Raw genomic sequence first — 55,437 nt, 5'->3', positions numbered from 1 at the left:
TCAGTCTGACTTAGGCGGCTGGCGCTTCGTTGCCTTCGGCAGCTTTCATCGACAGCTTCAGGCGGCCGCGGTCGTCCGTTTCCAGAACCTTGACGCGGACCAGCTGGCCTTCTTTCAGGTAGTCGGCCACGGCGTTGACGCGCTCGTTGGCGATCTGGCTGATGTGCAGCAAGCCGTCCTTGCCTGGCATGACTTGCACGATGGCGCCGAAGTCCAGCAGTTTCAGCACGGTGCCTTCGTAGGTCTTGCCCACTTCGACGGAAGCGGTCAGTTCTTCGATGCGGCGCTTGGCTTCCTGGCCGGCTTGCGCGTCGACGGAAGCGATGGTGACCACGCCTTCGTCGCTGATGTCGATCTGGGTGCCCGTCTCTTCGGTCAGCGCGCGGATCACGGCGCCGCCCTTGCCGATCACGTCACGGATTTTTTCCGGGTTGATCTTGATGGTGATCAGACGCGGTGCGAAATCGGACAGTTCGGTTTTGACGTGCGGCATGGCTTTTTGCATTTCGCCCAGGATGTGCTCGCGGCCTTCCTTGGCTTGCGCCAGTGCCACTTGCATGATTTCCTTGGTGATGCCCATGATCTTGATGTCCATCTGCAGTGCCGTGATACCGTTGCGGGTACCGGCTACCTTGAAGTCCATGTCGCCCAGGTGATCTTCGTCGCCCAGGATGTCGGACAGCACGGCAAACTTGCCGCCTTCCTTGATCAGGCCCATGGCGATACCGGCCACGTGTTCTTTCATCGGCACGCCGGCGTCCATCAGTGCCAGGCAGCCGCCGCACACCGATGCCATCGACGAGGAACCGTTCGATTCCGTGATTTCCGACACCAGGCGCACCGAGTAGCTGAACTCTTCAGCTGCTGGCAGGGCGGCGATCAGCGCGCGCTTGGCCAGGCGGCCGTGGCCGATTTCGCGGCGCTTCGGCGTACCGACACGGCCCGTTTCGCCGGTGGCGAACGGAGGCATGTTGTAATGCAGCATGAACGAATCGGTGAACTCGCCCATCAGCGCGTCGATCTTCTGGCTGTCGCGGGCGGTGCCCAGGGTAGCGACGACCAGCGCCTGCGTTTCGCCGCGCGTGAACAGGGCCGAACCGTGGGTGCGTGGCAGCACGCTGGTGCGGATCGAGATCGGACGCACGGTGCGCGTGTCGCGGCCGTCGATGCGTGGCTCGCCATCCAGGATCTGCGTACGCACGATCTTGGCTTCGATGTCGAACAGGATGTTGTTGACTTCAGCGCTGTCGATGGACGCGCCGCCGGCGGCAGCCGCTTCGGCCGACAGGTCGGCGATCACTTCCGACGTCGCTGCTTTCAGCTTGGCCGTACGCTCTTGCTTGTCCTTGGTTTGATACGCATCATTGATCTTGGCGTTGGCGAAATGCGCGACGCGGGCGATCAGTGCTTCGTTTTTCGGCGCAGGCGCCCATTCCACTTCCGGCTTGCCGCCGTCACGCACCAGGTCGTGAATCGCGTCGATGACGACTTTCATCTGGTCGTGGCCGAAGACCACGGCGCCCAGCATGATTTCTTCGGACAGCTGTTTCGCTTCCGATTCGACCATCAGCACGGCCGTTTCGGTACCGGCGACCACCAGGTCCATTTCCGACGTTTTCAGTTGCTGGACGGTCGGGTTCAGGATGTACTGGCCATTGGCGTAACCGACGCGCGCGGCGCCGATAGGACCGTTGAAAGGCACGCCCGACACGCACAGGGCAGCGGAGGCGCCGATCATGGCGGCGATGTCCGGATCGATTTCAGGGTTGACCGACAACACGTGAATGATGACTTGCACTTCATTCAGGTAGCCTTCCGGGAACAAAGGACGGATAGGACGGTCGATCAGACGCGATGTCAGTGTTTCTTTTTCGGAAGGACGGCCTTCGCGCTTGAAAAAACCGCCCGGGATTTTACCGGCAGCATAGGTTTTCTCGACATAATCAACCGTCAAAGGGAAGAAATCCTGGCCTGGCTTGGCATCTTTGCGTGCCACCACCGTTGCCAGAACGACGGTATCTTCAATCGACACCAGCACTGCGCCGGATGCCTGACGTGCGATTTCGCCGGTTTCCAGGGTCACTTGATGTTGACCGTACTGGAAGGTTTTCGTAACTTTGTTAAACATGGGGTATCCCTTTTCTAATTGCCGACAGATTTTCAGGGGCTGTCGTTCACCTCACCACAGGCGGCGTAAAAATGCTGCCTTTACTTGTTGCCACCTTTGCTACTTTACTTTTAAAACATGATATCGGTAGAGAATACTGTACTTCTCGACATAAATCCGGAATTCAAATGACAAAATGCCCGCGTCAGCGAACTGGCGCAGGCATTTCTGTATAAACCTTGTACGGCAAAAATTACTTGCGCAGACCAAGTTTAGCGATCAGGTCGCGATAACGGGTAGCGTCTTTAGCCTTCAGGTAGGACAACAGGCTCTTACGACGGTTGACCATCATGATCAGGCCGCGGCGGGAGTGGTGATCCTTCGAGTGGGCTTTGAAGTGGCCGTTCAGTTCGTTGATACGAGCTGTCAGCAGTGCAACTTGCACTTCAGGGGAGCCGGTGTCGTTTTGACCACGTGCGTTGTCCGCGATGATAGCGGCTTTGTTGATGTTTTCTACTGTCATGATAAACCTTTCACATGCGGTGCACAGAGTCTGAACCCTATCCACCGTGAACTACGATTATTAAAATACTGGTCTATGCTTCCAACCAGACGCGCAAGTATATCGGAAAAATGCCCGCCTGTATCCTGCCGTGTGCGCTTTTCTCGGTGCATGATAGGGTTTTCCTGCATTTCAGGAGGTCAACCATGAAAAAACTGCTCAAATTAGCAACGCCGCTGCTGCTGGCCGCGCTGGCCGGCTGCGCCAGCTGGAACGTCCCGCCGCCGCAGCCGGGCGAGCCGCGCACCGCCGTGGAAGCGCGCCTGGGCCGTCCCACGGCCATCTACCAGCTGCCCACGGGGCCGGAACTGGAATACGCGACGGGCCCGTACGGCCAGTACACGTACATGGCCCGCTTCGGCCCCGACGACAAGCTCATTTCCTACGAGCAAGTGCTCGACACGCCAGGCTTTGCCCGCATCAAGGTAGGCGTATCGACCCAGCAGGACGTGCTGCACGTCCTGGGCCGCCCGACGGAAAAATCCTACCTGCCGCTGCCCAAGCTCTACGTCTGGTCCTACCGCTACAAGGAGTCGGGCGTGTGGGATTCCATGATGCACGTGCACTTCGACCACGATGGCATCGTGCGCATGATGATGAACGGCCCCGATCCGGACAAGGAAGAGCGGCGGTTTTTCCGGTGACAAAGGCGTATTGCTTGCGCGCGCGTGACAATGTGTGAGTTTTTTGCGCTGCATTACCCTGTAGAGTCGGGCGAGAAATGGCCAAACTGACATGTTTGGCCACTCGCCTAACGTCGACAAGGAAGCAGATGCCCCATCACCCGCAACAAGCCCCCCGCTCCAGCCGTTTTGCCTGCACCACCATCCCCGCAACCGTGTTATTGGCCTCTTTGCTGAGCGCATGTGGCGGTGGCGGCAGCAGCACCGCCCCCGTCACGCCGCCCGTGACACCACCCGTGACACCGCCGGCAAGCAGCGCAGATACGCCGCTATTATTGAACGCAATTAATGCCGACGCGGCACCCACGCTCGCACTGGCCTACGGCGCCACGCCACTGGCTTTGGCGCAAATGGTGGTTGACTGGTCAGCACGCGTCAGTACCAGCGCCACCATCCCCAAGGCCTGCGGCAATGGCGGCAGCCAGAGTGCCGCCTTCATAGATGCCGATGGCAACGGCCGCGTCAGTGCTGGCGACAAGCTGAGCGTGACGTATGTAAATTGCCGCGCGAAGGAACTCGACGGCGTGCTCGACGGCACCATGAACATTGCCTTCACGGCGCCCGTGGCCCAGCAGCAGCTCGCAGGCATCATCAGCTTCATGCCGGGTTTCGGCGACCGTACGGAAACGCCACGCCAGGATATCCTGGGGAGCGTGCGCTTCGACTACACCAGTGGCGTCCTCTCCCGGCTGCTGCATGTTTACTCCGACACGCAGCCATTCATCATGGCATTTTCCGATGCCACTGCCACCAAGAGCGACACCATCACGGGGCTCGACGTACAGCATGAGTTGCGGCTCGATACCGCGCGCACGGCCACCAGCATCCGCCTCCACCTGGCAAGCAACCTTCTGGGAGGCAGCCTCGATGTCGCTACGCGCACCCCGCTGAGTTCCTGGTTCGACAGCTATGCCGATGCGGGCGAACTGGTGCTGAGCGGCGCAAACAACAGCAAGGCCAGCCTGCGCGTCAAGGCGGACAATCGCAATCAGTTTGACTCATTGCTTGGCGACACGGTGATCCGCGCGCAGGATAGTCTGGATGTGGGGCTGCTATGGAGCAGCGGTAACTGGCTTCCAGGCAATAGGGCCAACCTGGACTATTACGAAATCAAACCCGTCCTGGCCACCGATTTCAAGCTGCTGGTATCGCCGGACGTCAGCGCCATGGCGCCAAGCGGGAGCTTGTCGTGGGCCTATTCCCGGCCGCTCGACACCACGTCAGTTACCGATGCCCTCTTTCAAGGGCAAAGCCCCGACGCTGGCACCATAGAAGCCAGAATCAGCTACAACGGCGCCATTGTTACCGTCACGCCATCGAGCCAGCTCAAGGCGGGCGCCATCTACGACGTACGCCTCAACGCGAAGACCTATGCACCCGTGCGCGATACGGCCGGCAATACCTTGCCCACCCCCAGGGCCAATGTAACTGTCGCCCAAAGCATTCGCGCCGCCATCGGTACTGGCGGGATGGCGCCCTTGCTGCTGGGCCCTGCGGGGGTGCTGACGCTGGATGCCGGCGCCTCGTCGGCCAACGGCGCCCCCGTCAGCGGTACGCACTGGCGGCAGGTGTCGGGGCCAAGTTTGACGATGGACAATCCCAACGCCGCCCGCGTGACGCTTTCAAGCGCCACGCCAGCAAGGGGGATCGCGGTGATCGCCCTTGACGTCACCAATGCGGCAGGCGAAACAGACAGCCGGCAGATCAGCATCGACGTGCTGAGCGACCTTTCCCAGGCCCTGGTCTACAGTTCACGCACTGGCAACGGCGAGTTTGCGATCGACAGCACGGCACGTACGGATGCCGCGCCCATCACGCTGTACGCTGCCGGCACGAACGCGGTGCAGATCCTATCACCGACGCGCGTCAACGTCTTCCTGGTCGGCATACCAGGCATGACTTGGCAGGCAGGACTGTCATTCACCTATGGCGCCGGCAATGCCAGCGGCGCCTTGGGCGCGGCCACGTCGGGCTGCTTCGGCACCCAGACCGGCACGGTCCGCGTGCTCGATTTCGCGCTCGATGGCGATGGCAAGCTGGCGCGCGCCGCCATTGACTATGACGACAACTGCAACGGCATCGTCACGCAGGCATCGATCCGCTACCGCAGCGACATACCTGTGCGCAAGTAAGCCGCCGCACGGGCAGGCGCGGGCGGCGCGTCTACGGCTGCGGGTCGATCCGCTCATCCTTGGCATGCAGTTTGTTGAGCGCCGACAAATACGCCTTGGCCGACGCGACGATGATGTCGGGGTCGGCGCCCACGCCGTTGACGATGCGCCCGTCGCGCGACAGCCGCATCGTCACCTCGCCCTGTGACTGCGTGCCCGTGCTGATGGCATTGACGGAGAACAAGACCAGCTCCGCGCCGCTGGCGGCCGCGCTTTCGATGGCGTTGACGGTGGCGTCGACGGGGCCGTCGCCCCGCCCTTCGCAGCTGCGCTGTTCGCCGCCGACGAGAAATTCCACGCGCGCGTGGGGCACGGCGCCCGTCGTCGACTGCTGCGTCAGGGAAATGAAACGGTAGTGCTCACTCTCCTGCGCCTGCTGTTCCTCGCTGACGAGGGCCATGATGTCTTCATCGAAAATCTCGGATTTCCGGTCTGCCAGTTCCTTGAAACGGAGGAAGGCGGCGTTGACTTCCACCTCGGATTCGAGCGCGATGCCCAGCTCGTGCAGCCGCTGCTTGAAGGCGTTGCGGCCCGACAGTTTACCGAGGACGATCTTGTTGGCCGTCCAGCCCACGTCTTCGGCGCGCATGATTTCATACGTCTCGCGCGCCTTTAAAATGCCGTCCTGGTGGATGCCGGACGCGTGCGCAAAGGCGTTCGCGCCCACGACGGCCTTGTTCGGCTGCACGGCAAAGCCCGTGATCTGCGACACCATTTTCGAGGCGGCGACGATTTGCGTTGTATCAATGCCCACCGCCAGATTGTAATAGGCGGCGCGCGTGCGCAGCGCCATCACCACCTCTTCCAGCGCCGTGTTGCCGGCCCGCTCACCGAGGCCATTGACGGTACACTCGATCTGCCGCGCGCCGCCGATCATGACGCCGGCCAGCGAATTGGCCACAGCCAGGCCCAGGTCGTTATGACAATGGACAGACCAGATGGCTTTATCGGAATTCGGTATGCGTTCGCGCAAGCGCTTGATGGTATTGCCGAAGATTTCAGGCACGGCGTAGCCCACCGTGTCGGGGAAATTGATGGTGGTGGCGCCCTCGGCGATCACGCCCTCCAGCACGCGGCAGAGGAAGTCCTCGTCGGAGCGGCTGCCGTCTTCGGGGCTGAATTCGATGTCGTCCGTGAACTGGCGCGCGTAGCGCACGGCGTTCTGCGCCTGCAGCAAGACTTCCTCGGGCGTCATGCGCAGCTTCATCTGCATGTGCAGCGGCGAGGTGGCGATAAAGGTGTGGATGCGCTTGCGCTCGGCGGGCGCCAGCGCTTCGGCGGCGCGGGCGATGTCGCGGTCGTTGGCGCGCGACAGCGAACAGATGGTCGATTCGCGCACGGCGCCGGCAATCGCCCGTATCGACTCGAAGTCGCCCTGCGAGGCGGCGGCGAAGCCCGCTTCGATCACGTCGACCTTCATGCGCTCGAGCTGCTTGGCGATGCGTAGCTTTTCCTCGCGCGTCATGGAAGCGCCCGGCGATTGCTCGCCGTCGCGCAAGGTGGTGTCAAAAATGATGAGTCGGTTGCTGGTGTTCATGGCTGCTCCTGGCTGGCTGAAGACTGGCGACGCTACCGACCCAGCGCATCAATGCTCGGGGTCGGTCTGGATGATGCTGACGGGCTTGCCCTTCGCCATGCGCCAGAAAAACACGGCGTAGCCGGACAGGCCATAGGCGACGAAAATCGGGAACAGCACTTTCGGCGGGTCGATGGAAATGAGCGCGAAGAACAATGCCAGCAGGAATACCACGATGAAAGGCACGGACTTGCGGAAATTCACATCCTTGAAGCTGTAGAACGGCACATTGGTGACCATCGTCAGGCCCGAGAACAGGGCGATCGTCCACGAGACCCAGGCCAGCTGGTTGCCGGCAAATTCCAGGTCGTTCATCAGCAGGATGAAGCCGGCCACCATGGCCGCCGCCGCCGGGCTGGGCAAGCCCTGGAAGAAGCGCTTGTCGACCACGGCGATGTTCGTGTTGAAGCGGGCCAGGCGCAGGGCGGCGCCGGCGCAATACACGAAGGCGGCCAGCCAGCCGAGCTTGCCCATGCCGCGCAGCGACCATTCGTAGATCACCAGCGCCGGCGCGGCGCCGAACGACACCATGTCGGACAGGCTGTCGTACTGGGCGCCGAACTCGCTCTGCGTATTCGTCAGGCGCGCGATGCGGCCGTCGAGGCCGTCGAGGATCATGGCGATGAAGATGGCCCAGGCCGCGTGTTCGAATTTCTGGTTCATGGCCATGACGATGGCGTAGAAGCCGCAGAACAGGGCTGCCGTCGTGAAGGCGTTCGGCAACAGATAGATGCCGCGGCGGCGCAAGGTTTTCTTGCCAGTGCCATCGGTCACCGGCTGGCGCACGAATTTGCTGAAGCGGGACGCTTTGGATGCTGCGGGAGTGCCGTTCTTGCCTCTACGACGGGGGAAGTTTGCCATGTTGTTCCATATCTTGTGTACTGCAGGGGATTCGGTGCCAGATGGCAGGCGCAAGACTGTCACGGCGTGCGCCTGCCGATGTTGCCATTATAGAGGAGCCGCCGCCAAAGAAAAGCGCGGCGGCGTCAAGCCGGCAATATTGACACCAATACTAGCCTTATTTGAACTTGACCTTGGCCACCAGGCCCATGTTGAGGGTCGTTTCGCCCGGTTCGAAGCTCGGTTCGGCCACCTGGCTGCCGCCATAGCCCATGGAATCGGCGCTCATGGCGCGCGCGCCGGCCACGTTGACGCGCTGCGCATAGTTGCCCGAACCTTCGAAATCGATGGTGTCGATCACGGCGTCATTGACGTTGCGGCCCATGGCGCCGGCGATGGCGGCCACGCGCTCGTTGAGGTTCTTGTACGCGGCGGCGATGCGCTGGTCGTCGAGCTTACGGATGGTGGCAGGCGCCAGGCCGAAGTTCAGGCGGTTCAGGGTCAGCACGCCTTGCGCTGCGGAAACGGTTTTCGGCAAGGCGGCCAGGTTGGTCGTCGTTACCTGCAGGTACTGGCCTACGCGCCAGCCCGTCGGCACCCTTGGCTTGGCGGCGACGCCCGGCGGCAGGGGCGCCGTTTCCGGGTACACGGCATACGTGTAATATCCCTGGGTCTTCAGCACGGCTTGCGGATCGGCCTTCTTGACGATGGCCGTGCCCTGGTTCATCTTCTGGTTCACGCGCGAGGCAGCGGCGGCCTTGTCCTTGTCCTGCTCTTCGATGGCCAGGGTGACGGTCACCTGATCGTTCGCGTGCACCACTTCGCCATTCGCTGGCACCACCACGAGGGTGCCGGCGGTGGGCAAGGTTTGGGCGTGGGCGCCCAGGGCTACGGTAGCGGCGGCCGCGGCCAGCAGCGATTTCATGACGGTCATGGTGTTCTCCTGGAAAATAATGGGGCAAAAACGACCATGGGGCCAACAGCCCCATGATCATCTTAAAACATGCTAACGCGGAAATTTTCCCGCGTTGGTCAGCTTACTTCAGCTTACTTGAACTTGACCTTGCCGACGACACGCATGTCGAGCGTCGTTTCGCCCGGCTCGAAGCTCGGTTCGGCGACGGTGCTGTCTTCGGCCATCTTGGCGCTGCGCATCATCATCGGCGCGGCGGCAGGACGGCTTTCCGTGGCGTAATTGCCCGAACCTTCGAAGTCCACCGTATCGAGCACGGCGTCGGACACGTTGCGGCCCATGGCCTTGGCGATGGCGGCCACGCGCTCGTTGAGGTTTTTATAGGTGGCGGCGATGCGCTGGTCGTCCAGCAAGCGGATGGTTTCCGGCTTCAGGCCGAAATTCAAGCCATTCAGGGTCAGCACGCCTTGCGCCGCCGACACGGTTTTTGGCAAAGTCGCCAGGTTGGCCGTCGTCACTTCCAGGTACTGGCCGACACGCCAGGCCGTCGGCAAACGCGGCTTGGCCACGGCGCCGGCCGGCAATGGACGCTCTTCCGGGTACACGGGATAGGTGTAGTAGCCGTACGATTTCAGTGCCGCCGACGGATCGGCTTGCTTGACGATGGCGATACCCTTGTTCATCTTCTGGTTGACTCTCGACGCGGCGGCAGCCTTGTCCTTGTCCTGTTCTTCGACGGCCAGGGTAGCGACCACCTGGTCATTGACATGCTTGACTTCGCCAAATGCGGGGACCACCACCAGGGTGCCGGAAGTCGGCAAGGTTTGAGCTTGTGCGTGGGCTTGCGCGCTCAGGGCAACGGTGGCTGCGGCGGCAACAAGGACGGATTTCATCACGGTCATGGGGGTACTCCTAGGTAGTTAATGTGGCTGACAGCCCGCGAAAGGGATGCTTTTGCCATCCCTTTCGCCTGAGAAACTTGTCAAACTGTGTAGATTCTAACGCCTCATTCATTCCTGTGGCGCAAATTAACAAATCGTCACAAAATGTGCTTGCCAGTCACATCTGCTCACATTTCAATACACTGCCATTGAAAATAACAATGTTATTAGTGGCCCAGCACCGCGCCGCCGCTGCGCCGGCCCCGCTTGAAACTGTGGCGGTGCGCGCACCAGGCGATGGTCAACGCCACCAGCAGCAAGGCCAGCATGGCCCACGGGAACGACGCCGCGCCATAGCCGTCGAGCAGCATGCCGCCCGCCAGGCCGCCGCCCGCGATGGCCACGTTCCAGATGGTCGCCACCATCGCTTGCGCCACGTCCATGCCGTCGCCGGCCGCGTCCGCCGACGCCGTCTGCAGCAGGGTGCCGGCGCCGCCAAAGGTGATGCCCCAGATGGCCATGCTGACATAGATCACGGCCGGCGAGTCCATCGCCAGCCCCAGCGCGACCACCACCAGGGCAAAGGCGGCGATGCATCCCAGCACGAGCGGACGCAGCCAGTGGTCGATCAGCTGGCTGACCAGCCAGATGCCGGCCAGCGAACCCACGCCATACACGAGCAGCACCAGGTCGACGCGGGGGCGCAAGCCGGACGGCGCCAGGAACGGTGCGATATACGTATATAAAATGTTATGCGCCAGCATCCAGGCGACGATCACCGCCAGAATCGGCCGCACGCCCGGCGTCATGAACACCTGGCGGATCGACAGGCGCTCGCCCTGCTTTTGCCCCGGATAATCGGGCACGACCAGCAGCACCCACGCGACCAGCACCACGGCCAGGCCGGACATGATGCCGAAGATGCTGCGCCAGCCCAGCACACCGCCCATCAGGGTACCCAGCGGCACGCCCAGCGACAGGGCCAGCGGCGTGCCGATCATGGCGATGGCCATCGCCCTGCCCTGCTGCTCGACGCTCACCATGCGGCGCGCGTAGCCGGCCATCAAGCCCCAGGCCAGGCCGGCGGCCATGCCCGTCACGAAGCGCGACACCAGGGCGACGAGGTAGTTGGGCGCCAGGGCCGTCGCCGTATTGAAGATCAAGAAGCCGATGATGGCCAGCAGCAAGACATTGCGCCGGCGCCAGGTGCTGGTGAGCGCCGTCAGGGGAATCGCCGTCAATATGGAACCGATGGCGTACACGGTGACCAGCTGGCCCGTCATGACTTCGGAAATGCCGAGGTCGCGGGCAATCTGCGGCAGCAAGCCGGCCGGCAAGGTTTCCGACAGGAGGGCGAGAAACGCCGTCATGGCCAGGGCCAGCAAGGCCAGGATGGGAAGCCGCTCGGAAATGGAAGAGTCTGCAGTGCCCGGCATGGGTACTGCGGCGGTGATACGGTCGGTCATAGGGGTCCTTCAGATTGCGCAAGCGGCTAAATAACCAGCGCCTGGCGTGCTACAAAAGCGGTGATGCGCGTTGCGGTCGGCAGATACCGAAACAGATGCAGTCCACAGGAAACTGCAAAGGAAGGGCGGAATTATATAGGAGGCGGGCGAAAAACGTGCGCGCAAGAAAAAAGCCAGGCTCCTCGTGGAGACCTGGCTTTACCCGGCAGACACTACGTCTGGCTCAGGCCGGATTGGCGGACCGCGACCGGGCTTGCCGCAGCAACCAGCCACCCAGGGCCGCGAAGCCCAGCAAGACGGCGACGCCGGTCAAATAACTGTCAAACATGTCCACGCTTCCCGGCGGCATGAATTTCATCACATCATCACTGCCGAACATGCATGCCATGCACAGTAACAGGAACGCGGTAAAGCCCGTGGCGGCCAGCAGCACAATGCCGGTATCGCGCCGCCATTGAGCAAAACCGCTCAACGCCAGCCCAGCCAGCATCGCCACAATGCCGCAAACCGCGATGACTACCAGCATCGCCAGCTTGCCGTCGGACTGCCGCTCGGCCAGGAACGCAAACAAGGTGATCAGATAGACAAACATCCCCGCAAGCGACTTGCAGACGATGCTGACGAACTTACGCATCATTCGCCGCCAGGCGCGGAGAAAAATAGGCGTTGGCCTGCGGGCGGAACAGGAAATACGCAATCACGGCCAGCATCAGCACGCCAGGCACGAGCATGATTTTTACCGGTGACGTGAAAAGAGCCACGACCAGGCCAAACACGCTCCAGCCCAGATACAGCGTTCGCGCCCATTTATGGCCACGGCGCAGGGCAATGCCCGAGATGAGCGCAATGACCAGGCCCAGAAACATGACTGCATATTGCAACGGCACCGACATGGCGCTCTTGGCCATCAACTCCTTCGTTATCGGGTTATCCATGTTGAGGTAACTGGAGACCAGCGAGATGAGTGCCGTGACGATTAAAAACCAGCCGATGATATTGACAGAGGTGGGGCGATTGCTCACTTTTTGATTCCTATGGGAAATTAATTGAGTGACAATAATACAGATGGGAAACACTTAAATATACACAGATACTCACGCCCACCCCGGCGCAGCGCAACAGGCGGCATCACATGAACGAAAAAAAGCCGGCTTGCGCCGGCTTTTCATTGCGAATGACTAATAAATGCTTAGTTTTTCGACTGGTCAACCATCTTGTTCTTGGCGATCCAAGGCATCATGGCGCGCAGTTTCGCGCCCACTTCTTCGATCTGGTGCTCGGACGTCAGGCGGCGGCGCGAGATCAGGGTCGGTGCGCCTGCCTTGTTTTCCAGGATGAAGCTCTTCGCGTATTCGCCCGTTTGAATGTCTTTCAGGCATTGACGCATCGCATCCTTGGTAGCCGAGGTGACGACCTTAGGGCCGGTCACGTATTCGCCGTATTCGGCGTTGTTCGAGATCGAGTAGTTCATGTTGGCGATGCCGCCTTCATAGATCAGGTCGACGATCAGCTTCAGTTCGTGCAAGCACTCGAAATACGCCATTTCCGGCGCGTAGCCCGCTTCCGTCAGGGTTTCGAAGCCGGCCTTGATCAGTTCCACGGCGCCGCCGCACAGCACGGCTTGCTCGCCGAACAAGTCGGTTTCGGTTTCTTCACGGAAATTCGTTTCGATGATGCCGGCACGGCCGCCGCCGTTGGCCGAGGCGTACGACAGGGCGATATCGCGGGCGATGCCCGATTTGTCCTGGTACACGGCGATCAGGTGGGGCACGCCGCCGCCCTGGGTGTAGGTGGCGCGCACGGTGTGGCCCGGGGCTTTCGGCGCGACCATGATCACGTCCAGGTCGGCGCGTGGCACGACTTGACCGTAATGCACGTTGAAACCGTGAGCGAAGGCCAGTACGGCACCCTGCTTGGCGAACGGCGCGATGTTTTCGTTGTAGACCTGGGCGATGTTCTCATCCGGCAGCAAGATCATGATGACGTCGGCCGCTTTCACGGCGTCGTTCACTTCCGCCACTTTCAGGCCGGCTTGTTCGACCTTGGTCCACGAAGCGCCGCCCTTGCGCAGGCCGACGGTGACGTTGACGCCAGAATCGTTCAGGTTTTGCGCGTGCGCGTGGCCTTGCGAACCGTAGCCGATGATGGCGACGTTTTTGCCTTTGATCAAGGAGAGGTCAGCGTCTTTGTCGTAAAAAACTTTCATGGTATTTCCTATAATTTGATGATGCGTTGTTGTTTTAAATGCGGCCCGTGGGCCGCGTAGTGCTGCTTATATTTTTATACTTTGAGGATGCGTTCGCCGCGGCCGATGCCGGAACCACCCGTACGGACGGTTTCCAGGATGGCGGCGCGGTCGATCGAATCGATGAACGCGTCGAGCTTGACCTTGTTGCCGGTCAGTTCGATCGTGTACGTCTTTTCGGTGACATCGATGATGCGGCCACGGAAGATATCGGCGGTGCGCTTCATTTCCTCGCGCTCCTTGCCCACGGCACGAACCTTGATCAGCATCAACTCGCGTTCGATATGCTGGCCTTCGGTCAGGTCCACCACCTTGACTACCTCGATGAGGCGGTTCAGGTGCTTGGTGATCTGCTCGATGATGTCGTCCGAGCCGCTGGTGACGATGGTCATGCGCGACAGGGTCGAGTCTTCCGTCGGCGCCACGGTCAGTGTTTCGATGTTGTAGCCGCGTGCCGAGAACAGGCCCACCACGCGCGACAGGGCGCCCGCTTCGTTTTCCAGCAAGACAGAAATAATATGGCGCATGATTAGAGATCCTCCGAACCGAGCATCATTTCGGACAGGCCCTTGCCGGCTTTCACCATTGGCCACACGTTTTCGGACTGGTCGGTAATGAAGTTCATGAATACCAGCCTGTCTTTCATGCCGAACGCCTCTTTCAGGGCGCCGTCGACGTCGCCCGGTTTTTCAATTTTCATGCCCACGTGGCCATACGCTTCAGCCAGTCTCTCGAAGTCGGGCAGCGAATCCATGTACGACTCGGAATAGCGCGAACCGTAATCGATTTCCTGCCATTGGCGCACCATGCCGAGGAAACGGTTGTTGAGCATGATGATCTTCGGCGTCAGGTGATACTGCTTGCACGTGGCGAGCTCCTGGATGCACATCTGGATCGAGCCTTCGCCGGTAATACAAGCGACGGTGGCGTCCGGATTGGCCATCTGCACGCCCATGGCGTACGGCAAGCCGACGCCCATGGTGCCCAGGCCGCCGGAATTGATCCAGCGGCGCGGCTTGTCGAAGCCATAATATTGTGCAGCCCACATCTGGTGCTGGCCCACGTCGGAGGTGATGAAGGCATCGCCCTTGGTGATCTGGAACACTTTTTCCACCACCGCTTGCGGCTTGATGACCAGGTCGGACGTCGGGTATTTCAGGCATTCGCGGCCACGCCATTCGGCGATCTGCTTCCACCAGTTGCTCAAGGCATTGACGTTCGGCTTGGCTTCGGCCGCGTCGAGTTGCGCGAGGAACTCGATCAGCACGTCCTTGACGTTGCCGACAATGGGGATATCGACCTTGACGCGCTTGGAAATCGACGATGGATCGATGTCCACGTGGATGATCTTGCGCGGATGCGAGGCGAAATGTTTCGGGTTGCCGATCACGCGGTCATCGAAACGGGCGCCGATGGCGATCAGCACGTCGCAGTTCTGCATCGCCATGTTCGCTTCATAGGTGCCGTGCATGCCGGGCATGCCGACATACTGCTCGCTCGAGGCGCGGTAGCCGCCCAGGCCCATCAAGGTGTTGGTGCACGGGAAACCCAGGCGGTCGACCAGCTTGTTCAACTCGGCCGAGGCATTTGCCAGGATGACGCCGCCGCCCGTGTAGATCATCGGGCGTTCAGCTTGCAGCAGCAGCTGCACGGCCTTGCGGATCTGGCCCGAATGGCCCTTGTCGACGGGACGGTAGGAACGCATCTCGACTTCCTTCGGATAGTCAAAGTTGCATTTGTGCATGCTGATATCCTTGGGGATATCGACCAGCACGGGTCCCGGACGGCCGGTACGGGCGATGAAGAAGGCTTTCTTGATCGTCGCTGCCAGGTCCTTGACGTCCTTGACGAGGAAGTTGTGCTTGACCACGGGGCGCGTGATGCCGACCGTGTCGCATTCCTGGAACGCATCCTGGCCGATGGCGTGGCTCGGCACCTGGCCGGAGATCACCACCATCGGAATCGAGTCCATGTACGCGGTCGACAGGCCCGTGACGGCATTCGTGACGCCCGGACCGGACGTGACGATGGCGACACCGACCTTGTTCGAGCTGCGCGAATAGGCATCGGCGGCGTGGATCGCGGCCTGCTCGTGGCGTACCAGGATATGCTGGAATTTGTTTTGCTGGAAGATGGCGTCGTAGATGTAGAGTACGGCTCCGCCCGGATATCCAAAGACGTGCTCGACGCCCTCTTCAGCCAGACAGCGCACGACAATTTCTGCGCCGGTAATGGGTCCTGCTGTTGCTTCGGTATTCATGAAACATTCCTTTCAAGGTCCATTGGAGATTGATCGGATGTTCTTTCCTGACGAGGTACGCCTAACGCAACAGTGCTCCTGCTTCCCTTTTCATGCGGTCACGCAATTTCTTTGGGCACCCATAGATACCTTACAAAACAACGCTTAACGCAACTCGTTTGGCCGGAGTTTCTGTGGCGCCTGTACGAACCGCTCGCGCTTGTGGCGCGGGTTAGAACAAACTGCCTACAAATGAAAGCGCGTCTTGCCGCTGCTGGCCTTGTGTGCCGGTCGCGACCTGACCATAGGGCTTTGGGGTGTTCAAAGCGTCCCATACGTTATCGCGTTGCACCATGATGGTCAAGGAAAATGTCGGCCTCGCTGCATTTTTGCTCGCACAACGTGCAAAAACCCTGCGGAAACGCACATTTTTTGCTAGCATGCACGGGGTTGCAAAAAGCATACCCGCCCCCATTTCGCCCACCGCACCCGCAGCCGCTAAGATCCCCATACCGCATGGCAACAGACAAAGAATTATCCGACTTTCTAGAAAATGTCGAGCGGCGCGCTTTCAAGCAGGCCGCCTACGCGGTCCGCAAGGAAGAATCGGCACTCGACATCGTGCAGGATGCCATGATCAAGCTGGCCGAGAAATACGGCGACAAGCCGGCCGCCGAGCTGCCGATGCTGTTCCAGCGCATCTTGCAGAACACCATCCTTGATTATTTCCGCCGCGAAAAAGTTCGCAACACCTGGGTCAGCCTGTTTTCCGGCATGAAGCCCTCGGGCGACGAGCATGAAGATTTTGATATACTTGACACTTATGAATCGGAACAGGGCTCCAGCGCCGCTGAATCGTCGGCCGACCAGGTCGAACGCGCGCAAATCCTTGATTTGATTGATGCAGAGGTACAAAAACTGCCGTCACGTCAACGCGAAGCCTTCCTCATGCGTTATTGGCAGGACATGGATGTGGCTGAAACAGCGGAAGCGATGGGTTGCTCCGAAGGTAGCGTGAAAACACATTGCTCTAGAGCTACCCACACGCTCGCCGAATCGCTGAAAGCCAAGGGAATTAAATTATGAACACCGACGATCTCAATTTCGCTTACAAAGTGCGCCATGCACTGAACGAAAAACTCGACGACCTGCCCGCATCGGCCACCGATCGCCTGGCAGCGGCACGCAAGCTGGCCCTGTCCCGCAAGAAGGCGGACGCGCCCGCCGCCGTCGCCGTGCGCCAGAGCGTGTTTGCCGGCGTGGCCAGCAGCCTGTTCGTCGAACCGCTGTCGTGGCTGGGCCGCATGAGCGTGATCATCCCCCTGCTGCTGCTGGTCGGCGGCCTGGTGGGCATCTATCAGTTTGAGCAAGAACAACATATTGCCGAACTGGCAGAAATCGACGCCGCCGTGCTGTCCGACGAATTGCCGCTGTCTGCGTACATGGACCATGGCTTCAACGCCTACCTGACGAAACGCGAGCAATAAGCATGGCACGCTTGAGCGTACGCAAAGGCTGGCTGGCCGGCGGCATCGGCCTGGGTGCCTGCGCCCTGGCGGGCGCCGCCTGGGTAGGCGCGCAGCAACATCCCGCGCCCGCCGCGCCTCCCGTGGCGCCAGCGCCCGTGGTGGCCCCTGCCCCGGCCGTCAAACCCGGTTCGCCGCGCACGGCCGGCAAGGGCGGCACGCCGCCCAAGGCCAGCGAGAATCCATCGTGGAACAAGCTGTCGCGCGCACAGCAGGAAGCCCTGCAGCCGCTGGCGGGCGAATGGAACAAGCTGGAAGCCTTGCGCAAGCAGAAATGGCTCGATATCGCCAGCCGCTTTGCCTCGATGACGCCCGACGAGCAAACGCGCGTGCATGAACGCATGCGCGAATGGATCAAGCTGACGCCGGAACAGCGCCGCCTGGTGCGCGAAAACTATACGCGCACGAAGAAGATTGATCCAGGTCAAAAAACCGCGCAATGGGAGCAATACCAGCAATTGCCGGAAGATCAAAAGAAAAAGCTGGCGACGGAACTCGTGCCGAAAAAACCGCTGGGCAAGGTGCCGGCGATCAATTCGAACACGAGCAAGCCGCCCGTGATCGTGCCGCCCGCCACGCCGGCAGCGCCTGCCGCCGCGCCCGTCCTGCCACCTGCCGCTGCGCCAGCGGCGGCCGTGCCGCTCACGGATCCTGCCGCGCCCCCCGCCGCCGTGCCTGTCACGCCACCTGTTACGCCTGCCCCACTGCCGACCAATGCCAAATAGCACGCCCGCCGCCAGCATCACTTCCCATCCCACGATCAAGCGCCGCCTGATTTCCATGGTGTACGAGTCGCTGCTGGCCCTGGCCGTGTTGTTTCTGCCCTTCCTGCTGTTTGAACTGGCCGTGCAGGGCGCGCATACGCCACTGACGGAACACATGCGCCAATGCCTGGCCTTCCTCGTCATGGGCGCGTATTTCATCCATCAATGGAGCCGCGAAGGGCAAACCCTGGCCATGAAGACGTGGCGTCTGAAAGTCGTGCTGCCGGGCCACGCCCACGTGCCGCTGCGCGTGGCTGCCTACCGCTACATCCTGTCATGGATGTGGCTGCTGCCGGCCCTGCTGGTGTCGTATGGATTCGGTTTGCAGCACTGGAGCGCCTTGGGCGCCATCGGCGTGGGCATCCTGGCCTGGTCAAGCACGGCCCTGTTCACGGGCAATGGGCAATTCCTGCACGACAAACTGGCGGGCACGCAGATCGTGCAATTGCCGGCACCGGCCAAGAAGTCGAAGAAAGTCGCCGCCTGAGTTTTGATGCCGCTTGACCTGCGTCATTGAAGCGCCACGGGGGCTCTGCGATCATGGCATGCCATGAAGAATACCGCCCCCCTCCCCCACACACGCTTCGCACCCTACCGCGAGGAAGTCTGCAGCGAAGACGACGTCAAGCATCTCGTTCACACCTTTTATGCGGCCGCGCGCGACGACGCCATGCTGGGCCCCGTCTTTGCCGCCGAGGTCAAGGATTGGGATGCCCATCTGGCAACATTGGTCGATTTCTGGTCAGGCTTGCTGCGCGGCACCATGCGCTACCACGGCAAGCCCCTGGCCCAGCACGCGAACATGGAACACCTGACGCCGTGCATGTTCCGCCGCTGGCTGACCCTGTTCTTCGCCACGACCGAAAGCATGGGCAACCCGGCCCTGCAGGAAAAGGCCGATACCATTGCCTTGAATATTGCCGAACGGCTATGGAAAAGCTTTGCGGAAAACCACGCCATCGTGGCGCCGCAGCTTTAGAACCTCTCGTAACCCTGGAGGTAACGCCATTGCCCCACGGGCATGGCGCCCATCGGGATGCGGCCGATGCGCAAGCGCTTCATGGCGACGACGTCCAGTCCCACCATCTTGCACATGTGGGCGATCTGGCCCGGCTGCACGTTTTTCAGGGCGAAACGCAGGCGCGTCTCGTTCTGCCAGCTGACCTTGATCGGCGGCAAAGGCTTGCCATTGAAGGGCAAGCCGTGATTCAGCAGCGCCAGGCCGTTTTCCATGATGTCGCCCGATACTTCCACGATGAATTCCTGCTCCACCGTTTTCGCTTCGTCGACCAGCTTGCGGGCCACGCGGAAATCCTGCGTAAACACCAGCAGGCCGGACGCCATGGTCTCCAGCGGATTGGTGATGGTCAGGCCGATCAAATGGCGCTTGAGGAAGCGCGTGATGGAGCTGGGCGCCACGTTCTCCGGCGTGAAAATCTCTTCGGGACGCAAACAGCTCAAGGCCGGCTTGCCTTCGCTGCCGATGCCGCCGTTGATGCCGGCCGGCTTGTGCAGCAGGATCGTCACGGGCGGCATTTCATCGAGGGTGGCGTTCGGCAGCAGCAGCACTTCCTGATTATCCGCCACGCGCGCGCCCGATTCCTCCACCAGCACGCCATCGACCGTCACCCAGCCGCCCTCGATATACAGCTCGGCCTCGCGGCGTGAGCAGGGTACGTCTTCAGACAGGCGCTTGGCCAGGCGGACGGTGGGCATTTCGTGTGGTGTGGTCATGGGGAGGCGCAAAAAGCAAGAGGAGGAGAAAGCCGGTATTGTAACCGACCTGCTCCTCCTCTTTTGCGGTCCGCGCTGGCGATTGCCGGGTTACGCTGCTGATTGTCGGATTACGCTGCGCTAATCCGACCTACCCGACCTGGACTGGTTCTGTAGGTTGGATTAGCGGCTTGCCGCGTCATCCAACAATCAGGCCTGCGCCTTCGCCAATTCCTCGGCAAAGAAACGGTGGCCCATCTCTTCCAGGCCCAGCGTTTGCAGCACTTCCTGCAGGCGTTCCGTCGGACGCTGGCGCGGCAGATTCTTGTAGCTGGCGATGATCAGTTCATTCTTCATCGAATGCTCCCAGCCCACCAGTTCCGTCACGCTGACCTGGTAGCCGTGCGCTTCCAGCTGCAGACAGCGCAGCACGTTGGTGATCTGGCTGCCGAACTCGCGCGTGTGGAGAGGGTGGCGCCACAATTCCGTCAAGATACTCTTGCCCAGGCTCTTGCCCTTGTTCTTCTTCAATACGGAAGCGACTTCGGCCTGGCAACATGGCACCAGCACCATGAACTTCGCCTTTTTCTTCAGGGCGAAGTGGATGGCGTCATCGGTGGCAGTGTTGCACGCGTGCAAGGCCGTGACGATGTCGATCTGCTGCGGCAGCAAGTTCGATTCCGTCGATTCGGCCACGGACAGGGGCAGGAACGACATGCCGGGGAAGTTGAATTTCTTCGCCAGCTCCTGCGAACGCTGCACCAGCTCTTCGCGTGTCTCGATGCCGTAGATGTGCGAACCGTCGTTGCCGTTCTTGAAGAACAGGTCGTACAGGATGAAACCGAGATACGACTTGCCGGCGCCGTGGTCGACCAGGGACACGCCGGGATGGTCGAGCTGCACTTCGCGCAGCAGCGGCTCGATGAACTGCGTCAGGTGGTACACCTGCTTGAGCTTGCGGCGGCTGTCCTGGTTCATCTTGCCGTCGCGCGTCAGGATGTGCAATTCCTGCAGCAAGGCGACCGATTGGCCATCCTTGATCTCGGGCATGTTGCTGGCGGCCGTGATGACGTCTTTCGGCGCAGCGGCTGCGGTGGCGGCGGGTGCCGCGCCCTTAGCGCGCTTCATCGATCCACGCCATCTGTATCGCTTCGAGCACTTTTTCGCCGCCGCGCGTGTGGTCATCGTCGAAGCCGTCCAGTTCCACCACCCAGTTGTGCAGGTCGGTGAAACGCACGGTCAGCGGGTCGATGTCCGGATGCGCGTCGAACAAGGCCTCGGCGATCGCGTGTATGTCGGACCATTTCATGTTAGTGACTGCCTTCGCTGACCTGGTTGATCGTGTATTTCGGGATTTCGACGACGAGGTCGGCCTCGGCCACGATGGACTGGCACGACAGGCGCGACACGGCTTCCAGGCCCCAGGCCTTGTCCAGCATGTCTTCTTCCAGTTCCGTCGCTTCGTTCAGCGATTCGATGCCTTCGCGCACCAGCACGTGGCAGGTGGTGCAGGCGCACGATTTTTCGCAGGCGTGCTCGATGTCGATGTCGTTTTCCAGCAGGATGTCGCAGATGGACTTGCCGCTTGGTGCTTCGATGACGGCGCCGTCCGGGCAAAGCTTGGCGTGCGGCAGGATAACGATTTGTGGCATGGTTTCTTCTTTCAGTCTGTCATTCGGGGCGCGGCCGCGGCGAGTGCCTGCGGCGCGCATGTCAATTATCTTTAAACCACTTGATCCAGCGTTTTGCCGGTCAGCGCCGTGCGCACGCTGCGGTCCATGCGGCGCGAGGCGAAATCCTCGGTGCCGTCGGCCAGTGCCTCGATCGCCAGCTTCAAGGCCTGGTGGTCGATGGCGCCGCTTTGCGATTGCGCAATGGCGTCGCGCACCTTCTGCATCAAGCCATCGACAGCCACGCGCTCGGCGTCGTCCAGCAAGCCGCCGTCCTCGTCCAGCGCCGACTGCGTGGCCAGCAGGATGCGTTCCGCTTCCACCTGCTCTTCGCGCAGCGCGCGCGCCACCATGTCGGTGTCGGCCGAGGTGTACGAATCCTGCAGCATGCGGGCGATGTCGTCGTCGCCGAGGCCGTAGGCCGGCTTGACGCTGATCGACGCTTCCACGCCCGAGCGCAGTTCGCGCGCCGAGACGGACAGCAAGCCGTCCGCGTCGACCTGGTAGGTGATGCGGATGCGCGCGGCGCCGGCCACCATCGGCGGAATGCCGCGCAATTCAAAACGCGCCAAGGAGCGGCAATCGCTGACCAGTTCGCGCTCGCCCTGCAGCACGTGCACGGCCAGCGCCGTCTGGCCATCTTTAAATGTCGTGAATTCCTGCGCGCGCGCGCATGGTATGGTCGAGTTGCGCGGGATGATCTTTTCCACCAGGCCGCCCATGGTTTCGATACCGAGGGACAGCGGGATCACGTCCAGCAGCAGCCAGTCGTCGCCGGCGGCACGGTTGCCGGCCAGCAAGTTCGCCTGGATGGCCGCGCCCAGCGCCACCACTTTGTCCGGGTCGATATTCGCGTGCGGCGTCGTATGGAAGAATTCGCTCACGGCGCGCTGCACGTGCGGCATGCGCGTGGCGCCGCCCACCATCACCACGCCGTCGACGTCGTCCGCATCCACGTTCGCGTCGCGCAGGGCTTTCTTGATGGCATTCATGGTCTTGGCCACCAGGTGCTGCGTCATGGCGGCAAAGTCCGCGGCCGTGATGCGCAGGTGGATCTCTTCGCCCGAGTTCAGGGCCGCATCGATCATCGTTTCCGGTTTGGTCGACAGCAATTCCTTGATTTCGCGTGCTTTGACCATCAGGATGGCCGTGTCTTCGTCCGACAACGGCGCCAGCTTGGCCTGCTCGCTGATCCAGCAGAACAGGCGGCGGTCGAAATCGTCGCCGCCCAGGGCCGAATCGCCGCCCGTGGACAGCACTTCGAAGACGCCCTTGCTCAGTTTCAGGATCGAGATGTCGAAAGTGCCGCCGCCAAGATCGTACACGGCGTACACGCCTTCGGAGGCGTTGTCGAGGCCGTAGGCGATGGCGGCGGCCGTCGGCTCGCTCAGCAGGCGCAGGACATTGATGCCGGCCAACTGGGCCGCATCTTTCGTCGCCTGGCGCTGGGCATCGTCGAAATACGCTGGTACAGTAATCACGGCGCCCACCAGGTCGTCACCGAGGGAATCTTCCGCGCGCTGGCGCAGGGTGGCGAGGATTTGCGCCGACACTTCGACGGGGCTCTTCACGCCGGCCACGGTTTTCAGCTGCACCATGCCAGGCGTATCCTGGAAGTCGTAGGGCAGGTTTTCCGCGTAGGCGATGTCGGCCAGGCCGCGGCCCATGAAGCGCTTGACGGAGACGATGGTGTTCTTCGGGTCGGTGGTTTGCGCGGACAGGGCTTTGTAGCCGATGTTGGCGTGGCCGTTCGGCAGGTAGCGCACGACGGACGGCAGCAGAGAGTGCCCTTCTTCGTCGTTGAGCACCTCGGGAATGCTGTTGCGCACGGTCGCGACCAGGGAATTGGTGGTGCCAAGGTCGATGCCGACGGCCAGGCGGTGCTGGTGCGGCGCGGTCGACATGCCTGGTTCGGAAATTTGCAGAAGTGCCATTGTATTCGTGCCTCGATTAATTTTTTGCGTGATGCAGCTGATGCCTGTCGCGCATTATAAGACGCGCGCCAGACTGGCGCTTGGCACGCGGGTCAAGCGATCGGCCAGTCAGGCTTCCATGGCCTCGTATGCAAAACGCACTTCCTCGCCGAATTTGTCGAGGAACATCAGGGCGCGCACGCTTTGCGCGGCATTCGCATAGTCGCCTGCGTCGAGCTGGGCCGCCACCTGGGCCAGCAGCGCCTTGCGTTCGCCGCGCAGCTGGCGGTCCAGGGCGTCGAGCGCGTCGGCATCCTTGCCGGCACGCGCATCGCCCAGTTCCTCGCGCCATTCCATCTGCTGCATCAGGAAGCTGACCGGCATGGCCGTGTTCGATTCCGTCTGCAGGTCGACGCCATTCAGTTCGCACAGGTATTGCGCGCGCTTTTGCGGGCTTTTCAGGGTTTGATAGGCTTCATTGGCGCGCGTGGCCCATTGCATCGCCACGCGCTTTTCAGCGCTGCTGGCGTTGATGAAACGGTCCGGGTGGACCTTGCCCTGCACGTCGCGGTAGGCCGCGTCGAGCGCGCTCATGTCGAGCCCGAACTGCGCCGGCAACTGGAATAATTCGAAGTGGTTTTGCATAATTGTCGGTGGTCGCTGTACCGCAATCGATGGGTACAGCGCACCGACCGGGGTCTTGCCAGCTGTTTAAATCCTGAAGGACTCGCCGCAGCCGCAGGCGTCTTTTTCGTTCGGATTGTGGAACTTGAAGCCTTCGTTCAAGCCTTCGCGCGCGAAATCGAGTTCCGTGCCGTCGATGTAAGGCAAGCTTTTCGGGTCGACGAAGACTTTCACGCCGTGCGATTCGAAGACGCTGTCTTCGGCCGCCACTTCATCGACATATTCGAGCTTGTAGGCCAGGCCCGAGCAGCCCGTGGTGCGCACGCCGAAGCGCAGGCCCATGCCCTTGCCGCGCCGTTCGATATAACGGTTGATGTGTTTCGCCGCTTTTTCGGTCAGTGTGATCATGTATTTCTCCGCGCCCGCCCCGCGCCTTGCGGCGCCGGGCAGGATGCAAACTTAGGCCGCAGCCGGATGGCGGGTCTGGTAGTCCAATACTGCCGCCTTGATGGCGTCTTCCGCCAGGATGGAGCAGTGGATCTTCACTGGCGGCAGGGCCAGCTCTTCGGCGATCTGCGTGTTCTTGATGGCCAGCGCCTGGTCCAGGGTTTTACCCTTGACCCATTCCGTTACCAGCGAGCTCGACGCGATGGCCGAACCGCAGCCGTAGGTCTTGAATTTCGCGTCTTCGATCAGGCCATCGGCGCCGACCTTGATCTGCAGTTTCATCACGTCGCCGCAGGCGGGCGCGCCTACCATGCCGGTGCCGATGGTTTCATCACCCTTGTCGAAAGCGCCCACGTTGCGCGGGTTTTCGTAGTGATCGAGTACTTTGTCCGAGTAAGCCATTTTGATGCTCCTTTAATATTCTTGCCGGCCCCGTTCACGAGGCCAATTTATCTTCAAGTGCCTGGAAAACCGTAGCGAGCGGCAGTGAGTTGTGGCCGAGAAGCGGAACTGTGCTGTAGCACAGTGAGCATCGCAGGCCGCAAATCGCGACGCGCAGTAGGTTTAACAGGTGCTTTTAGTGGGCTGCCCATTGGATGGAGTTAATATCGATTCCCTCCTTGAACATGTCCCACAGCGGCGACAGTTCGCGCAATTTGTGTACTTTCGATTTCAGCAGGTTCACGGCGAAGTCGATGTCTTCCTCGGTCGAGAAGCGGCCGATGGTGAAGCGGATCGAACTGTGCGCCAGTTCGTCGCTGCGGCCCAGGGCGCGCAGCACGTACGATGGCTCCAGGCTGGCCGAGGTGCAGGCCGAACCGGACGACACGGCGATATCCTTGATCGCCATGATCAGCGACTCGCCTTCGACGTAGTTGAAGCTGACGTTCAGGTTGTGCGGCACGCGGTGGTCCATGTCGCCGTTGATGTAGACTTCTTCGATCTCCTGCAGGCCCTTGGCCAGGCGGTCGCGCAGGGCCTTGATGCGGCCGATTTCGCTGTCCATCTCTTCCTTGGCGATGCGGAAGCTCTCGCCCATACCCACGATCTGGTGCGTCGGCAGGGTGCCCGAGCGCAGGCCGCGCTCATGGCCGCCGCCGTGCATCTGCGCTTCCAGGCGCACGCGCGGCTTGCGGCAGACGTACAGGGCGCCCACGCCTTTCGGGCCGTAGGTTTTATGTGCCGTGAAGGTCATCAGGTCGACCTTGGTCTTTTGCAGGTCGATGACGACCTTGCCCGTCGCTTGCGCGGCGTCGCAATGGAAGATGATGCCTTTCGAGCGGCAGAACGCGCCGATCTCGTCGATCGGTTGGATCACGCCGATTTCGTTGTTCACCAGCATCACCGACACGAGGATGGTGTCCGGGCGCACGGCCGCGGCCAGCTGCTCGACGGTGATCAGGCCGTTGTCCTGCGGTTCCAGGTAGGTCGCCTCGAAGCCGATGCGTTCCAGTTCGCGCACCGTGTCGAGCACCGATTTGTGCTCGGTCTTGACGGTGATGATGTGCTTGCCCTTGGTCTTGTAGAACTGTGCCGCGCCCTTGATGGCCAGGTTATTGCTTTCCGTCGCGCCGGACGTCCAGATGATTTCGCGCGGATCGGCGTTCACCAGGGCCGCCACGTGGCCGCGTGCCTCTTCCACGGCTTTTTCCGCCGTCCAGCCATACATGTGGCTGCGCGATGCCGGATTGCCGAACTGCTCGCGCAGGTAGGGAATCATCTTGTCGGCGACGCGTGGATCGATCGGCGTGGTGGCCGAGTAATCCATGTAGATCGGGAAATGCGGTGCGGTTTCAAAGTGCACTTGGCCTACGTTTTTTTCTGGGGCGTTCATCAATAACTCCTGCAATCAGCAACTTGGTATTTTGTTATGTTCAACCGAGGGCGGCGTGGTTACGGTGCATCACCATCACGCTTTGTTCGGCAATCTTTTGTCTCTGCTGGTCGACCAGGTCCTGCAAGGACACAGAATCCAGATAATCGACCATTTTTTCGTTGAGCGTGGACCACAATTCATGCGTCATGCAGCGCGCGCCCGTGGCCGCGTCGGCGCCGTGGCAATGCTCCTTGCCGCCGCACTGCGTGGCATCGAGCGGCTCGTCGACGGCGATGATGATGTCGGCCACCGTCACCTTGTCGGCACGGCGTGCCAGGCTGTAGCCGCCGCCCGGACCGCGGATCGACTCGACGATCTCATGCCGGCGCAGCTTGCCGAACAGCTGCTCCAGGTAGGACAGGGAAATCGACTGGCGCTGGCTGATGCCGGACAAGGTGACCGGTCCCTTGCCCTGGCGCAGGGCAAGATCGATCATCGCTGTCACGGCAAAACGGCCTTTTGTAGTCAGACGCATACATCCTCTGGTCAACTGGTTTAAAATATTGCGGTTTTTCAACTCCTCAAACCCCGAGTAGTTGAATGATTTAGTCAAGTATAACAAATTCGGCGGGGTTTGTCAGAGCGCCCCTCGATGACCACAGGGCTGGAAGGGGCATGGCCGGCCGCGCCAGGCGCGGCGGCATCAGGAAAACAACAGTACTGCTCAGGCACGCAGAGCGCTACGTACTTTCATTAACTCAAACCCCAGCAGGTTCAAGCCGTCCCAGGTGGCAGGATCGCCGATGCGCGGATTGTCCGACGCCAGGCCCACGCCCCAGATGCGGTCGACGGGACTGGCTTCGACGATGACGCGCTCGCCCGTGCCCAGCAAGAACTTGCGCAGCGCGGCTTTTTGCGAGAACTTGGCAAAATTGCCATCGAAGACGATGCCCGCGCGCGCCGCTTCCCACACCCTGGCGTCAAAATTGGCCACTTCGCGCCCCAGCTTCTTGACTTCCGACGGCCGCGCGGCCGCCACGATGCGCGCCTGCACGGCTGTGTCGCCAAACAGGGCCGCCTTTTGCGCCATCATGTAGTGCTCGGCCGTGGCATACGTCACGCCAGCCAGGCTGAACGGCGACGGAAACCACTGGCTGAAGCAGCTTTTGTCGGGCACCTGCGGCTGCGCCGGCGTGTGGCCCCAGAAATACAGATAGTCGGGCTCGCCGCCCGCGGCGATCCACGCCTTCAATTCTTCCACGTTACTGATTTGCATATTCCCCGCACTTCCGCCAGACAGGCGATGATTCAAGCTCAAGCACGCAACAGCTGCATCGGGCCAAACAGGGCCTGCATGTCGCTGTTGCCGATAAAGGACAGATTATACGGATGTTCCGCCGTCACCTGCGGCAACGATGCCGCCACCGGCAGGCGCTTGATGAGCTCGGCAATCTTGCCCCACAGCACCAGTTGCGGCACGGCCGCCCCGCCCTGCTGCGCCAGCGCTTCCAGCACCACCTGCAGGAAGGGCAGCCAGCCGCGCGCATCCTGCACGGGCGGCACGTGGGAACGGAATACCAGCGCCGCGTTGAGCAGCAAGAAGCCCTGCTCCGTCATCTTGCGCTGCAAGTCGGGCAGGGTCTGGATGACGCCGCTGTCCGGCAGCTGCGCGGCGGCGGCCACGGGTGCCATGGCCACGCCCGAGGTGTCGCCAGCCTGCAGCTGGCCATCGGCCACCAGCAGCATCTTCATGAAGTTGCGCAGGGAGGTGGCGCGGTTGACGGGCTTCGACAGGCCCGTCGCCGACCACAGGCTGCCGACGGCGCCATCCATGAAGCACACCCCCGTGGCGCTGTCGGCGCGCGGATACGGCCCCTCGCCCACCAGCACATGGCGCACCTGCGCCAGCGGCAGGGCAAAGGCGGCGAACAGCCGGCCCTGCGTAGGCAGGTAATCGTCGGCGGCCAGCGCCGGCAGGTAGGCGGGATCGGCCGCCATCACGGCGTGCAAGCCGCGCAGCAGGATGGGTCGCCAGGAAGCATGCGCCAGGGACAGGGCATCGGTGATGCTGGCAGGAATGGTGGTTGCGGTCATGGCGCGTCAGTAAAATATTTGGGCAAACGCAAATTGTAGCCTACCGGCAAGCACGCGTTGACTGCCCAAAATCAATTCCGCATAAAAAAGCCCCGGCCTGCATGCTGGCCGGGGCGACTTGCGTTTGATGCGGCGCAAACTTACTCGGCGTCAGGCTGCTGCGAGGGATGGGCGGCGGCAAACGCCGGCAAGGCGGCGCAGTGCGCATGGATGCGCGCCACGCGCGGGTATGGCGCCAGGTCGATGGCGAAACGCTGCGCATTGAACACTTGCGGCACCAGGCAGCAGTCAGCCATCGTGGGGCTGTCGCCATGGCAGAACAGGCCAGCTCCGGCCGGGTCGCCCTGCGCCAGCAGCGCCTCCACGGCCGCCAGTCCCTCGGCCATCCAGTGGCGGTACCACTCCTGCTTGGCCTCGTCCGACAGCCCCAGGGTGTTTTTCAGGTATTTCAGCACGCGCAGATTCGTCAGCGGATGCGCGTCGCAGGCAATCGCCAGCGCCAGCGCGCGCACGCGGGCCCGTCCCAGCGCGTCCGCCGGCAGCAGCGGCACGGCTGGCCGCGTCTCGTCGAGGTATTCGAGCATGGCCAGCGACTGCGTCAGGATGGCGCCCTCGTCATCGAGCGCCGGCACCAGGGCCGATGGATTGACGGCGCGGTAGGCCGGCAGCAACTGCTGGCCGCCGTCCTGCAGCAAGTGCACGGGGATGCTGTCGTAATCGATGCCCTTCAAATTGAGGGCGATGCGCACGCGGTAGGCGGCCGAACTGCGGAAATAGGTGTACAGCTTCATGGGACGCCCTCCCCTCAGGCGCGGCCGGCGTACAGCGCGACCGTCTGCTCAATGCTGCCGAAGATGCTGGCGCCCGCCGCGTCGCGCATCTCGATGCGCACCGTGTCGCCGAACTTCAGGTAGGCCGTCTTGGGCGCGCCGTGTTCGATGGTTTCATACATGCGCACTTCGGCCAGGCAGCAGTAACCGACGCCGCCATTTTCGATGCTGGAACCGAACAGGTTGCCCTGCTTGTTCGACACGGTGCCCGAGCCGACGATGCTGCCGGCGCCCAGTTCGCGCGTCTTCGCCGCATGGGCGACGAGCTGCGCAAAATTGAAGGTCATGTCTTCGCCCGCATTTGGTTTACCGAACGGCTTGTCATTCAGGTCCACCAGTAGCGGCAGGTGCAGCTTGCTGTCCGCCCAGGCGGCACCCAGTTCATCGGGCGTGACGGCGACGGGGGAAAACGCGCTGGCCGCCTTCGACTGAAAGAAACCGAAACCCTTGGCCAGTTCGCCCGGGATCAGGTTGCGCAAGGAGACATCGTTGACCAGCATCACCAGCCGGATCGCTTTCGCCGCGTCGTCCACGCCGGCGCCCATGGCGACGTCGCCCGTAACGACGGCCACTTCCGCTTCCAGGTCGATGCCCCACTCTTCCGACAGGGCGAAGATGGGGTCGCGCGGACCGATGAAGCTGTCCGAGCCGCCCTGGTACATCAGCGGGTCCGTGTAGAACGAGGCCGGCACTTCCGCGTTGCGCGCCTTGCGCACCAGTTCCACGTGGTTGATGTAGGCGGAACCGTCGGCCCACTGGTAGGCGCGCGGCAGCGGCGAGTGGCATTGATTGGCGTCAAACGGCTGTGCGTCCGGCGCCTGGCCCGCGTTCAGATCGGCGTAGGCTTGTTCCAGCTTGGGCGCCACGGCGTCCCAGTTGTCGAGCGCCGCCTGCAGGGTGGGAGCGATGGCGGCCACGCGCTGGTACTGGCGCAGGTCGCGGCTGACGAGGATCAGGGCGCCGTCGCGGCTGCCGTTTTTCAGGGTTGCGAGTTTCATGGGGTGTGTTCCTTGTTAGGCGTATTGTTCAGATGTCAGATGGCGTCGGTATGCGGCGTTCAGGCGTCGGCCGGCGCATGCATCCAGGCGGCGTGCTTCGGCGCGCGGCGCGTCTGCGACCATTCTTCCAGCATTTCCCATTTGACGGCGTCCAGTTTGGCCATCATCTCGGGCGTACCCACGTTGGCCGCCAGTTCCAGGCGGTGGCCGTTGGGGTCGAAGAAATAGATCGACTGGAAGATGGCGTGATTCACGGGGCCCAGCACCTCGATGCCGCCGGCCACCAGGCGCTCCTTGGCGACCAGCAGTTCTTCCATGCTGCCCACTTCCAGCGCCAGGTGCTGCACCCAGGCCGGGGTATTGCGGTCGCGGTCCATCGGCGGCTGCGTCGGCAATTCGAAGAAGGCCAGCACATTGCCCTGGCCCGCGTCGAGGAAGACGTGCATGTACGGGTCCGGCGCCTTGGTCGACGGCACCAGGTCTTCGGCGATGGCGAGGACGAAATTCATGTTCAAATGCTTGACGTACCACTCGACGGTCTGCTTCGCGTCGATGCAGCGGTAGGCAACGTGGTGGATTTGCTTGATCTTCATGTGCTTGTCTCCAATGGATGGCGCCCGGGGCGCGATGGCTGGCCTGTTTTTCAGCTTTTCACCATTAGAATCGAGTTACAGCTATCATACAAACAATTTTTAACCATTGATTTATCGGATTATCTTATGAGTCCCAGCCTGCGACAGATGCGCGCCTTCGTGGCACTGGCCAAGACCGGCAGTTTTACCCTGGCCGCCGAATACCTGCACGTGACGCAATCGGCGCTGAGCGGCTTGATCAAGGAACTGGAAAGCGTGCTGGGCGTGCGCGTAGTCGAGCGCAGCACGCGCAAGACGCAGCTGTCGGAAATCGGCCGCGAACTGTATCCGCTGTTTGAAAAGATGATCGAGGACCTCGACGGCGCCATGGCCGGCATCGCCCAGCGCAAGGCCCTGAAGACGGGCCTGGTGCGCATCGCCGCGCCGCAGATGATGGCGTGCACCCTGCTGCCGGAAGTGATCGCCGCCTACCGCCAGGTCCACCCGGACGTGCAGCTGCGCCTGGTCGATTGCCCCGTGGAAAACGTGTCGGCGCGCGTCTTCAGCGGCGAAGTCGACTTCGGCATCGGCCCCGAGCGCGACCCGACGGCGGAAATCGCCGCGCAAGTGCTGTTCGAAATGCCCTTCGTGCTGGTCTTCCCCGAGCAGCATCCGCTGCAGCAGAAAGAGCGCGTGACCTGGGGCGACGTGGGCGACTATCCGTTCATCTCGCTGCAGGGGCAGTTCACGGAACGCCTGCTGCGCGACATGCACGGTGCGTTTCGCGAGCTGTCGCTCAACCCCTACAACGAAGTGACCTTCATGACGACGGCGCTGGCGATGGTCAGCGCCAACCTGGGCATCACGGTCTGCCTGCCCTACGCGGAACCGATGGTCAAACTATATCAATTGCAGATGCGCGCCCTGCACGAGCCTGAACTGACGCGGCGCTTTTTCGTCTACACGAAGACGGGCCGCTCGCTGTCGCCGGCCGCCGAAAGCTTCATGGCCTTCCTGTTCCGCTTTGTCGAGACGCACGAGTGGAACGTGGGCGCCGGCGGGCCCGCCGCCCGCGACGCGCTGCCGGCCGGCGGCCCGGCCGGCGCCCCTTTATAATGGCGCATCGCCCCTTGCCGCTAACGCCATGACCCAGCCTGACCAGAATGCCCTGTCGCCCACCGACGCCGCCACCATCGCCATCAACCAGCGCATGAACAAATTCGACGGCCATGCGCAGGTCTGGCTGTTCGGCTATGGCTCGCTGATCTACAAGGCGGACTTCCCCTATATCGAACGGCGCCCCGCCAGCATCGAAGGCTGGACGCGGCGCTTCTGGCAAGGTTCGCACGACCACCGGGGCACGCCGCTGGCGCCGGGCCGGGTCGCCACCATCGTGCCGCAGGCGGGCGCCGTGTGCGACGGCATGGCGTATCTGATCACGCCCGAAGTCTTCGCCCACCTCGACCACCGCGAAAAGAACGGCTACCTGCGCCTGGCCACCGACATCACTTTCGAGGATGGCAGCAAGGTCGAAGGGCTGGTGTACATCGCCAACGAGGAAAACGCCGCCTTCCTCGGTGCCGCCCCGGAACTGGACATCGCGCGCCAGATCGCCCGATCAAACGGCCCCAGCGGCCCGAACAGCGAATACCTGCTGCATCTGGCCAGCGCCCTGCGCGAACTGGGCAAGAGCGATCCGCATGTCTTTGCAATCGAGCAACATCTGGCGCAGCTCCAGGCACATAGCCAGGACAGCGCCGCGGCACACCCCTGCGGCATCAGCGCTGACGCTGGTTTAACTTAAAACAGATCCAGCTGCCCCGCATTGCCTTTTTTTACGTTTGCGCCCAGCGACGGCACCACCAGTGGCCGGCGGAACTGCGTGCAATCGAGCTGCTTGAAGCGTCCGCCCTTGCCGTGCAGCCCCAGCCGGTGCACGGCCTTTTCAAAACGCTGACGGATGAGGTCAGCCCACACGCCTTCGCCCCGCATGCGCGCGCCGAACGCGCTGTCGTAATCCTTGCCGCCACGCATTTCGCGCACCCGGTTCATCACGCGCTGTGCCCGCTCTGGAAAGTGCGCTTCCAGCCATTGCTGGAACAATGGACTCACTTCCCACGGCAGGCGCAGCACCACATAATGGGCGTGGATGGCGCCCGCGTCGCGCACGGCTTCGAGCAGCTGCTCGATTTCGGGTTCCGTCACGAAAGGGATGATGGGCGCGATGCTCACGCCCACGGGAATGCCCGCCTCCGTCAGGGTGCGGATGGTGCGCAGGCGCCGCGCCGGTGCGGCCGCGCGCGGTTCCAGGGTGCGCGCGATGGCCGGGTCGAGCGTGGTGACAGTGACGGCCACGGCCGCCAGGCGCCTGGCCGCCATGGGCACCAGGATGTCGATATCGCGCTCGATCAGCGACGATTTCGTGATCAGCGCCACGGGATGGTCGCATTCGTGCAGCACGTCCAGCACGCGCCGCGTCAGCTGCCGTTCCCGTTCGCAGGGCTGATACGCATCCGTGTTCACGCCCAGGGCGATCGGTTCGGGCACATACGACGGCTTGGCCAGTTCGCGCCGCAGCAGTTCGGGGGCGTTCACCTTGGCGTAGATGCGGCTTTCGAAATCCAGGCCAGGCGACAGGCCCAGGTAGCTGTGCGTGGGACGGGCAAAGCAATATATACAGCCATGTTCGCAACCCCGGTACGGGTTCAGCGACACATTGAACGGCAAATCGGGCGAAGCGTTGCGCGTGAGGATGGTGCGCGCCTGCTCGTCGCTGACCTGCGTCTTCCAGGTCGGCGCCGCCTCAACATCCGCCTCGTCCAGGCCGCCCACGCTCCAGCCATCATCGAAACCGGCGCGCGCATGCGCCTCGTAGCGTCCCTGCAGGTTCGAGACGGCCCCGCGCCCCTTCTGGGCTTTCAGCGATTGCGGCGGCAACATGGCTTGCCCGGCGAAGCTGTCATCGTGCGCTGGAATGATTGCTTTCATGAACGGCCCCATCAACTGTATATACGTACAGTATACTATGCCGCTGTGCGGGCAAGATCAAGGGCTGCCGTGCTGTCGTTTCAAGCTTTTTCGCCATGCGGTATGACATAACTCAACTGCTGCGCGACAAAGCCGTCAAATGCCGTGATCAGGGGAACGAAGCGGGACGCGTCCTGCTCCAACTGCATCAGGGCATAGCACGTCGCTTCCAGGGTCGATAACTGGTCCGGCGCGTGCGCCTTGCGGATCAAATAATGGGAGGCAGGCGTGTCGCGCAACGGCAGGCGCGGCAGCTGTTGCAATGGGCGATTCAGGTACAGCATCTTGCGGCTCTTGCGCCAGGTGGCGTCCAGCACCACCAGCCGCAATTGGGTCGCCAACCGGGCGGGATCGAGCAAGATGGCGGGGTCGAGCGCTGGCGGCGGCGCGATGCCCAGCGAACGGTCGCCGGGCGTATCCGGGTACAGCAGCACATTGTGCTTGCCGACCAGCAATTCGGCGAGCGCCTCCGGGGCAAACTGTTCGCCCGTCAGCAGGCGGCTGTTGGGCAGGTTCAGGTGCAGTAAGCGGGCACTGCCCTTGGCGTTGTGGACTTCCAGCGGATGCTGGAGGATCAGCACTTCCACCGCGTGGGCAACGGGAGCGATCCAGCGGCAGATGCAGCTGGCTGCGGCGCGCAGGCAGACCGGGCAGCGTGCGCGTTTGGCCGGCTCCGCCAGGGAGGACGATGCTGAGGGATGACTGGAGCTAGGGCTGGAGGTACGGCGGGTGGTCATGGCGGAGCGCGTTCGCGGCTGTCTTCAAGCCGCGATTGTAGCGCCCACGCCATGCCAACGGGAATGGCCATGTGAAGGGCCGGTTCAAACAACTGCCAAAAACTGCTTGGAAAGGCCTGAAACAACGGATTAAAACAACGGATTAAAACTCTTCCCACTCATCGGCGCCGGAAGCAACCGGTGCGCGCGGCTTGCTGGCGGGCGTCGTGTCCGGTTTTGCGGCCTTGGCTGGGCCGCTGGCAGCGTGGGCGACGAACGTCGACGCGGAGGTGCGCGCAGAAGCGGTGACCGTGCGCCGTGCGGCAGGCTTGACGACGTTGGCTGCGGCGGGACGGGCGGATACGCTGGCCGAGACATATTGCTGCGTGGCATCAAGCTTGAACAGGCCCACCACGTCGGCCAGCTTGGCCGCCTGTTCCTGCATGGATTCCGCCGCCGCGGCCGCCTCTTCCACCAGGGCCGCGTTTTGCTGCGTTACCTGGTCCATCTGGCCGATGGCCTGGTTGACTTGCTCGATGCCGGCGCGCTGTTCATCGCTGGCGTCGGTGATCTGGTTCATGATCTGCGTCACATGGCTGATGCTTTGCACGATTTCATCCATGGTGCGGCCCGCCTTGTCCACCAGATGCGAACCGGCCTCGACCTTTTGCACGGAATCGTCGATCAAGCCCTTGATTTCCTTGGCCGCGGCGCTCGAGCGCTGCGCCAGGTTGCGCACCTCGGAGGCCACGACGGCAAAACCACGGCCCTGCTCGCCGGCCCGGGCGGCTTCCACGGCCGCGTTCAGGGCCAGGATATTCGTCTGGAAGGCGATGGCGTCGATGACGCTGATGATGTCGACGATCTTGCGCGAGGAATCGTTGATCGAGCCCATGGTGCTGACCACTTCCGATACCACCACCCCGCCCTTGCTGGCGATCTGCGAGGCGTCGATGGCCAGCTGGTTGGCGCTGCGCGCATTGTCGGCATTGAGTTTCACGGTGGAAGTAAGCTCTTCCATGGATGACGCCGTCTCTTCCAGCGAACTGGCCTGCTCTTCCGTGCGGGACGACAAATCCAGGTTGCCGGCCGCAATTTCGCTCGACGCCGTGCTGATCGATTCGGTACCGGCGCGCACCTGGCCCACGATACTGACCAGTTTGTCGTTCATGTTTTTCAGCGCGTGCATCAGTTGCCCCGTCTCATCGCGGCTTTCCACCACGATATGGCTGGTCAGGTCGCCAGCGGAAACGGCTTGCGCCACCTCGACGGCGCGCGTGATGGGACGCGTGATCGAGCGCGTGATCCAGTACGCGCAGGCGATGCCCAGCAAGATGGCGACCACGCCCAGCGAGATCAGCAGCAAGCGGCCGTTTTCGTAGCGCGAACGGATTTGCGCGGCCGTTTCATCGAGCAATCTGGCTTCCAGCACTTCCAGCTTCTTCAGCGCCGCCAGATAGACGTCGCGCTTGGCGGCCATGTCGCCTTCGTACAGGCGTTTGCCCAGCTCCAGGTCACCCGCATTCTTGGCCTTGAACACATTCTTGCGCACTTCCGTGTAGGCCTTGCGCGTGCTCAACACCTCCTGGTACAGCGATTGCTCTTCAGCGTTCAGCTCGCTTTTGCCGATCGCATCCTGGATTTCCGTGGCGCGCGACGACGAGACCGCCATTTCCTTTTCAAACTGCTTCTGGTGTTCGGGATCGCTGACTTTCCACGCGGCCGCCGTACGCGCCGCATTCACCTCGATGACCTTGGTCCATTCACCGATCAGGCGCTCGTTGCGCACCTTGACGTTGACGAGCGCATCGGTTTCCTTGCTGGCGCTTTGCATCTGCACGATGCCCACCACGGTCAGGGTCGTCAACAGGAGCAGGACGGCGGCAAAACCGCCACCGAGACGTACGCCGATTTTGAGGTTTTTCATTGCGTGATTCCTATCTGAAGAAAACAATGCACAGACGCCACGAAACCGACTTACTGCTACAAATCACTATAGCAGGCATCTGCCGTGCGGCAATCACGAGCGGTGGCGCAACGGTATTCGCCACCGGAATGGCAGCACGCCGCAGCGCACTACTTTGGAGCAGATTGTGAGTGAATCAGAGTGGTATTGCAAGAAATAACATGCAGAAAAGCAACAACCAGAAGGCGCGATGCCGCCACGAACGGGCGGCAGGCAAGCAGCATCAATTTTGCTTCACATAGATCAATTTTGACGTATCGAAACCCAGGCCGCGGGCTTTCTCGATCAGGCGCTGCTGCAGGGCCGGGTCCATGGTGGGCGTGCGCGACAGCAACCACAAGTAGGACTTGTCGGGGCCGCTGATCATGGAATAGCTGTAATCTTGCTGGTCCAAGTCAAACACGATGTAGGAACCATAGAAGGGGCCGAAAAACGACACTTTCAGATAGCCCACGTCTTTCTTGTCGACGAAATACGCCTTGCCTTCCGCTTCCTTCCACTTCGCGTCCGCCTCCTTGTAGCCCCGGTTGAGCACTTTCAGGCCGCCATCCTGGCGCAGGCTGTAGTCGGCCGTCACATGGTTCAGGCCCCGTTCGAACGAGTGGTCGAGGCGCGCGATCTCATACCACTTCCCCAGATAGCGGGTCGTGTCGAAGTTGCTGACAGGTACAATATTCTCGGGCCGGCCCACGCAGCCGGACAGCACGAGCACACACAGGAACAACAGTTTTTTCATGGTCTTCTCCAACGAGTGAAATCAGGGCAGCAATGCGCGGTCGACGATGCGGCGGATCGCGCCGCTGGCTTGCATGCGCACGATGGCGGCATTGAATTGCTCGATAAAGTCATCGCGGTACGGGTAGGCCGCGGGCCGGCGCTCCGTCACACCAAGGTGGCCCTGCTGGCTGGCCAGCTGCGCGGTTTCCTGTATCGCCTGGATCGCCTGCACCGGCGTCCCCGGCGCACCCTCGCGCCGGATGCGCTGCAATTCCCACTGCGCCGACAGGCGGTCGCTGACATAGCAATCGATACGCCCGCGCATCAGCTTGAGCAGATTCGTGCGCGTGCCCTTGGCCGTGTCGAACACGATATTGGCCGCCTGCAGGGCTGCCGTCTGCTTCGCATCGCCCAGCAGAAAACCCGCGTTCACGCCGATGTGCAGGCCGCCGTAATCGGCGGGCCACTGCCGCAGCGTGCGTTTCGCCAGCACGTCCTGGTTGCACAGCACCACCAGCTGCTCCATCAGCAGCGGCACGGAATAGCGCACGTACGGCCGCTCGCTGCGCCACGAATACGGCGGATACAGAGCAAACGCCTCGCCCGTCTGCAGCATCAGCACGCCCCGTTTCCAGGGCACGGGACGCAGCTGCACCGCGTACTGCGGCATCGATTGCACGGCTTCGCGCACGATCTCCGTGTAGATGCCTTTCAGCCGGCCGTGCTCGACGTAGGAATACGGCGGATAATCGTCGTCGCCATAGATCACCAGCGGCGTCGCAGCCTCGGCCCGCACGCCGGCAGCGATGAACAGGCATAGCGCGGCAGGCAGGATGAACATTCTGGACATGCCGGAAGATTAGCATGGAAGCGCGCAAACCGATCACCCGTTCGCGCTGTTCGTGCCCAGCATTTCGTCGAGCTGCGCCAGGGTGCTTGAATCCTTCACGACGGCGCGCAGCCACAGGTGCAGCGGCAGATCGCCCCAGCTGGCGGCCTTGTCGGCCAGGTAGGCGACGGGGCTGTGCGGCTCCGTGCGGCGGAAGAAATCGGCCACCTGGCGCAGCTGGGCCAGCGCCTGCTGGCGCTGCACGATGGCGCCTCCTCCCCCCTCGGCGCCCTGGCCGGCGGCCACCGGCGCATCGGCAAAGTCCGCGCCGGGCGACAGCGGCGCGATGAAATGAATGGCGTTTTCCAGCGCTTCGCGCGCGGCGCGAAAACTCGGGCCATCGACGCCGAAACGCGCATCGACGCTGCGCTCGAAGGCCAGCAGCGACTGCATGCAGTACTGGGCATCGGCCAGCAAGGCGTCGGAAAAGGCGCGCGTGTTCCTTTGCCGCGCCGCCTCCATCTGCGCCAGGGTCACTCCTTCGTCGTGGCGCGCATCGCCCCAGCCCTGGTCGGCTGCGCCCTGCGCCAGGCTGGCGGCCGCGCGCTGGCGCGCCGCATCGAAATCCTGCAGCGAGAACAGGCCGTCGGCGCCTTCGGTCAGCGGAATTTCGCGCAGCAGCTGCGGCGTGCGCGAGAGCAGCCAGAAGACATTGCCGATGCGCTGTTCCTGGTCGCCCTCTTCCGCCGGCGGATACAGGCCATCCCAATAGCGCTCGCACAGGCCGGCCAGCAACGCGTAGCCGTCGCCCAGGCCGCGGAAATGGCGCGTTTTCGCGTGCGCCTCGGCCAGCCACACGGCCACGCGCAGATCCTTGCTGTGCGTGGCGATCAGCTGTTCGCAGCGGGTCGCCACGAAAGGCCAGTCGGCTTCCTTCAGCGCCGTCACCCACTCGCCCTGGTCCAGGCTCGGGTCGTCGTGCTGGCGCGCGCGCGCGATGGCGTCGAGCTCCTGGCTGAAGGTGATGTCTTCGCCGCAGGGGCTGACGGCGCTGACGGGGTGCAGCAACTGCTCCAGGTTGAACATGGCGCTCTCCGGAAGGTGGATTATCGGATCGTGTACTTGAACTGCCCCTGCTTATTTGCAGTGACGCGTATCGATGCGACCGGCTCGCCTGCGGCCATGCGCGCCAGCACCGCTTCGGCGATGGCCGGCAGCAGGCTGCCGTTGAGAATTTGATCGACATTGCGCGCGCCCGAATCGACCTCGGTGCAGCGCGCCAGCACGGCATCGACCAGGCCCGCGTCATGGCTGAACTGCGCCTGGTGGTTGCGCGCGATGCGCGCGCCTATCCTCGCCAGCTTCAGGGCGATGATCTCGGCCAGCACCGCGTCGTTCAGGGGATAGAACGGCAGCACCTTCAGGCGGCCCAGCAGGGCCGGCTTGAAGTGCGCCACCAGCTGCGGGCGCACCAGTTCTTCCAGCGCGGCCGGCGTGGGCAAGTCTTGCGCGATCCGGTTCAGGCAGGCGGCCATCATGGCGCCCGACCCCAGGTTCGAAGTGGCGATGATGATGGTGTTGCGAAAATCGACTTCGCGCCCTTCCGCGTCATCGAGCACGCCCTTGTCGAAGACCTGGAAGAACAATTCGAGCACGTCGGGATGGGCTTTTTCCGCCTCGTCGAGCAGCACCACGCTGTAGGGCTGGCGCCGCACGGCTTCCGTCAGCACGCCGCCCTCGCCATAGCCGACATAGCCAGGCGGCGAGCCTTTCAGGCCGGCCACGCTGTGCGCCTCCTGGTATTCGCTCATGTTGATGGTAATGAGCTTGCGCTCGCCGCCATACAGCAGGCCGGCCAGCGCCAGCGCCGTTTCCGTCTTGCCCGTGCCGGACGGCCCCGTGAACAGGAACACGGCTTGCGGCTTGTTCGGGTCGTCCAGGCTGGCGCGCGCCGTGCGCACGCGCTGCGCTACCGCGTCGATGACGTGGTCCTGTCCCAGCACCCGTTCGCGCAGCGCGCCATCCAGGGCCAGCACCGTGCGGATTTCGTCCTTGAGCATTTTGCCCAGCGGGATGCCGGTCCAGCCGGCGACGATGCCGGCCACCACCTGCGCATCGACTTCCAGCGGCGACAGCGGCGCTTCTCCCTGCAGGGCCGCCAGTTCTTCCTTCAGCGCCAGCAGGCGCGCCGCGCCCACTTCGCCCGGCCGCTCGCCGCGCAGCTGCGCGCGCAAGTCGCCGATCTGCGCCACCAGCGTTTTTTCGCGTTCCCAGCGCTGCGCCAGCGCCGCGACCGCCGCCTGGCCTTCGCCATGCTCGCGCCGCAGCTGCGCCAGGCGCGCGGCGCCGGCCTTGTCGGGCGCTTCGCCGTCGGCCGCCTCGCGGGCCAGGGCGGCGATTTCCGCGCCGATGCGTTCCTGCCGCCGGTTCGCGTTTTCCAGCTGCGCCGGCGTGGCGCGCTGGCCCAGCGCCACCTTGGCGCACGCCGTATCGAGCACGCTGATGGCCTTGTCCGGCAGCTGACGCCCGCTGATGTAGCGGTGCGACAGGCGTACCGCCTCGACGATGGCGGCGTCGCGCACGCGGATGCCGAAATGGCGCTCCATCAGCGGCGCCATGGCGCGCAGCATGGCGCAGGCGATGTCTTCGCCCGGTTCTTCCACCTTGACCACCTGGAAGCGCCGTGCCAGCGCCGCATCCTTTTCAAAATACTTCTTGTACTCGCTCCAGGTGGTGGCGGCGATGGTGCGCAGGGCGCCGCGCGCCAGCGCCGGTTTCAGCAGATTGGCGGCGTCGTTCTGCCCCGCCTGGCCGCCGGCGCCGATCATGGTGTGCGCCTCGTCGATGAAGAGGATGACGGGATGCGGGCTTTTCGCCACCTCGTCGATGACATTTTTCAAACGGCTTTCGAACTCGCCCTTCACGCTGGCGCCGGCCTGCAGCAAGCCCATGTCGAGCGCGTGGATGTGCGCGCCCTGCAGCACCTCGGGCACGTCGCCGGCGGCGATGCGCAGGGCCAGGCCTTCCACCACGGCCGTCTTGCCCACGCCCGCCTCGCCCGTGAGTATCGGGTTGTTCTGCCGGCGGCGCAGCAGGATGTCGACGGCCTGGCGTATCTCAGCCTCGCGGCCGATCACGGGATCGAGTTTGCCGTCGCGCGCCAGCTGCGTCAGGTCGGTGGTGAACTGGTCCAGCGCCGGGGTTTTGCTGGCCAGGCTAGCAACAGGATCGTCACCGGTGTCGGCAAGCCGCGGCACTGCCGCGCTTTCCTCCTCGCCCGAGCCGGCCGTGAGCTTGTCCGGATGATGCTTCAATTGCTCGACGCTGAAGCGGGCGAACAGCTTCGAGCCGCGGTACGCGAGCTGCGACAGTTCCGGCTCCGTCAGCAGCGCCAGCAACAGGTGGCGGCTGCGGATGGGTCCCGGCTGCGCCGTATCGAGCGAGGCGACCAGCCAGGCATGCTCGAACAGCAGCGGCAAATGGGGCGAAAAAACGGGCGTGCGCGCGCTGCCCGTGCGGAAGCCGCCGATTTCGCGGCGCAGGTCCGCCTCCAGCGCCGTCAGGCTGATTTCGCTGCGCCGCGCGATGGTGACGAAATCGCTGCGCTCCTGCTCCAGCAGGGCCAGGAACAGGTGTTCGATATCGACTTCATACTGGCCCAGTCCCACGCAGATGGCGGCGGCGCGGGTGGCGGCCGTGCGCGACGTGTCATTGAGTTTGGCGATCAGGGTTTTGAGGTTATTGCTCATGCGGCGGCTCCCTTGCGGTTGATCGAATAGCGCAGCGACGATGGCTGCAGCACGGCGTCGAAATTGACCGTCTCGCCGGCCATCACCGCCAGGGTGCCGCTGATGACGAAGCCGACGCGGTTGATGGCGCCCGCTTCGCGCTCCAGACGGGCACGTACATTGCGCAGGCGCGGTTCGTGGCGTTCGATGGCCGCCTTGAGCGCGGCGCAGATTCGGGCGCGGTCATCGCTGCTGGACAAACACATGCCGGCGAAATCGATCAAGCCATAGTTGACGATGGACGCCGCGCATTCCGGATAGGCGTCCAGTGCGCCGGGCGGCAGGGCCACGCGCGTGTTGAGCAGTTCCTCCAGGTCGCGTGCCACCGCATCCTTCAATTGATCGAGCGACAGGCGCGCCGCCACGCCGCCCGCCGCACCGCCGTCGCCCATCAGGCGGTCGAACAGGCCAGGTACATAACTGTCCATGCGCTCTCCTGAAAAGTCGGCGCGGCGCGGGCGGAGGTGGCCGCCGCGCGCCGCGCACCATGGATCAAGCCACGCGGTTCGCGGCCAGGTCCCAGCCGCCCGAGGTATTGCCGCCGGCGCCGCCCGTCACTTTTTGCTGCGTGTATTTCCACTTCACTTTCGAGAACTTGAAGCCGACGTGTTCACCGAGGATGTCGCCTTCTTCCACGTTCGGCGTGACGGCACCGATCAGCACATTTTCGATTTCGATCTCAAAATACTTGACGCGTTCGCCCTGGCCGTCGGCGCGCATGAATTCGAAGCGCGCCTTGGGAATCGTCTTGCCGGCCGAGCAGGTCTGCAGCAGCACCGGCGAGGCCAGGTCGGCCAGCTTGGAGATGACGATGTCCTTGTGCTCGCAGCGTTCGGCCGTGTGGCCGCCGCCCGTCGAGGCGGTGGCGGACTTCGGCTGCTCGACGCTCCAGCTGACCGATTTGCACTCGATCCAGTCCTTGTGCTTGTCATCGGTGGACTCGCCCTTGATGCCGTCTATCTGCAGATATACATCGATTGCCATGGTGTGCTCCTCTGGTTGAAAGATGGGTGAATCATGAATTGGTCGACTTCGGCCACTCCGCGACCAGTCGGAGCGAAACGGATAATTCATCGAGCTGGAAATGGGGACGCAGGAATGACACGGCGCGGTACACGCCGGGCCGGCCCGGCACTTCATGCACCTGCACGGACGCTTCGCGCAGGGGGAACTGCGCCTTCTGTTCCTGGCTGGCGTTATCGTCGAGCAGCACGTACTGCATCAGCCAGCGGTTCAGAAAATCTTCCACGTTCGAGGCGGCGGCAAAGCTGCCGATCTTGTCGCGCATCATGGCCTTCATGTAGTGGGCGATGCGCGAGACGGCGAAGATGTACTGCAGCTGCGACGACAGCACCGCGTTGGCATTGGCCGCGTCGCTGTTGTACTTGCGGCTTTTCTGCGCGGACTGCGCGCCGAAGAACGCCGCATACGCCGTATTCTTGCAGTGCACCAGCGAGATGAAGCCCAGGTCCGACAACTCCTTTTCGCGGCGGTCCGTGATCGCCACTTCGGCCGGGCATTTCAGGGCCACGTCGCCCTCGTCCGTCTTGAAGGTGTGCGTCGGCAGGTCGTCCACCAGGCCGCCGCCTTCCACGCCGCGGATGGCGGCGCACCAGCCGTAGTCGGCAAAGGCCTGCGTGAGCTTGCTGCCGAACGCATACGCGGCGTTACACCACAGGTATTTGTGATGGTCGCTCCCGTCGACTTCCTCGACAAAATTGAAACCCTCGACGGTGGTGCCGTCGACGGGATTGAACGGCAGCCGGCCCAGGAAGCGGGGCAAGGTCAGGCCCACGTAGCGCGCATCCTCGGATTCGCGGAAGGCTTTCCATTTCGCGTACTCGATGGTGTCGAACACCTTGGCCAGGTCGCGCGGCTTGCCCAGGTCGCCGTAGCTTTCCAGGCCAAACAGTTCCGGCGCGGCCGAGGCGATGAACGGCGCGTGCGCGGCGGCGGCCACGTGCGACATCTGCTCGACGAAATACATGTCTTCCGGCTGGCGCGAGATGGCAAAGTCGCCCAGCAGCGCAGCAAACGGTGCGCCGCCGAAGGTGCCGAATTCTTCTTCATACACCTTCTTGAACATACTGCTCTGGTCGAACTCCAGCGCGGCCTGGAAATCCTTCACCAGCTCGCGCTTGGTGGCGTTGAACATGCGGATCTGCAAGCGCGCGCCCGTATCGGAATTGCCGACCAGGTAGCGCAGCCCCGTCCAGCTTTGTTCGAGCTGCTGGAATGGCGCCGCGTGCATGATTTCGCTGAGCTGGGCGGAGATCAAACGGTCGATTTCCGCCACGCGCGCGTCCAAGGTGGCCGACAGGCTGCTGGACATCAGCACCGTGCCGTCGAGCACCTGCGCCACCAGTTCCGAGATCAGGTCGCGCGCGCGCGCATGCTCGGCGCCGGACTTGGCGACGCGGCTCTGCTCGACGATCTGGTCCAGCAAATCGGTCGCGGCCGGCGCATCGGATGCGGATACAGAGAGGGATTCTGGGGCTTCTGCCTGGGCGCTCATCTCAATCCTCCTGCGCTGGGAACTGCGGTTTCAGGGTGGCCAGGCTGTCCGTGTTGTTCAGCACTTCCGTCAGCAAGTCTTCCAGCTTGTCGTTGCCGGCCAGCTTGTTGCGCAAGTCCGCCAGCTTGGTGCGCGCCTCGAGCAGCTTGCGCAAGGGATCGACCTGGCGCACCACCGATTCCGGGCGGAAGTCGTCCATCGAGCGGAAGTGCAGGTCGACGGCGAAGGTGCCGCCCGCCTCGCTGATACGGTTCGGCACGGCGAAACGGGCGACCGGCTCCACGCCGGCCAGCACTTCGTCGAAGTTGTCGCTGTCGATGGCGACGAACTTGCGGTCCTTCAGGCGTTTTTTCTCGCCGTCAGGGTTGCCGCCAAAGTCGCCCAGCACGCCCACCACGAAGGGCAGCTCCTTGTTTTCAATCGCGTCGCCAATCTCGACGTCATAGGTCATTTGCACGCGCGGCGCGCGTATCTTTTGCAGGCGTTTTTGCACGCTGTCGGACTTGGGCATGTCGCTTCCTTTACAAGGGGATGGTGGGGATGCTGGCTTATTTCAGGCCGCTGAACGGGTCGGCCGCGCTGACTGGCGCCGCCGCGCCCTTCGCCGCCGGCGTGCCGGAACCGGCGGCGCGCTTGCCGGCCGCCGGCGGGCGCTTGGCCGGCGGCACCAGCACGTCTTCGCCGATGCTCGCGCGCAGCAGCTTGGCCAGGTCCTGCGCTTCCGAGCGCAGCGAGCCATTCAGGTTGTTTTGCCGCGACAGGTCGGCCAGCGCCTTGCCGGACAGGCGCAAGCCGCTGACGGCGACGATGCTGTTGGCCACCTTGTCGTCCGGGTCGCGTTCCAGCGCTTCGAGCGCATGGCCGATGGCGTCGCCGTACTGGCCACGGTCGAACTTCATCTGCGCCATCTGCAGCCACGGCGCCTTGTCGGCCGGGTAGCTCGTGCCGCCACCTTTGAGCAAAGTCATGGCCCGTTCGTACTGGCCGGCGCGCGCGGCCGCATCGGCGTCGCTCATCACTTGCGCCAGGGTCGGCGCGGCAGGTTTGGGGGGCGCCGGCTGCTCTGGCGTGGCGCAGGCGGCCAGCAGCAAGGCGCTGGCGAGGCAGGCAATACGGGGCAACATGGTGGCTGGCTTCATCGGGGGCACTCCTTCACGTGGAGGACGCTACCGCTGGGAAAGATGGGCGGCGCCTTGGTGGAGGCCATTATTGATCGGCAATTTTTTTACCAAGTTGAGATTAATCAGCAAAGAAGAAGTTCCACATCACAGCCGCGTACAGCGACATGAATCCTGATCTGGCGCAGGAACTGCGTTGATCGCAGGCGGATTTTGCGCCAACGCAAACAGGCCGCCCGTGCATGCGTTTAAATGACTGCAGCACTTTTATTTCCTCCATTCACCTTGCAAAGACAGTCCAGCCCATGCCACCTGACGCCCCGTTCCATCGCCCGCTCTGCGCCACCGCGCTACTGCTGCTGGCCCTGCTGCAGGCCGGCTGCGCGGGCGGCGCCATCGGCACCCTGGCGAACGCGGCGCTGCAGATGGCCGGCGTGGCCAAGCCGCCGCCCGAACTGCCGGACGCGCAGCAGCCGCCGCGCAACGTCAGCATCCGCCTGCACGCGGCGCAGCGCCTCAACACCGATGCCGACGGCCGGCCGCTGGCGCTGGTGGCGCGCATCTACAAGCTGCGCCAGAGCGCCGCCTTCGAGCAGGCGCCCTACGACAGCTTCCTCGACGCGCAGCGCGAAAAGGCGGCGCTGGGCGCCGACCTGATGGAAGTCAAAGAAGTGCTGCTGGTACCGGGCCAGCGCTACGAAGTGCAGGAAAAAGTCAGCAAGGAAGCGTATTTCATCGGCGTCGTGGCCCTGTTCCGCGCGCCTGCGGCGCAGCGCTGGCGCGCCACCTTTGCCGCCGCCGACGCGGAACGCGGCGGCATCACCGTCGGCCTGCATGCCTGCGCGCTCAGCGTCAGCGGCACGTCCGCGCTGTCGGCCCCGCGCTGCCAGTAGCACGAACAGACACGCCACACATACACAAGGAGAAACGAGATGGGCATGGCAGCGAAAGTCTTGTGGGGAGAAGGCCTGTTCCTGCGGCCGCAGCATTTCCAGCGCCAGGATCAGTATCACGAAGCGCGCCTGCATCACACGGCCAGCGCGCTGCATCCCTACCTGTGGGGCGTGGCGCACATGGAGTGGGACCTGGCCGCGCTGAAGACGGGCACCCTGCGCCTGCAGGCGCTGTCGGCCATCTTCCGCGACGGCGAAGTGTTCGAGGCGCTGGGCGACGGCGCGCCCGGCAGCGACACCCTGCCCCCGCCGGTGGACCTGGAAGCGCTGCCGCCGGCGGTGCAGGAAGTGACGTATTACGCGGCCCTGCCCATCCTCAACCGCGAAGGCATGAACTACACGGCGCAGGCGCCAAATGCGGGTGCGCCGGCGGCCACGCGCTTTGCGCACGCCATGCGCGCCACGCCCGACCTGTTTACGGAATCCGCCGTGGCCGACGTGGCCTACCTGAAGAAAACCGTGCGCCTGATTCCCGACAGCGAGGCGCGCGGCTCCTACGACTGCCTGCCGCTAATCGCCCTGCGGCGCACGGTATCGGGCGGCTTCGAACCCGTGCCCTCGTTCATGGCGCCCAGCCTGGCGATCGCCGGCGCGCCGCGCCTGCAGGGCGTGCTGGAACACCTGCTCGACGCCTTGCAGGCGAAAGTGAGCGCGCTGCACGGCCACCACCGCGAACCGAGCCGCAACGTGATCGAGTTCCGCTCGGGCGACGTGTCCTCGTTCTGGCTGCTGCACACGGTCAGCACGGCCGCCGCCGCCCTGATGCACTATGTGCGCCATCCGGCCCTGCATCCGGAGCGCCTGTACGAGGCGCTGCTGGGCCTGGCGGGCGGCCTGCTCAGCTACTCCAAGCACTACACCCTGGCCAGCCTGCCCGCCTACGACCACGCGCAGCCGGGCGCCTGCTTCGACGCCATCGATGCGATCATCCGCGAACTGCTCGACACCGTCATCTCGTCGAAGTATTTTTCCATCGCCCTGCTGGAAGACAAACCCTCGTACTACCTGGGCAAGCTCGATTCGGGCAAGATCGACCAGCACACCACCTTGTACCTGGCGATACGCGCCGCCATGCCCGCCATCGAGCTGGTCGAGGTAGTGCCCGTGCGGGTGAAAGTGGGCGCGCCCGACGACGTGGAAAAATGCGTGCTCACGGCCATGCCCGGCCTGAAGCTGTCGCATGCGCCGCAAGTGCCGGCGGCCATCCCCGTGCGCCCCGACACCTATTATTTTGCGATTGAAAACCGGGGCGCGCTGTACGAGCAGATGCTCAAGGCGCAGTCGATTTCCGTCTACGTGCCGGCCGGCATACGCGACCTGCAGCTGGAACTGATCGCGGTGACGGCATGAGCCATCTCATCGAACGGCGCGCGGCGCCCTCCCTGCTGGGACCACGCGGTGCCGCCCCGGCAGGCAGCAGCCGGCATGCGGGCAGCGCCCTGCTGGACCTGATGCACGAAGGCTTTTACATGCTGTTCATGCTGAAGCACGGCTCGGCGCCCGGCGACGAGCAAAGCTTCATGGACCACATCACGGCCTTCCTCGACGACTTCGAACGCGAAGCGAAGAAGATCCGCGCCGATGGCGACGATATCGAGGCAGCCAAGTATGCGTTTTGCGCGGCCGTCGATGAAATCATCCTGGCCTCGCCGTTCGCCCTGCGCAAGCAGTGGGAACGGCGCCCGCTGCAGCTGCTGATCTTCGGCGACCAGCTGGCCGGCGAACACTTCTTCGACCGCCTCGACGCCTTGCGCGGCAAGGGCGCCATGCGCGTGCAGGCGCTGCAGGTATTCCACATGTGTTTACTACTGGGCTTCCAGGGCAAGTATGCGATCGACGGCGGCGAAAAACTCAGCTACCTGACGGCGCGCCTGGGCGACGAGATCGCCCACATCAAGGGCAAGAGCCGCGGCTTCGCGCCGCGCGCGGAACGTCCCGACCAGGTGGTCAACAAACGCGGCAGCGACGTGCCGCTGTGGGCCCTGTCGAGCTTTTTCGCCCTGCTGGCCATCTGCGCCTACCTGGGCCTGAAAACGCATCTGACGCGCGGCACGCAAACGACCCTGGCCGCATATGCGGACCTGGTCAAGCTGGCGCCACGCCCCGCGCACCTGACGATCACACTCCCCTGATCATTGCGCATGTCCCATTACGCGTGCTTCATTGAGCAATGCGGAACTCGATGCGCCGGTTCCTCGCCCGGCCATCGGCTGTGGCGTTGCTGGCCACGGGACGGTCCGGCCCCTGGCCCGACACCAGCACGGTATCGGCCGCGATACCCTTGCCGGACAGGTAGGCGCGCACGGCTTCGGCCCGCGCCTGGCTCAGGGCGACGTTGCTGGCGCGCAGACCCGTGTCGTCCGTGTGACCGATCACCTCCACCTTGCGGCCCCGTAGCTTGAGCATGGCGGCCGCCATCTCGTCGAGAATGGTCAGGCCGGCCGGCGTGATGGTGGCCTTGCCGCTGTCGAATTCGATGATGCGTTTATCGAGCGCCGCATCGAGCAAACCCTGCTCGGCCTCGGGCGCCTTGACCCGCAAGCCATTGTTGACGATATAGGTGGGATTGAGGCTGGTGGCGATGTCGCTGGCGATCTGCTGGCGCTGCGCCTCGTTCGCCACTTCGCCGCGCACGCTGACGTTGTTGCCGTCGATGCTGATCTGCCCCCGTGAAATGAGCTTCAGGTTCGGCGCGATCAGCTTTTGCACGTAGCCGTTCCAGTTGGCCGGCACGGCCACGTTGCCGATGCTGATCTGGTCGACCACGCGCTCGGCGCCGTACAGCTCGCGCAGGCGGGCCAGCACGGCGGCCTTGCCTGCCTCGTCGGCCAGGGTACCCGTGACGAGGATCTGCCCCGGCATCGGCGTCTGCGGCGCTTGCGCCTGGGCCTGGGCGATGCAGGGAACGGCGGCGGCAAGCAGCAGGGAGAAAACGGTTGGTTTCATCGCAATCCTTCAGGCAAAGGTATCCGTGAACATGGCGCAGGCCGAGCGCAGCGACAGCTGCTCCTGCTGCAGGCAGGCGGAAAACCGGCGCAGCGCCGCATCGCGTCCCAGCTGCTCCTCGACCCAGTCGAGCTGGTCGAACACGATCAGCCGTTCGCTGCCGGCCTGCGGATCGATCAGCGCGCGCAAGCCATGCGGGTCGGCGCCGCAAAAACCGATCACCAGCACGGGCGCCTCGTCGAGGTGGGAAAAGAACAGCGCCAGTTCGAAATCGGCCTGGCGCAGGAAAGGCGCGATCAGGTGCAGCCAGAAGCTGGCCACCAGCTCGCGCAGCGGCGCCTCTTGCGGCAGCGGCAGCACCAGGCTTTTCTCCAGGCGCGGCAAGCCGCTCCGGCGCACCGGCTGCAGCAGCAGGCCCAGGCCCAGCAGCAATTCGCGCACCGTCACGGGGAACGCGGGCGAAGCGAGCAGCGTTTGCAAGCCATGCACGGTCCGCGCCTGCAAAAAGGCGGCCAGCCGCGCCGCGTGGCACGGTGCGGCCGGTTCCACTTCCACCACGTTGCCGGCCAGCGCCAGCAGCGCCGGCCCCGGTTCGGCGCTGGCCACGATGCCCTGCGACAGCTGCTCCACGCGCTGCCACAGGGGCGCCAGCGCCAGCGGGCTGCAGCCGACAAAGGCTTCGGCGTCGTCGACTTCCAGCGCGCCCATGGCCATGAAGGGAAAGCGCCGCAGCGACTGGTCATTGCTCGCTTCCAGGCGCCCGGCGATGGCGCGCCGGCTGCGCGTGCCGACGAAGGCAAAGCGCAGCGGCGGCAAGGCGTCGTAATTGAGCTTCCAGCGCGGCTCCACCGTCAGCGCAGTCATGACCTGCGCCAGCCAGTCGTCGAGCAGCTGCACCAGCGCGTGGTTATCGCAAGCCTTGATGAAGTCGCCCCGCGCGGGGATCTTGCCGAAGTAGCCGAGGCGCACCTGCTGTTGCGCGCGCATCATGGCGACACTCCCGCTGCAGCGACGGCAACGGCGGCAATGGCCGGCGCGGGTGCGGCAGCACCGACGATGGTCTCGGGCAGCTGCATGCCGCGCAAGCCCTGCTCCTGCACCGCCGCAGTCCCGCCCGCACCCGTCGCCGTCGTTTCGGCGCTGCTGGTGATTTTCAGGTCGACCGCCACGGCCACCTCGCCGCGCGTCCAGCGCAGTTCGAACACGCCGCCGTCCTTGCGCTTCTTGGCCGCCGCATCGATCATGCGCTTCAAGCCGAACTGTCCCGGCTCGTTGAACAGTTCCACCGTGCGCCCGTCGAAGGTGACGGCCGTGATGCGCGCCCCCTGCATGCCCGCCGCGCCCTGCGGGCCCGGATGCACCATGTTCGTCCACTGCGCCGGCGTGTTGCGGTAGCGCAACTGCTGGCCGTCGATCTCCACCGTGTATTCCAGCGTTCCCGGCGCGGGCGACGGCTGGATCTGGAACACGGTTTGCGCCGCCGTCGAGGTAGCCGCCACGCCGCCCGCGCCCAGCGGCGCGATCCAGCCGGGGAAACGCGCCACCACCTGCGGCGACAGGCTGATACCCATGTCGGCCCAGGTGCGCGGCGCCAGCACGTCGCCGCGCCGCACCACCAGCGGGGCCATGGAAGTGGTGACGAATTTCGCCACCAGGCCTTCCGGGCCGAAGAACTGGCCGATCTCCAGGTTGCTCGCCTCGATGCGCGCCGTGGGCGCAAACGGATATTTGTTGGCCAGCGATTTCTGAAACGGCTCATACACCTGCGCCGCCCAGGTCTTGTTGATATCGAGTTCGGCCGGCGCGACGATGACGGCAAAGGTCTGCATCAGCGGGCGCACGAGGATGGGGCGTATCGCCTGCTTTTGCGCGTCGCTCATCCCCGTGAGCAGCTGCTCGTCGACCAGTTTCAGAGCGTCGGCCAGTTCGGAACCGCTGCCTTCCAAGGTCTGCTGCATGAACTGGCGCGCGCCCGGCCCCGCGTCGCCCTGGTTCTTCAGCAGGTTCAAGCGGCTGCGCAGTTTCGACAGCGCTTCCAGGTAGGCGCGCATCAGCGAGGCATTGTTGTCCCTGGCCGCCACCAGCTTGCCCACGCCGGCAAATTCGCGCCCCACGGGACCCATGGGTTTATCCAGGCGCGCCGGGTCGAGCTGCGCGTTGATGCCGGGACTGGCCGTCAGCTGCGACGGCGCGCGGCGCAGCACCGTTTCCTTGAACCAGGCGATGATGCCCCGCTCGGCCTGGCGCAATTGGGCATTTTGCAGCGCCGGGTTGTCCCACGAGGTTTCCTCATAAATGGTCGTCAGCAGCTTGGCGATGGGCGACGATTGCGGGTCGCCCAGGCGGTTCATCGCCTGCACGGCGCCGTCAAAACCTTTCAGGTCGGCGACGGCCACGCCCTGCACGAATTTCTGCCACTCGCGCGCGTAGTCGGCCTTGTACATGGCCACGAGGTTTTTCTCGATCTGCTCCGGACTGCCTTCCAGGGTCAGGTCGTCGGTCGAGGCGCTTTTCAGCACCCAGTCGGCGCTTTGCAGTTCGCGGTTGGCGGCGTCGCGAAACGCGCCCTCGACGAACTTTTCCCACGCCTGGCGCGTAAAGGCGCCGGAGATGGCGTAGCTGCCCGCCAGCAGCGTTTGATCCTGTTCGCCGACGATGCGCGCCACCGTCATGCCGGGAAAGCGCGTCGAGGCGCGCGCCTTGATGTCGGCATACACGCGCTCGCGCGCCGGCATGCCGCGCACCACGCGGCGCAGGTTTTCGCGCGCCTGGTCGACCAGCGCCAGCTTCTGTTCGATGCGCGGCCAGGACGGGTCGCCGATCTGCGCCAGGTAAAACGTCAGCAGCCGTTCGGCGCTGCGTATCATCTGCTCGCGCGGCATGGCGCCCCGGTTGCCCTCCAGCCAGCCGCGCCAGAAACGCGTCATCTGGTCGTTCAGGTGGCTGCTTTCCGCATGCGTCTTGTCGGCCAGCATCAGATAGGTTTTCAGCGCGTTGTAGGCATCTTCCACGTTCGTCGCGCTGGCCGCCTGGTATTGCACGCTGCGCGGCGCCGTAGTGGGTGACGCGGCGGCCGGCGTCTGCGGCGTGCGCGCCGTGGGCTGCAACTGGTCGGCGCTGGCGTTCATTTCGAACAGCAAGGCTTCCAGCGCGCCCGCCACGGGGGCCAGCATGACCTGGCGCGCGCCGGCGAAATATTCCTCGCGCAGCTTGCGCTCCAGTAAATCGCCCTGGTACAGGCCCAGGCGCAAGGACCACGGCCGTTGCGTGCGGTACGCTTCCAGCTGCTCGATGCGGTCCTGCAAGATCTCGAGCGCTTCCAGGCGCGACTGCAAGTCCAGGCGCTTCTCCTGCAGTTTCACCACCTTGTTTAAATCGGCCTCGACGTTGGCCACCAGTTGGCGGTTGCCCAGGTAGGACCAGCTCCAGCCGCCCAGGCAGGCGCCCAGCGACACGGTGGCGGCAAAGAACACGGCATATTTGAAGCGCAGCCTGGCGCGGTTGGCATAGTTGGCCACGAGGTGCTTGTCGGCAAAAATGACCTTGCGGAACAGCTCCAGCAGGAAATAGCCGTGCTGGCGCGCGCCCGATGGCGCAGCGGCCGGGGCCGGCGTGAAGGCCAGGTCGAAGCGGCGCGCCACCTGCTGCGAGGAGGCACTGACGGGCTCGCCCTCCTGCAGCGCGCTGGTGAAATAAAAGCCACGGAACACAGGCTGGAACTGGAACGGGTTTTCCTCGAACAGGGTGGCGATGAAAGCGCGCAAGGCCGGCTTGATGGCGGCAAATTCCAGCGGAAACGTAAACACGCCGGGCGCCATCGTCTTGCGTTGCCGGTGCGCCATGTTGGCCAGGCTCAGCTCCGTCAAGCCATCGTGCAATTCATCGAAACTCTGGTCGAAAAAACTCAGCAGGTCCGCCGTGGGCAGCTTGCGCTGGTACGGCATGGTGGCGCCCCAGACACGCTCGCGCTCGCTGCGTTCGGCATCGGCGAAAAACTCCGTGAAGCCGGCGATCAGGTCCGCCTTGGTAAACACGATGTACAGGGGCGCGAACACTTCCAGGCGCTCGATGACGTCCTGCACGCGCTTGCGCAGGCTGCGCGCCAGTTGCATGCCGACATCGGGGTCGCCCTTCAATTCGGCGATGCTGACGGCGATGAGGATGCCGTTGATAGGCGCCTTGCGCCGGTATTTTTTCAGCAGGTCGAGAAAGCCGAACCACTCGCCCCGGTGCTCGTCGACGACGGAGTAGCGCCCTGCCGTATCGAGCACGATGCCGTCCGTGGTGAAAAACCAGTCGCAGTTGCGCGTGCCGCCCACGCCTTGCACGACCTTGCCGTCGGCGAAAGGGAACTGCAGGCCCGAATGCAGGATGGCGCTGCTCTTGCCGGCGGCCGGATTGCCGATGATCATGTACCACGGCAATTCGTACAGGGCGGCGGCGCCCGACTTGAGACCCAGCTTGGACGTCTTGATGGTCTCGATGGCGGCCAGCATGCCCGTGCGCACGGCGTCGAGTTCGCCCTGCTGCGTGCTGCCGGCCGTCGAGGACGAGGCCGCCTGCGCGGCGGCGATCTCGGCCTCGTTGAGGATGGCCTGGCCCAGCGCCTGCGCATTGCGCCGCGCGCGGCGCCGGCGCCACAGCCACAGGCCCAGCCAGGTGAGAAAAGCCAGCAGCAGCAAGGCCAGCGCCCAGATCAGCGCCACTTCCAGCGCCTCGGCCCCCAGGTACAGTGTCACGGCCAGCGCCACGAAGCCGAAGATGGTCAGATTGCGGCTGTAGGTGAGGAAATGCCAGAGTCGTCGCAGCATGATGAGCCCAGAGTGAGGTCGCAAAGCAGGAGGAATGCCGCCGCGCAGCAAGGCGGATTCGGCCCATGCTGACAGCAATGCGCCAGGTCTTTGTTGACATATGACAAGTACCAGGCGCCAGCACGCGGCAGGCACCGGCACGCCATTGACGCTGCGCAAGCAAGCTTGCAGCAGCGAAAATCAGCCCGGTACGCGGCGCTAGAATGGCTGGCGCGGCTTACTTGCCCAGCACGCGCGGTTGCGGCAATTCCGTGTGGCCAAAATCCATCATGGTCCAGCGCCCGCCCCAGCGCAGGCCCACCGATTCGGCCGTCACGCCATATAAACGGTAGCCGCGCATGGCCCAGGCATTTTTTTCAGAAATGATGAGCTTTCCTTCATGCATGAATGCGCAATCGGCGGCCAGGCCGTACTGGTGATAGCTTTGAAACGCCCGGGCGTTGGTCACGTTCGGCCCGGCCGCCGCCAGCTGGTCCTGGCGTGCCGGGCTGCGGTAGCCCTCCAGCAAGACCATGTCGTAGCCATGCACGTCCTTCATGATCTTGAAGACCAGCAGCAGGCGCTGCGCGTAATCGTGGTCGAGCAATTGCCAGTTGCGGCTGGCCCCGCCCAGCAGCGGACGCAGCTGCGTCACCTCCGCCGTGGAAAACAGCAGCGGCGGCAAGGCCGGCGGCGGCACCAGCTGCTCGCCTTTCAGCAGGTCGCTGACCTGGTCATTGATCGCGTGTTGCTGATCGGCATAGCCGCGCAGGGCGATGCGGTCGCTGGACAGCCAGGCCAGCAGGGGCGGCACGATCACCAGCACGCTGCCTGCCAGGCTCAGCCAGCGATGCCGCCACAGCAGCCGCCAGGCGCGCGCCATGCCCGAGCCCGTGTGCCGCTGCACGCGCTGCCACTGCGCGCCGCCGCCCCGCTGCAGCCCCTGCGCGCGCCGCTGCATGCGCCAGCCCAGGTTGACGAGCGTATGCAGCACGATGGCGCGGCCGCCGGGAAACAGCAGCAGCCAGCAGGCAAAACAGGCGAGCAGGAAATACATCAGGACCAGGGCGACGAACATGGGGCGCTCCGTGACGGGAATCGGCGGGGCCGGGCAAGCAATTTCCCGGCGGTATCGCTAGATCGTAGGCGTCCGTGGTCCGCATGAGCACGGTTTACATCAAGGTCAGTCGAATTTGATCCACTGCGGAGGTGATATTTTGTCTTTACTGAAAACCGGGGCTGGCCAGACACGCGGTCCTGACCTGCTGAGCAAGGCCGGCGCGGCTGGCGCGCGCATCGAAGGCAAGGGCATCCTGTCGCAGCTCGAACACGGCGTCGCCGCACCCGCGGCCATGCCGGCCCTGCGCTGGCGCCCCGGCTGGCGGCACTGGGCGGCCGGCGCGCTGTGCCTGGCGGTACTGA

General features: G+C 63.5%; 56 protein-coding genes (1 of these 56 running past the window's edge). 13 read left to right on the top strand and 43 right to left on the bottom strand.

Going from position 1 to position 55,437, the window contains the following annotated elements; translation table 11 throughout:
* Positions 1-10 precede the first annotated feature (10 nt).
* Both pnp and rpsO read right to left on the bottom strand, forming a co-directional pair.
* The gene (gene pnp / locus AC1RJW_RS02875; protein WP_071322777.1) at positions 11-2,128 is read right to left on the bottom strand and encodes a polyribonucleotide nucleotidyltransferase; all 2,118 of its coding nucleotides are present in this window, start codon (positions 2,126-2,128) and stop codon (positions 11-13) included.
* A 232-nt stretch (positions 2,129-2,360) separates the two neighbouring features.
* Entirely contained in the window at positions 2,361-2,630 is a 270-nt protein-coding gene (gene rpsO, locus AC1RJW_RS02870) for a 30S ribosomal protein S15 (protein ID WP_010399743.1), read from the bottom strand.
* A gap of 185 nt (positions 2,631-2,815) precedes the next feature.
* On the opposite strand from rpsO, the gene bamE reads away from it, so the two are divergent.
* Together bamE and AC1RJW_RS02860 are read left to right on the top strand one after the other, a co-directional pair.
* Positions 2,816-3,313 carry an outer membrane protein assembly factor BamE domain-containing protein gene (bamE, locus tag AC1RJW_RS02865; protein WP_493043278.1) on the top strand — a complete coding sequence of 166 codons (498 nt, stop codon included), beginning with the start codon at positions 2,816-2,818 and terminating at the stop codon, positions 3,311-3,313.
* 128 nt (positions 3,314-3,441) lie between these two features.
* Complete coding sequence (locus AC1RJW_RS02860) at positions 3,442-5,484, top strand: Ig-like domain-containing domain (protein ID WP_493043277.1); 2,043 nt, start codon at positions 3,442-3,444, stop codon at positions 5,482-5,484.
* Between the two features lie 31 nt (positions 5,485-5,515).
* Here AC1RJW_RS02860 and AC1RJW_RS02855 read toward each other — a convergent pair whose 3' ends face one another.
* The 10 genes from AC1RJW_RS02855 to AC1RJW_RS02810 all read right to left on the bottom strand — a co-directional run bounded on the left by AC1RJW_RS02855 (position 5,516) and on the right by AC1RJW_RS02810 (position 15,704).
* Positions 5,516-7,060: a 2-isopropylmalate synthase gene (locus tag AC1RJW_RS02855; RefSeq protein WP_493043275.1), complete on the bottom strand. Its 1,545-nt coding sequence runs from the start codon at positions 7,058-7,060 to the stop codon at positions 5,516-5,518.
* A 48-nt stretch (positions 7,061-7,108) separates the two neighbouring features.
* Positions 7,109-7,960, bottom strand: a complete 852-nt coding sequence (gene pssA / locus AC1RJW_RS02850) for a CDP-diacylglycerol--serine O-phosphatidyltransferase (RefSeq protein WP_086136413.1) — start codon at positions 7,958-7,960, stop codon at positions 7,109-7,111.
* 157 nt (positions 7,961-8,117) lie between these two features.
* Positions 8,118-8,873 carry an SIMPL domain-containing protein gene (locus AC1RJW_RS02845; protein ID WP_493043272.1) on the bottom strand — a complete coding sequence of 252 codons (756 nt, stop codon included), beginning with the start codon at positions 8,871-8,873 and terminating at the stop codon, positions 8,118-8,120.
* A gap of 113 nt (positions 8,874-8,986) precedes the next feature.
* Positions 8,987-9,754: an SIMPL domain-containing protein gene (locus tag AC1RJW_RS02840; protein WP_493043270.1), complete on the bottom strand. Its 768-nt coding sequence runs from the start codon at positions 9,752-9,754 to the stop codon at positions 8,987-8,989.
* Positions 9,755-9,960: 206 nt separating this feature from the next.
* A complete protein-coding gene (locus AC1RJW_RS02835; protein ID WP_493043269.1) occupies positions 9,961-11,199 on the bottom strand; it encodes an MFS transporter in 1,239 nt (412 codons plus the stop codon).
* A gap of 223 nt (positions 11,200-11,422) precedes the next feature.
* A complete protein-coding gene (locus AC1RJW_RS02830) occupies positions 11,423-11,836 on the bottom strand; it encodes a hypothetical protein (RefSeq protein WP_493043267.1) in 414 nt (137 codons plus the stop codon).
* Complete coding sequence (locus AC1RJW_RS02825; protein ID WP_493043266.1) at positions 11,826-12,221, bottom strand: hypothetical protein; 396 nt, start codon at positions 12,219-12,221, stop codon at positions 11,826-11,828. Before AC1RJW_RS02825 ends, AC1RJW_RS02830 begins: the two co-directional genes overlap by 11 nt.
* A gap of 167 nt (positions 12,222-12,388) precedes the next feature.
* A complete protein-coding gene (ilvC, locus tag AC1RJW_RS02820; RefSeq protein WP_034750044.1) occupies positions 12,389-13,405 on the bottom strand; it encodes a ketol-acid reductoisomerase in 1,017 nt (338 codons plus the stop codon).
* Positions 13,406-13,479: 74 nt separating this feature from the next.
* Positions 13,480-13,971, bottom strand: a complete 492-nt coding sequence (gene ilvN, locus AC1RJW_RS02815) for an acetolactate synthase small subunit (protein WP_010399754.1) — start codon at positions 13,969-13,971, stop codon at positions 13,480-13,482.
* 2 nt (positions 13,972-13,973) lie between these two features.
* The gene (locus AC1RJW_RS02810; protein WP_493043264.1) at positions 13,974-15,704 is read right to left on the bottom strand and encodes an acetolactate synthase 3 catalytic subunit; all 1,731 of its coding nucleotides are present in this window, start codon (positions 15,702-15,704) and stop codon (positions 13,974-13,976) included.
* Between the two features lie 495 nt (positions 15,705-16,199).
* Between AC1RJW_RS02810 and AC1RJW_RS02805 the strand changes: the two genes are divergently transcribed.
* The 5 genes from AC1RJW_RS02805 to AC1RJW_RS02785 all read left to right on the top strand — a co-directional run bounded on the left by AC1RJW_RS02805 (position 16,200) and on the right by AC1RJW_RS02785 (position 18,952).
* The gene (locus AC1RJW_RS02805) at positions 16,200-16,769 is read left to right on the top strand and encodes an RNA polymerase sigma factor (RefSeq protein ID WP_034779551.1); all 570 of its coding nucleotides are present in this window, start codon (positions 16,200-16,202) and stop codon (positions 16,767-16,769) included.
* The gene (locus AC1RJW_RS02800) at positions 16,766-17,170 is read left to right on the top strand and encodes a DUF3619 family protein (RefSeq protein WP_493043262.1); all 405 of its coding nucleotides are present in this window, start codon (positions 16,766-16,768) and stop codon (positions 17,168-17,170) included. The genes AC1RJW_RS02805 and AC1RJW_RS02800 overlap by 4 nt, the downstream gene beginning before the upstream one ends.
* A 2-nt stretch (positions 17,171-17,172) precedes the next feature.
* Positions 17,173-17,934, top strand: a complete 762-nt coding sequence (locus AC1RJW_RS02795; RefSeq protein ID WP_493043260.1) for a DUF3106 domain-containing protein — start codon at positions 17,173-17,175, stop codon at positions 17,932-17,934.
* Positions 17,924-18,460 (top strand): RDD family protein, encoded by a 537-nt coding sequence (locus tag AC1RJW_RS02790; RefSeq protein WP_493043258.1) that lies wholly within the window; start codon positions 17,924-17,926, stop codon positions 18,458-18,460. Before AC1RJW_RS02795 ends, AC1RJW_RS02790 begins: the two co-directional genes overlap by 11 nt.
* Positions 18,461-18,523: 63 nt before the next feature.
* Complete coding sequence (locus tag AC1RJW_RS02785) at positions 18,524-18,952, top strand: group III truncated hemoglobin (protein WP_493043257.1); 429 nt, start codon at positions 18,524-18,526, stop codon at positions 18,950-18,952.
* On the opposite strand, the gene AC1RJW_RS02780 is transcribed toward AC1RJW_RS02785, so the two are convergent.
* From AC1RJW_RS02780 to AC1RJW_RS02710, 15 genes are all read right to left on the bottom strand, one after another.
* Positions 18,949-19,707 (bottom strand): rRNA pseudouridine synthase, encoded by a 759-nt coding sequence (locus AC1RJW_RS02780; protein WP_493043255.1) that lies wholly within the window; start codon positions 19,705-19,707, stop codon positions 18,949-18,951. The genes AC1RJW_RS02785 and AC1RJW_RS02780 overlap by 4 nt on opposite strands.
* Positions 19,708-19,896: 189 nt before the next feature.
* The gene (locus AC1RJW_RS02775) at positions 19,897-20,814 is read right to left on the bottom strand and encodes a class I SAM-dependent methyltransferase (RefSeq protein WP_493043253.1); all 918 of its coding nucleotides are present in this window, start codon (positions 20,812-20,814) and stop codon (positions 19,897-19,899) included.
* On the bottom strand, positions 20,801-20,995 hold the full coding sequence (iscX, locus tag AC1RJW_RS02770; protein WP_070288776.1) for a Fe-S cluster assembly protein IscX: 195 nt from the start codon (positions 20,993-20,995) through the stop codon (positions 20,801-20,803). Before iscX ends, AC1RJW_RS02775 begins: the two co-directional genes overlap by 14 nt.
* 1 nt (position 20,996) lies before the next feature.
* Complete coding sequence (fdx, locus tag AC1RJW_RS02765) at positions 20,997-21,338, bottom strand: ISC system 2Fe-2S type ferredoxin (RefSeq protein ID WP_070311300.1); 342 nt, start codon at positions 21,336-21,338, stop codon at positions 20,997-20,999.
* Positions 21,339-21,409: 71 nt separating this feature from the next.
* Positions 21,410-23,290: a Fe-S protein assembly chaperone HscA gene (hscA, locus tag AC1RJW_RS02760; protein ID WP_493043250.1), complete on the bottom strand. Its 1,881-nt coding sequence runs from the start codon at positions 23,288-23,290 to the stop codon at positions 21,410-21,412.
* 108 nt (positions 23,291-23,398) lie between these two features.
* Positions 23,399-23,914 (bottom strand): Fe-S protein assembly co-chaperone HscB, encoded by a 516-nt coding sequence (gene hscB, locus AC1RJW_RS02755; RefSeq protein WP_493043249.1) that lies wholly within the window; start codon positions 23,912-23,914, stop codon positions 23,399-23,401.
* A gap of 66 nt (positions 23,915-23,980) precedes the next feature.
* On the bottom strand, positions 23,981-24,301 hold the full coding sequence (iscA, locus tag AC1RJW_RS02750; protein WP_010399774.1) for an iron-sulfur cluster assembly protein IscA: 321 nt from the start codon (positions 24,299-24,301) through the stop codon (positions 23,981-23,983).
* Positions 24,302-24,352: 51 nt separating this feature from the next.
* Positions 24,353-24,742 carry a Fe-S cluster assembly scaffold IscU gene (gene iscU, locus AC1RJW_RS02745; protein ID WP_034779562.1) on the bottom strand — a complete coding sequence of 130 codons (390 nt, stop codon included), beginning with the start codon at positions 24,740-24,742 and terminating at the stop codon, positions 24,353-24,355.
* Between the two features lie 175 nt (positions 24,743-24,917).
* On the bottom strand, positions 24,918-26,174 hold the full coding sequence (locus AC1RJW_RS02740) for an IscS subfamily cysteine desulfurase (RefSeq protein WP_070224138.1): 1,257 nt from the start codon (positions 26,172-26,174) through the stop codon (positions 24,918-24,920).
* Positions 26,175-26,214: 40 nt separating this feature from the next.
* Positions 26,215-26,691 carry a Fe-S cluster assembly transcriptional regulator IscR gene (gene iscR / locus AC1RJW_RS02735; RefSeq protein ID WP_034779566.1) on the bottom strand — a complete coding sequence of 159 codons (477 nt, stop codon included), beginning with the start codon at positions 26,689-26,691 and terminating at the stop codon, positions 26,215-26,217.
* Between the two features lie 189 nt (positions 26,692-26,880).
* Positions 26,881-27,432 (bottom strand): riboflavin biosynthesis intermediates N-glycosidase, encoded by a 552-nt coding sequence (gene ybiA, locus AC1RJW_RS02730; RefSeq protein WP_493043246.1) that lies wholly within the window; start codon positions 27,430-27,432, stop codon positions 26,881-26,883.
* Between the two features lie 38 nt (positions 27,433-27,470).
* Entirely contained in the window at positions 27,471-28,250 is a 780-nt protein-coding gene (locus AC1RJW_RS02725) for a uracil-DNA glycosylase family protein (protein ID WP_493043245.1), read from the bottom strand.
* A gap of 140 nt (positions 28,251-28,390) precedes the next feature.
* Positions 28,391-29,041, bottom strand: a complete 651-nt coding sequence (maiA, locus tag AC1RJW_RS02720) for a maleylacetoacetate isomerase (protein ID WP_493043243.1) — start codon at positions 29,039-29,041, stop codon at positions 28,391-28,393.
* A gap of 14 nt (positions 29,042-29,055) precedes the next feature.
* The gene (locus AC1RJW_RS02715) at positions 29,056-30,078 is read right to left on the bottom strand and encodes a fumarylacetoacetate hydrolase family protein (RefSeq protein WP_493043241.1); all 1,023 of its coding nucleotides are present in this window, start codon (positions 30,076-30,078) and stop codon (positions 29,056-29,058) included.
* A gap of 59 nt (positions 30,079-30,137) precedes the next feature.
* On the bottom strand, positions 30,138-30,671 hold the full coding sequence (locus AC1RJW_RS02710; protein WP_493043240.1) for a VOC family protein: 534 nt from the start codon (positions 30,669-30,671) through the stop codon (positions 30,138-30,140).
* Positions 30,672-30,797: 126 nt separating this feature from the next.
* Here AC1RJW_RS02710 and AC1RJW_RS02705 point away from each other — a divergent pair, with 126 nt between their 5' ends.
* On the top strand, positions 30,798-31,766 hold the full coding sequence (locus AC1RJW_RS02705) for a LysR family transcriptional regulator (RefSeq protein WP_493043239.1): 969 nt from the start codon (positions 30,798-30,800) through the stop codon (positions 31,764-31,766).
* A gap of 28 nt (positions 31,767-31,794) precedes the next feature.
* The gene (locus tag AC1RJW_RS02700; protein ID WP_493043238.1) at positions 31,795-32,454 is read left to right on the top strand and encodes a gamma-glutamylcyclotransferase; all 660 of its coding nucleotides are present in this window, start codon (positions 31,795-31,797) and stop codon (positions 32,452-32,454) included.
* Here AC1RJW_RS02700 and AC1RJW_RS02695 read toward each other — a convergent pair.
* The 12 genes from AC1RJW_RS02695 to AC1RJW_RS02640 form a co-directional block, all read right to left on the bottom strand.
* Complete coding sequence (locus AC1RJW_RS02695; RefSeq protein WP_493044198.1) at positions 32,451-33,590, bottom strand: PA0069 family radical SAM protein; 1,140 nt, start codon at positions 33,588-33,590, stop codon at positions 32,451-32,453. The genes AC1RJW_RS02700 and AC1RJW_RS02695 overlap by 4 nt on opposite strands.
* Positions 33,591-33,718: 128 nt before the next feature.
* The gene (locus tag AC1RJW_RS02690) at positions 33,719-34,414 is read right to left on the bottom strand and encodes a tRNA-uridine aminocarboxypropyltransferase (RefSeq protein WP_493043236.1); all 696 of its coding nucleotides are present in this window, start codon (positions 34,412-34,414) and stop codon (positions 33,719-33,721) included.
* A 142-nt stretch (positions 34,415-34,556) separates the two neighbouring features.
* Positions 34,557-36,320 (bottom strand): methyl-accepting chemotaxis protein, encoded by a 1,764-nt coding sequence (locus AC1RJW_RS02685; protein ID WP_493043235.1) that lies wholly within the window; start codon positions 36,318-36,320, stop codon positions 34,557-34,559.
* Positions 36,321-36,582: 262 nt separating this feature from the next.
* Positions 36,583-37,095 (bottom strand): lipocalin family protein, encoded by a 513-nt coding sequence (locus AC1RJW_RS02680; protein ID WP_493043233.1) that lies wholly within the window; start codon positions 37,093-37,095, stop codon positions 36,583-36,585.
* Positions 37,096-37,116: 21 nt separating this feature from the next.
* Positions 37,117-37,926, bottom strand: a complete 810-nt coding sequence (locus AC1RJW_RS02675) for a substrate-binding periplasmic protein (RefSeq protein ID WP_493043230.1) — start codon at positions 37,924-37,926, stop codon at positions 37,117-37,119.
* Between the two features lie 33 nt (positions 37,927-37,959).
* Positions 37,960-38,991 (bottom strand): type VI secretion system protein TssA, encoded by a 1,032-nt coding sequence (tssA, locus tag AC1RJW_RS02670; protein ID WP_493043227.1) that lies wholly within the window; start codon positions 38,989-38,991, stop codon positions 37,960-37,962.
* 20 nt (positions 38,992-39,011) lie between these two features.
* Complete coding sequence (gene tssH, locus AC1RJW_RS02665; protein WP_493043223.1) at positions 39,012-41,654, bottom strand: type VI secretion system ATPase TssH; 2,643 nt, start codon at positions 41,652-41,654, stop codon at positions 39,012-39,014.
* Positions 41,651-42,121, bottom strand: a complete 471-nt coding sequence (gene tssE, locus AC1RJW_RS02660) for a type VI secretion system baseplate subunit TssE (RefSeq protein ID WP_326458457.1) — start codon at positions 42,119-42,121, stop codon at positions 41,651-41,653. The genes tssH and tssE overlap by 4 nt, the downstream gene beginning before the upstream one ends.
* 64 nt (positions 42,122-42,185) lie before the next feature.
* Positions 42,186-42,677, bottom strand: coding sequence for an Hcp family type VI secretion system effector (locus AC1RJW_RS02655; protein WP_034750126.1), 492 nt, complete (start codon positions 42,675-42,677; stop codon positions 42,186-42,188).
* Between the two features lie 31 nt (positions 42,678-42,708).
* Entirely contained in the window at positions 42,709-44,208 is a 1,500-nt protein-coding gene (gene tssC, locus AC1RJW_RS02650; RefSeq protein WP_493043221.1) for a type VI secretion system contractile sheath large subunit, read from the bottom strand.
* Between the two features lies 1 nt (position 44,209).
* Positions 44,210-44,719, bottom strand: coding sequence for a type VI secretion system contractile sheath small subunit (gene tssB, locus AC1RJW_RS02645; protein ID WP_493043218.1), 510 nt, complete (start codon positions 44,717-44,719; stop codon positions 44,210-44,212).
* A gap of 37 nt (positions 44,720-44,756) precedes the next feature.
* Positions 44,757-45,347, bottom strand: a complete 591-nt coding sequence (locus AC1RJW_RS02640; protein ID WP_493043216.1) for a hypothetical protein — start codon at positions 45,345-45,347, stop codon at positions 44,757-44,759.
* A 284-nt stretch (positions 45,348-45,631) separates the two neighbouring features.
* Here AC1RJW_RS02640 and tssJ point away from each other — a divergent pair, with 284 nt between their 5' ends.
* Genes tssJ through icmH form a run of 3 tightly spaced genes read left to right on the top strand, consistent with a single transcriptional unit; the run spans position 45,632 to position 48,411 of the window.
* Positions 45,632-46,219, top strand: coding sequence for a type VI secretion system lipoprotein TssJ (tssJ, locus tag AC1RJW_RS02635; protein WP_493043214.1), 588 nt, complete (start codon positions 45,632-45,634; stop codon positions 46,217-46,219).
* Positions 46,220-46,258: 39 nt separating this feature from the next.
* Entirely contained in the window at positions 46,259-47,629 is a 1,371-nt protein-coding gene (gene tssK, locus AC1RJW_RS02630; protein ID WP_493043212.1) for a type VI secretion system baseplate subunit TssK, read from the top strand.
* The gene (icmH, locus tag AC1RJW_RS02625; RefSeq protein ID WP_493043209.1) at positions 47,626-48,411 is read left to right on the top strand and encodes a type IVB secretion system protein IcmH/DotU; all 786 of its coding nucleotides are present in this window, start codon (positions 47,626-47,628) and stop codon (positions 48,409-48,411) included. The genes tssK and icmH overlap by 4 nt, the downstream gene beginning before the upstream one ends.
* Positions 48,412-48,439: 28 nt before the next feature.
* On the opposite strand, the gene AC1RJW_RS02620 is transcribed toward icmH, so the two are convergent.
* From AC1RJW_RS02620 to AC1RJW_RS02605, 4 genes are all read right to left on the bottom strand, one after another.
* Positions 48,440-49,225, bottom strand: coding sequence for an OmpA family protein (locus tag AC1RJW_RS02620; RefSeq protein WP_493043208.1), 786 nt, complete (start codon positions 49,223-49,225; stop codon positions 48,440-48,442).
* Between the two features lie 9 nt (positions 49,226-49,234).
* A complete protein-coding gene (gene tagF / locus AC1RJW_RS02615) occupies positions 49,235-50,215 on the bottom strand; it encodes a type VI secretion system-associated protein TagF (protein ID WP_493043206.1) in 981 nt (326 codons plus the stop codon).
* Positions 50,212-54,036, bottom strand: a complete 3,825-nt coding sequence (gene tssM / locus AC1RJW_RS02610; protein WP_493043203.1) for a type VI secretion system membrane subunit TssM — start codon at positions 54,034-54,036, stop codon at positions 50,212-50,214. Before tssM ends, tagF begins: the two co-directional genes overlap by 4 nt.
* A gap of 217 nt (positions 54,037-54,253) precedes the next feature.
* Positions 54,254-55,093 carry a M15 family metallopeptidase gene (locus AC1RJW_RS02605; RefSeq protein ID WP_493043200.1) on the bottom strand — a complete coding sequence of 280 codons (840 nt, stop codon included), beginning with the start codon at positions 55,091-55,093 and terminating at the stop codon, positions 54,254-54,256.
* A 139-nt stretch (positions 55,094-55,232) separates the two neighbouring features.
* Between AC1RJW_RS02605 and AC1RJW_RS02600 the strand changes: the two genes are divergently transcribed.
* Positions 55,233-55,437 carry the 5' end (the start) of a hypothetical protein gene (locus AC1RJW_RS02600; protein ID WP_493043197.1) on the top strand. The gene runs 479 nt beyond the window's last position, so only the first 205 of its 684 coding nucleotides appear in the window; it begins with the start codon at positions 55,233-55,235; its stop codon lies off the right edge, out of view.

This window comes from Janthinobacterium sp. GW822-FHT07A03 (assembly GCF_058798815.1).
This window is presented reverse-complemented; position numbering and strand designations above follow the sequence as displayed.

Excerpts from the sequence above, each read along its gene's own strand:
- pnp (WP_071322777.1), bottom strand. The coding sequence starts at position 2,128 with ATGTTTAACAAAGTTACGAAAACCTTCCAGTACGGTCAACATCAAGTG.
- rpsO (WP_010399743.1), bottom strand. The coding sequence starts at position 2,630 with ATGACAGTAGAAAACATCAACAAAGCCGCTATCATCGCGGACAACGCA.
- bamE (WP_493043278.1), top strand. The coding sequence starts at position 2,816 with ATGAAAAAACTGCTCAAATTAGCAACGCCGCTGCTGCTGGCCGCGCTG.
- AC1RJW_RS02860 (WP_493043277.1), top strand. The coding sequence starts at position 3,442 with ATGCCCCATCACCCGCAACAAGCCCCCCGCTCCAGCCGTTTTGCCTGC.
- AC1RJW_RS02855 (WP_493043275.1), bottom strand. The coding sequence starts at position 7,060 with ATGAACACCAGCAACCGACTCATCATTTTTGACACCACCTTGCGCGAC.
- pssA (WP_086136413.1), bottom strand. The coding sequence starts at position 7,960 with ATGGCAAACTTCCCCCGTCGTAGAGGCAAGAACGGCACTCCCGCAGCA.
- AC1RJW_RS02845 (WP_493043272.1), bottom strand. The coding sequence starts at position 8,873 with ATGACCGTCATGAAATCGCTGCTGGCCGCGGCCGCCGCTACCGTAGCC.
- AC1RJW_RS02840 (WP_493043270.1), bottom strand. The coding sequence starts at position 9,754 with ATGACCGTGATGAAATCCGTCCTTGTTGCCGCCGCAGCCACCGTTGCC.
- AC1RJW_RS02835 (WP_493043269.1), bottom strand. The coding sequence starts at position 11,199 with ATGACCGACCGTATCACCGCCGCAGTACCCATGCCGGGCACTGCAGAC.
- AC1RJW_RS02830 (WP_493043267.1), bottom strand. The coding sequence starts at position 11,836 with ATGATGCGTAAGTTCGTCAGCATCGTCTGCAAGTCGCTTGCGGGGATG.
- ilvC (WP_034750044.1), bottom strand. The coding sequence starts at position 13,405 with ATGAAAGTTTTTTACGACAAAGACGCTGACCTCTCCTTGATCAAAGGC.
- ilvN (WP_010399754.1), bottom strand. The coding sequence starts at position 13,971 with ATGCGCCATATTATTTCTGTCTTGCTGGAAAACGAAGCGGGCGCCCTG.
- AC1RJW_RS02810 (WP_493043264.1), bottom strand. The coding sequence starts at position 15,704 with ATGAATACCGAAGCAACAGCAGGACCCATTACCGGCGCAGAAATTGTC.
- AC1RJW_RS02805 (WP_034779551.1), top strand. The coding sequence starts at position 16,200 with ATGGCAACAGACAAAGAATTATCCGACTTTCTAGAAAATGTCGAGCGG.
- AC1RJW_RS02800 (WP_493043262.1), top strand. The coding sequence starts at position 16,766 with ATGAACACCGACGATCTCAATTTCGCTTACAAAGTGCGCCATGCACTG.
- AC1RJW_RS02795 (WP_493043260.1), top strand. The coding sequence starts at position 17,173 with ATGGCACGCTTGAGCGTACGCAAAGGCTGGCTGGCCGGCGGCATCGGC.
- AC1RJW_RS02790 (WP_493043258.1), top strand. The coding sequence starts at position 17,924 with ATGCCAAATAGCACGCCCGCCGCCAGCATCACTTCCCATCCCACGATC.
- AC1RJW_RS02785 (WP_493043257.1), top strand. The coding sequence starts at position 18,524 with ATGAAGAATACCGCCCCCCTCCCCCACACACGCTTCGCACCCTACCGC.
- AC1RJW_RS02780 (WP_493043255.1), bottom strand. The coding sequence starts at position 19,707 with ATGACCACACCACACGAAATGCCCACCGTCCGCCTGGCCAAGCGCCTG.
- AC1RJW_RS02775 (WP_493043253.1), bottom strand. The coding sequence starts at position 20,814 with ATGAAGCGCGCTAAGGGCGCGGCACCCGCCGCCACCGCAGCCGCTGCG.
- iscX (WP_070288776.1), bottom strand. The coding sequence starts at position 20,995 with ATGAAATGGTCCGACATACACGCGATCGCCGAGGCCTTGTTCGACGCG.
- fdx (WP_070311300.1), bottom strand. The coding sequence starts at position 21,338 with ATGCCACAAATCGTTATCCTGCCGCACGCCAAGCTTTGCCCGGACGGC.
- hscA (WP_493043250.1), bottom strand. The coding sequence starts at position 23,290 with ATGGCACTTCTGCAAATTTCCGAACCAGGCATGTCGACCGCGCCGCAC.
- hscB (WP_493043249.1), bottom strand. The coding sequence starts at position 23,914 with ATGCAAAACCACTTCGAATTATTCCAGTTGCCGGCGCAGTTCGGGCTC.
- iscA (WP_010399774.1), bottom strand. The coding sequence starts at position 24,301 with ATGATCACACTGACCGAAAAAGCGGCGAAACACATCAACCGTTATATC.
- iscU (WP_034779562.1), bottom strand. The coding sequence starts at position 24,742 with ATGGCTTACTCGGACAAAGTACTCGATCACTACGAAAACCCGCGCAAC.
- AC1RJW_RS02740 (WP_070224138.1), bottom strand. The coding sequence starts at position 26,174 with ATGAACGCCCCAGAAAAAAACGTAGGCCAAGTGCACTTTGAAACCGCA.
- iscR (WP_034779566.1), bottom strand. The coding sequence starts at position 26,691 with ATGCGTCTGACTACAAAAGGCCGTTTTGCCGTGACAGCGATGATCGAT.
- ybiA (WP_493043246.1), bottom strand. The coding sequence starts at position 27,432 with ATGCAAATCAGTAACGTGGAAGAATTGAAGGCGTGGATCGCCGCGGGC.
- AC1RJW_RS02725 (WP_493043245.1), bottom strand. The coding sequence starts at position 28,250 with ATGACCGCAACCACCATTCCTGCCAGCATCACCGATGCCCTGTCCCTG.
- maiA (WP_493043243.1), bottom strand. The coding sequence starts at position 29,041 with ATGAAGCTGTACACCTATTTCCGCAGTTCGGCCGCCTACCGCGTGCGC.
- AC1RJW_RS02715 (WP_493043241.1), bottom strand. The coding sequence starts at position 30,078 with ATGAAACTCGCAACCCTGAAAAACGGCAGCCGCGACGGCGCCCTGATC.
- AC1RJW_RS02710 (WP_493043240.1), bottom strand. The coding sequence starts at position 30,671 with ATGAAGATCAAGCAAATCCACCACGTTGCCTACCGCTGCATCGACGCG.
- AC1RJW_RS02705 (WP_493043239.1), top strand. The coding sequence starts at position 30,798 with ATGAGTCCCAGCCTGCGACAGATGCGCGCCTTCGTGGCACTGGCCAAG.
- AC1RJW_RS02700 (WP_493043238.1), top strand. The coding sequence starts at position 31,795 with ATGACCCAGCCTGACCAGAATGCCCTGTCGCCCACCGACGCCGCCACC.
- AC1RJW_RS02695 (WP_493044198.1), bottom strand. The coding sequence starts at position 33,590 with ATGTTGCCGCCGCAATCGCTGAAAGCCCAGAAGGGGCGCGGGGCCGTC.
- AC1RJW_RS02690 (WP_493043236.1), bottom strand. The coding sequence starts at position 34,414 with ATGACCACCCGCCGTACCTCCAGCCCTAGCTCCAGTCATCCCTCAGCA.
- AC1RJW_RS02685 (WP_493043235.1), bottom strand. The coding sequence starts at position 36,320 with ATGAAAAACCTCAAAATCGGCGTACGTCTCGGTGGCGGTTTTGCCGCC.
- AC1RJW_RS02680 (WP_493043233.1), bottom strand. The coding sequence starts at position 37,095 with ATGAAAAAACTGTTGTTCCTGTGTGTGCTCGTGCTGTCCGGCTGCGTG.
- AC1RJW_RS02675 (WP_493043230.1), bottom strand. The coding sequence starts at position 37,926 with ATGTCCAGAATGTTCATCCTGCCTGCCGCGCTATGCCTGTTCATCGCT.
- tssA (WP_493043227.1), bottom strand. The coding sequence starts at position 38,991 with ATGTTCAACCTGGAGCAGTTGCTGCACCCCGTCAGCGCCGTCAGCCCC.
- tssH (WP_493043223.1), bottom strand. The coding sequence starts at position 41,654 with ATGAGCAATAACCTCAAAACCCTGATCGCCAAACTCAATGACACGTCG.
- tssE (WP_326458457.1), bottom strand. The coding sequence starts at position 42,121 with ATGGACAGTTATGTACCTGGCCTGTTCGACCGCCTGATGGGCGACGGC.
- AC1RJW_RS02655 (WP_034750126.1), bottom strand. The coding sequence starts at position 42,677 with ATGGCAATCGATGTATATCTGCAGATAGACGGCATCAAGGGCGAGTCC.
- tssC (WP_493043221.1), bottom strand. The coding sequence starts at position 44,208 with ATGAGCGCCCAGGCAGAAGCCCCAGAATCCCTCTCTGTATCCGCATCC.
- tssB (WP_493043218.1), bottom strand. The coding sequence starts at position 44,719 with ATGCCCAAGTCCGACAGCGTGCAAAAACGCCTGCAAAAGATACGCGCG.
- AC1RJW_RS02640 (WP_493043216.1), bottom strand. The coding sequence starts at position 45,347 with ATGAAGCCAGCCACCATGTTGCCCCGTATTGCCTGCCTCGCCAGCGCC.
- tssJ (WP_493043214.1), top strand. The coding sequence starts at position 45,632 with ATGCCACCTGACGCCCCGTTCCATCGCCCGCTCTGCGCCACCGCGCTA.
- tssK (WP_493043212.1), top strand. The coding sequence starts at position 46,259 with ATGGGCATGGCAGCGAAAGTCTTGTGGGGAGAAGGCCTGTTCCTGCGG.
- icmH (WP_493043209.1), top strand. The coding sequence starts at position 47,626 with ATGAGCCATCTCATCGAACGGCGCGCGGCGCCCTCCCTGCTGGGACCA.
- AC1RJW_RS02620 (WP_493043208.1), bottom strand. The coding sequence starts at position 49,225 with ATGAAACCAACCGTTTTCTCCCTGCTGCTTGCCGCCGCCGTTCCCTGC.
- tagF (WP_493043206.1), bottom strand. The coding sequence starts at position 50,215 with ATGATGCGCGCGCAACAGCAGGTGCGCCTCGGCTACTTCGGCAAGATC.
- tssM (WP_493043203.1), bottom strand. The coding sequence starts at position 54,036 with ATGCTGCGACGACTCTGGCATTTCCTCACCTACAGCCGCAATCTGACC.
- AC1RJW_RS02605 (WP_493043200.1), bottom strand. The coding sequence starts at position 55,093 with ATGTTCGTCGCCCTGGTCCTGATGTATTTCCTGCTCGCCTGTTTTGCC.